This window comes from Anaerolineales bacterium, from assembly GCA_015075625.1.
In the GTDB taxonomy this organism is placed as follows: Bacteria; Chloroflexota; Anaerolineae; order Aggregatilineales; family UBA2796; genus UBA2796.
In genome coordinates, this window is sequence record JABTTZ010000004.1 from 57,672 (window position 1) to 115,342 (window position 57,671).

Consider the following 57,671-nt stretch of genomic DNA (forward strand, 5'->3'; position numbering starts at 1 on the left):
GTGGGGTATTGACCGCCCCCCCCGTGATTGGCGGGGGCGCCCCGCCGCTGTTAAGGCGCAGAGTCAGATTACGCACTTCCTGACGAGTGCGCTCCAAATCCGTCTGAAGGGTTGCCATGCGGGTAGTATATTGAGCGGCAACCGCTGTCGCCGTTGGGTCCATGCTCTCATAAAAAGCGATAGTTGCCCGCAGCGATTCATTGTTGCTCTGCAAGACGCTATCCGCCGGAGATTGTCCCCCTCCGCAGGCGGCAAGACTCAGCAACGCAAACACGCCAAAAAGGAAACGGGTGAGGTAGGGCATCGGTATCATAATGATCTATCTTGCCAGAGAGCCGCACGAGAATCAATGGGGCGAGGGCGCTTCTCATGGAGTCTTTACTCCCCTATCTCAAGACTGAGATCATAAAGGTCTCGCGTCTCCCAACCAGAGAGGGCAGCCACTGCTTTCGCCGCCGCCCGACGGGATTCCCCCTTTGCTAAATGATGGTGGAGCGCCCCCACAACCTGATCCGCCGTCCACCGCTGTGGGGCTAAATCGGGCGCTCCCTCAATGATCAACATTGCACCGCTGATGATCCGCCGTCCCCCAAAAAACGCCCCAGCAGCTGCCACAAGCGCTTCCCGATCTACCTCCGTTGCCCCTTTTGGAAACCCATAAACGAGTGTTCGTCGTTCATCCTTGTGGCGTGCAAAGCGCGTCGTCGCCGTTTCGGAGGTGAGTATCCCACCTACCAAAAAACTATCGGTGGGCAAGCCGGAGGCGACGACCTCTGTAATCACCGCCGCCCCACCGGGCAAGGGGATCACCGCCATTCCTGCCTGCAATGCCCTGTTTACCAGCGCCGCCACACCGGATACATGTCTGATCCACAGCAGGGCATCGCCCGCTAAGGCAGAGGTATCAAAGGCGCTGAGCGGCTGGATGGTCGTCTTCACCCCGATTGCCTCACACAGGCGCTGCGCTTGCGCCTGATCCTCGGCAAAAATGACCGCCACTTCCCCTATATGGCGGCGGGCGCGAAAGGTCAAATCATCGGGATCGTCACCCAAAACGGGCAGCAGGTAGAGCGTCATCGGAGGACAACCTCTGACCCCTGATCGTGCTTGCGCACCTCGATCTGTGCGGGGAACATCTCACGAAGATCGTCCAGATGGGTAACGACGAGGATCAGATCAAATTTATCCTGAATGGCGCGGATCGCCTCGACAAGGCGTTCGCGCCCGACGGCATCCTGAGAGCCAAAGCCTTCATCCATGATCAGCGTTTCTAGGCGTGCGCCCGCCCGCCGCGCCAAAAACTGGCTGAGCGCCACACGTAAGGCAAAGTTGATGCGGAACGCCTCCCCACCGCTGTAGAGATCATAATTGCGTGAGCCAAGCTCATCGCTAATGGTGATCTCCAGCGTTTCCACCGTATCCCCCTTTTGGGTGGGGCGTTGGAAATCGAATTTGATGTGCATCCGGTTATCCGTCATGCGCCCCAAAAGCTCATTTGTCAGCAGTTCCAATTCGGGGATCGCCGCTTCCATGAGCATCGTTGGGACGCCCTTCTTGCCAAACGCCAAGCGCACGGTTTCGCACAGCGCCCGCTCGCGGGTAAGCCGTTCGCGCTCCGTTTCCAATTCAGCCCGCCGCTTTTTTGCCATTTCAATTGCGCTTAGGGCTTGACGCGCCGCCACCAAATCGTCACGGGCGGACGTGCGGGCGCGGCGGGCATCCTCGTAGTGCTGGCGGCGAAGACTTGCCTCCTCACTTAAAACACGGGCGGCGTTCATCACCTCTTGGAGTGGGGCGATCTTTGCCTTTTCCGCCTCATAGTCAGCAGAATGCCTTGCCCATATCGCCTCATATTCAGCGATCTCGCGCTCCACATCGGGGACATCCCCTTGTGCTTGTTCCAGCGCCGCCCAACGTCTCTCAAAGGGGGCATAGGTGGTCAGAGATCTGCGGATTTCCTGATGAATGGCGGCGTCATAGGCAAGCTCGGCAATCTGTTCATCGAGGGCGGCAATTTCTAGGCGGTTTTCTTGGGCAAAGTTTCCCGTCTCTAGGTAGGTTTCTAGTTCCTCCATCTCGATGGTCAGGCGGTCTAGTTCCGCCAGCGCTTCGCCCGTCTTTGCCACCTTCATCAACAACTCGCCTTCTTGCTTGTGGAGTGCCTCGGCGGTTTTCAACGCCTTCTCCACGACCTTAACTTCGGCAGCGGTTTGCTTCGCAGCTTTTTCTAGATCGCCCAGATGTTTTTTGTTAGCGTCAATCTGGGCGCTGCACGCCTTCCCTGCCCGCTCATACTCATCACGCAGTTCCAGCCGACGAGGTTCACTGAGCGGCTCGCCACAGACAGGGCATATCGCTTCCCCCTCAATGCTGACTGCCTGCCATTTGATTCGCAACTCACCGCGCTGCGTTTCGAGGGCTTTGTTTTGTTCGGTCAGGGTGGCGCTTTCTTCGGCAAGTTCGCGCTCTCTGAGCGTGAGCGCGGCGCGTTCCTCATGCCGTATTGCCACTTCCGCCAGTGCCTCTCGAACGGCGGTTAGGTCGTTCTCTAGCGCAGGAATGCTCTCCACCGCAGCGCGGCGCTTACCAATCTCTTGCCGCCGCGTCCGCGCCCCATCCTCCAGTGTTTTTTTTGCATAGTTTAGGGCATTCAGGGCGCTCGCCCGCTTCCGATCTAAGTCTTGATAGGCGCTCTGGCGCTCGTGGTAATCAACATCAGCCGCCCGCGCCTCCAAAAGGGTTTTATAGCCCTCAGTAATCGCTTCTGCTTCGCTAAGCGTCTCGCTTAACGTGTCGTAGCGTCTTTGCGCACGATCAAGCTGCCCCCGAAGTGTCGTCATCTGCGTTTCTAAGGTGGCAATGGCGCGTCTGGCTGTTTCGTAGGCTTGTTTTTGTTGTTCATAGCGGAGCGGCGCTTCGGCAACGGTTTGCCAGTGGCGCTCTGCCGCTTGCTCAGCAAGGTCAGCCGCAGCAGAGACCGCCTCTGCCTGCGTGATTGTCACCCGCACATCCGCTTCGCGCCCTTCCTCAGCACGAAAATCAGCAATGCGGTGCTGAATCAGATCGATCTCATTGGTGATCGTATTGAGGCGGCTTTTCGTCCGTTCTTCGTAAATCTCCCACAGGTTTAAATCCAAGATATCTGACAGAAGTTCTTTACGTTTACCTGCGGTGGTGGAGGTGAAGGAATCTGCCTTTCCCTGACGCATAAAGGCGGAGTTGGTGAAGGTCTCGTAATTCAGGTGGAGAAGTGTCTCAATCTGCCGCCCTGTATCGGCAGTTGATCCCCCACTGATGGGCATCCACTGGCTCTGTTTCCAACTGTATAGGGTGATCTCGGTGCGGCTGGTCTTTCCCTTTTTCAGCTTTCGTGCAACGCGGTAAAGCTGTCCATCATGGCGAAAGTCTAAAGTGACCGCCATTTCATCGCAGCCCATACGGATCAGGCTGGCGTCACTCGTTCGTGCCTTGCCCCACAGCGCCCATGTGAGCGCATCCAACAAGGACGATTTTCCCGCGCCATTCGGTCCGCTGAGGCAGGCGACGTGAATCCCTTCAAAAAGGATTGGTTGGGGCGTTTTATAGGCGAGAAAGTTTTTGATCTCTAACCGTAATGGGCGCATGGGGAGGTGATTATCTCTCACAGGGATCCGGTGGGGAGAGTGTACCGCATGGCTTGCCCCTGAAAACAGGATAAGGGGGCATTCTTGTAGGGCATATTTGCAAACGCCCTACAAATGATTAACTCACCTTACGCACAGACCCTCACCCCCTAACCCCCTCTCCCGCCACGCGGGAGAGGGGGAATGCACTTTTTTGAGGGGGAAGCCCCCTCAAACTGCCCCTTTCGACGAATACGGGGTGAACAAACCCAACTGCGTAAGGTGAGTGATTAAGTACCTATCCGTAAATTATCGATAGCGATTAGGGCAAACCCTCACAACCCTTTTGTTGATGCCATTCAGGGAAAGATGCGGTGTTTGCCAAAGGTATCTTTCTCAGCACTGCCTTGATTACACGCCAAACCCGAATTTGCAGATAGGCTCTAAGGATAAAACCCCAGATGGTGGAGAATCTGCCTAGCGGTGGAAAGCACCTGAAGTCCAGAATGATTTCCGCTAGAAGGCGCTGGCACTATGGCAGCGCGAAGCGTCGGTGTGGGCGTCCCTGTTGGGGTGGCGGTGGGCGTGATCGTTGGTGTCGGCGTGGGGGTTGCCGTATGGGTTGCTATGGGTACGTTGGTGAGCGCTTTGCTGGTGACTAGGGCGTTTGCGGTCAGCGTCAGCGCTGTGTTTTGTATAGGGGTCATAGCAAGCGCCGTCTGCGAGGCAGAGGGCGTCCCTTGCGTGATTGGGGCATTGCCATTAAACCGAAAATAGACCACCGCTGCGCACACGCCAATGACAATCAGGTAAAGTGGGCTGAACGCCACCCCGCCTTTTCGTCTACCCACTGCGCTTTGCGCCGGAGGCTGGATCGCCCCATACAAAACGCGCTCCCTCAGAAGGCGTACTTGCCACTGGTTTTCTCTGCCAAAACGGTCTTGAAGGGCATCCAAAACCTTCAGCGGCGCGTCAGGGCTTATCTCGCGGATCAGACCGTCTAGCACGCGGGTGGTGAAGGTTTCCGTGTCCGCCTCAGATGCCATTTCCGCGATAAATGGCGCATCGGCAAGATAAGCGGGGAAGTTCGTCACAATCAGGTCACGGAGATCGTGGCGTTCATACTCTGTTTGGCACAAGGGGCTGATCAGCGCCACCCACCGGCGCTGACTCTCTGCATCCCAATATCGTTTCTCTTGCCCATCGCCCCCCGGTAGCGAGCGTTGAAGATCGCCCATCGTTTCCTACCTTGCCGGTGTCGGCGTTGGCACAACCACACAGCGAGGATCGGCAGTAACCTCATCAAACAAGACATATCCTACCGCCCCAAGCGCCGTGACCCGCCACCAACGTGTACCGTCCTCGGCATCGATAAGCATATCGGCGGCGACGGGATCGTTCTGTGGCATGATGCGGATGGCGCTCCGGCGGAGGCTTGGACCCGCCCGCACCTGAACGCTGATGTCCGTTGTCGAAACGGTGCAGAAAGGAGTCGGAGTCATCGTTGGGGTGATTGGCGTCGGGGTTGGTGTGTAGACGATCCCGCACGTCTCACCGAGGATCACCTCCCGATCATCGACCCATGCCGTCTCCCCATCGGGATAGAACACGCGCCACCAGCGCTCCCCATTTTCCTCAAAAATCTCCACCACTGATACGGGCTGTGTCCGCAGTACACGGACGACGGTGCTTTGGGTGTTGGGACGTGAGCGCACCTTCGCATCAAAGCCCTTCGCCGTCACAGTGCAGGGCGCATTGGCGGCAACCCCTTCAGCAATCTTGGTCGCAAAATTTGGCGTGTTGGTCGCCGTCAGGGTGAACGTTGGAGAGGGCGTGTTCGTCACCGTCGGTGTAGCGGTGGGCGTGTGGGTTGCCGTCGCCGTGAAGGTTGCGGTGAAGGTGTTTGTAGGTGTCGCCGTGAAGGTTGGGGTAAAGGTTGTCGTGAGCGTGTTTGTGGGTATCGCCGTCGCCGTAAAGGTCAGCGTTGGTGATGGGGTAAAGGTGGCGGTGGGTGTGAACGTTTTCGTGAACGAGGCAACGGCGTTCGCCGTCGCCACCTCAGCGGTTGCTGTATCCTGCTGCTGGACGAGTGCCACTGCTGTTGCCCGCAAGTTGGGCGTTGGTGTCTTGGTGAACGACGCCACAGCGTTCGCCGTCTGGGTGACGCGCTCCGTCAGGATGAGTACCGCTTGCGTCAGCGGCGGTGGTTCATCGGTTGGGCTGGCGGTGACGGTTGCCGAGGCGGTGTTCGTGAGACTGGGTGTGATCGATGGTGCGTCCGTCGTCGCCGCCGCGAGGGCAGCAGCCGTAGGAGTCAGGCTGACTGTCGCGCTCCGATTTAGGGCGAGAATGGCAACCACCACCACCAGAACGCCCACCACCCCCACGAGCGCGGGGATAAGCCACCCCCGCTGCTTCGCTTGGGGTTCTTCGCCAGGCTTGAATAGTGAGGTTGGCGTGCCAGAGGGGGTGCTGCCACCCCCTTCCCCAATAACCGTTGACGCCCGCCCCATGGTGCTTGCGCCAACAGTGGGCATCGTCCCCGTAGCCCGCTCCAAAGGGACATCAATTAAGGTGACAATGGGCGGCGATGTTGTGTCGGAGAGGAACGTCCCTTCGAGAGCATCCTCGAACGCCTTTGCCAAGTCCCCGGCAGAGGCGTAGCGCTGCGCGGGGTCTTTCGCCATTGCCGTGCTGACGGCATGAGAAACCGCCACAGAAAACTTTTCCCGCAGTTCTGCCAGGGGTGGCGGCTCGTTCACATGCTTGTGCATCAACACAAAGGCAGTGTCGGCATCAAAGGGCAAGCGCCCCAAGAGCATTTCGTAGAGGATTGTCCCTAGTGCGTAAATATCCGTGCGGGCATCAACAGGATCGCCCCGCCACTGCTCCGGCGCCATGTAATAGGGCGTTCCCATAATCGCCCCCGCCTTCGTCGCCGTTGCCGCTTGGTTAGAACTGACGATCTTGGCGATCCCAAAATCAGTTAGGAAGGCATTTCCACCTTCGTCCAACATGACATTTTGGGGCTTCAGGTCGCGGTGAATGATCCCCCGACGGTGGGCATAATCAAGCGCCGAGGTAATCTGATTCAGGAGCGCTTTCACCTTCTTTGGTGGAATTGCCCCTGCGCTGATTTTATCGGCAAGCGAGCCACCCGTGAGCAGTTCCATGACGAGGTAAACCATCCCCTCGTGCTTGCCGTAATCGAACACTTTCAAAATATGGGCATGACTCAGCGAGGCAATCGTCTCTACCTCACGCTCAAAGCGTTTTGTGAATTCCGTGTCGCCCGCGTGCTGCTGCGTGATCACCTTGATCGCCACATCACGCTTCATCGTCGTTTGGCGGGCGCGGTAGACTGTTGCCATCCCCCCCTGCCCTAACGGGGAGATAATCTCGTAATTGCCGAGGTGCTGCCCAATCAAATCCGCCATGGTGCGTCGTTTCTCGCTGTTTTAGACCCTGATAGCCCACTGCCCGATTGTAGCGCAAAACGCAGAATGCGTTTATGATCTGTGTTATCAAATAGTCGTTTGATTGTGTTGTTTGAAGGATTTTTCCCCTATGTCTACGACCACCCCCGCCTCTGCCACCACCGCTGACGCCCTTGATTACGTCATTATTGGTTCAGGTTTCGGCGGGAGCATCTCCGCCATGCGCCTGACGAAGAAGGGCTATCGCGTCCTCGTCTTGGAACGCGGCAAGCGCTACCGCGATCAGGACTTTGCCAAGTCGAATTGGCGGGTGAACAAATACCTATGGTCGCCTGCCTTGCGCTGTTTTGGCATTTTGCAGATCAGCATTTTTCGCCATGTCTTGGTCTTGCACGGGACGGGCGTCGGCGGCGGCAGTTTGGGCTACGCCAATGTCCTTATGGAGCCAGCCGATTCCCTGTTTGAAAACCCCTCGTGGCATCACCTTGCCAATTGGAAACAACTGCTCCGTCCCCATTATGACATGGCAAAACGGATGCTCGGCGTTGCCCAGAATCCACGCCTTTCCCCCGCCGACCATGTTCTACACGACGTGGCGAAGGAATTAGGGCGCGAGGGGACATTCCACCCCGTTCCGACGGGTGTTTACTTTGGGGAAAGCGGAAAAACCGCCCCCGATCCCTATTTTGGGGGTGAGGGTCCAGCCCGTGCAGGCTGCATCCACTGCGGGGGATGCATGGTCGGCTGCCAACACAATGCCAAGAATACGCTTGTGAAAAACTACCTTTATCTTGCCGAACGGTGGGGCGCAGAGGTCTGGGCAGAGACGGAAGTCCGCGATATACGCCCGCTCTCCGCCAACCAACCCGACGGCGCACGCTATGAAATTCATTATCGCCGCTCAACAAGTCTTCTTCCGGCGCGGGAAAAGCCCGTTCGGGCGAAAAATGTGATTCTTTCTGCTGGCGCTCTGGGGACAATGCGCCTGCTGTTTCGCTGCCGCGACCTGACGAAATCGCTCCCGAATATTTCCCACCATTTGGGAGATCGTGTCCGCACCAACAACGAATCCTTGCTTGGTGTGGTGAATCGGGGGCAAAAAACAGATTGGTCAACGGGGATTGCCATCACCTCCATTTTTCATGCCGATCCGGTGACAACCATTGAACCCGTCCGTTATCCGGCTGGCTCATCGCTGATGCGTTTCCTCGCCGCACCGCTGATCAAACCCGGCACCAGCACCCCTATCCGTATTCTGAAAACCTTTGGGGCGCTTTTTATTCGTCCGCTCGATTTTCTGAAGACCTATGTCCTGCCCGGTTGGGCGCGGCGGACAACGATCATCCTTGTTATGCAGACGGAAGATGCTCATATGAAAATGCGTTATGGGCGCGGTTTATTCACCGCCTTCCGGCGGAATCTGATCTCGCAGCCAGAGGGGAAAGGCGTCCCTCCCGCCATTGAGGTTGGGCATGAGGTGAATCGCCGTTTTGCCCACAAGACAAATGGCGTCCCGTTAGGGTCAATCAACGAGGGGCTGCTGAATATCCCCATGACGGCGCATATTTTAGGTGGTGTCCCCTTTGGGAAAACCCCCCAAGAGGGCGTGATCGACTTGAAGTGCGAGGTATTCAACTATCCGGGGCTGTATATCATCGATGGCTCCATCATGCCCGCCAATCCGGGCGTGAATCCGAGCCTAACGATTGCGGCGCTGGCAGAATATGCGATGAGCCACGTCCCCGTAAAAGCGGGAAAAACTGAAATTCCCCTGATCACCGATATTCCGGCGGAGGCGGTGATCCCCCTCGCCGCCGCCGAACGCTAAGTGAAGGTCACGAAGGCGTGTACCAGCTTCTCCTAGTGGGAGAAGGGGGAATCCATTTTAAGGGGCTTCCCCCTCAAACTTTCCCTTTCGATGAATACAGGGTAAACACGTTCAACTGCGTAAGTCCTATGCTTTATCAGACCTCGTGTGTGTGGTGTATAATGCCTCAAAATCAATGGCACGCTCCAGATACGGTGTTCTCTTGACGAAATTTTGGGCTATCGCTGATACGCACCTCTCCTTTGGGAAACCACGCGACATGCTCCGTTTTGGCGAAAAGTGGATGAACCATGAGGCACGCCTTGCCGATGCCTGGCGCAGACTGATCCATGCCGACGATGTTGTCCTCCTCCCCGGTGATATTTCGTGGGCGCAGTCGATCTCTCATGTCCTCCCCGATCTCCAATGGCTGACGATGCTCCCCGGAAAAAAAGTCCTTGTGCGGGGCAACCATGATCATTGGTGGGATAGCGGGGCAAAAGCACGGCACGCCGCTGAGCCGTTGGGGTTTCACCTCTTAGAAGGTGATGCTTTGATCATCGGTGGGGTCGTCCTCTGTGGGGCGATGGGTCATCTTGCCCCTAATGATCCCTACTACCGCAAAGACGAGAAAAAAGATCGCTATACGCGGGAACTGCTCCGCTTAGAGTCCGCGTTCAAAGCAGCAGAGGCATTGCGCCAGCCCAACCAACCGTTGATCGCTATGTCGCACTACCCGCCGCTCACCTCCGATGGGCAACGCACTGGATATACCGAGTTAATCAGCCACTACAAACCGACGTATTTCCTCTATGGGCATCTCCACCATGACAAAGAATGGGAGATCGCTGTTCAGGGCGAGTTTGAGGGGGTTCACTATGCCCTTGTCGCCGCCGATTACTTGGCAATGACGCCTCGTCTGATTATGGAGGTATGAGCGCCACGTTTCCGCCATTGCTCACCCATGCAGTAGAAAAATCAGTTAAAATCATGCGGGGACAAACATCCCTACACCCACATCACCTAGAATCGTTGGGACGACTGGATAGGTCGCCCCGCCCCTGTCGTCTCAGCGAAGCGCGGGGTAGAGCAAGATCGCACAGCAAGGAGACCTTTCGTGGATTTATTTGAATATCAAGGGAAACAGTATTTCGCCAAATACGGGATTCCCGTCTCGCCCGGCAAAGCCGCCGATACCATAGAAGATGCCGTTAGCGCGGCGGAATCATTGGGCTATCCCGTTGTAGTGAAGGCACAAGTACAAGTAGGCGGGCGCGGCAAAGCTGGTGGCATCAAACTGGCGAACAATGCCGAGGAAACACGCACCCATGCCACAAATATCTTGAACATGGATATTAAAGGGCATATCGTCCGCCGTGTATGGATCGAGAAAGCATCCGACATTAAAAAAGAGTATTACGCCTCTTTTACGTTGGATCGCAGCGCGAAGAAATATTTGGGAATGCTCTCGGCAAAGGGCGGTATAGACATTGAACAAGTTGCCGCCGAAGACCCCGCTGCCATTGCCCGCATTTATGTTGATCCGGTGATCGGTTTGACCCCAGAGACGTGCCGCGCTTGGGTAGAGGCGGCTCACTTAGACGCCGAAGCGCACGACGGCGCGGTGGATATTCTACTCAAACTCTACACCTGTTATACCAAAGGCGACGCCGATCTTGTTGAGATCAATCCCCTGATCCTCACCCCCGCTGGCAAGGTTCACGCCCTTGATGCAAAGGTTTCGCTCGATGACAGCGCGGCGGAACGTCACCCCGAATGGGACGAATACCGAGGCTTGGAACAGCTTGACGAACGCGAAAAGCTGGCGAAAGAAAAAGACCTTCAATACGTTGGGCTGGATGGGACAGTGGGGATCATCGCCAACGGTGCGGGGCTGGCAATGAGTACCGTCGATATTGTCAATCAGGTGGGCGGCAAGCCGGCGAACTTTCTCGATATTGGCGGTGGGGCGAACGCCCAGGTCATGGTGAACGCTCTCAATGTGATCAACACCGATCCGAAGGTGCAGGCGATCTTCATCAATATTTTCGGCGGGATCACCCGCTGCGATGAAGTAGCGCGGGGAATCATCGAAGCGATGGGACAGGTCACCCTTCGTGCGCCGATCATTGCCCGGTTGGACGGCACGAACGCCCAACAGGGACGCGAAATCTTGAAACAAAACGAGTCTGATCGCTTGATCATGATGCCGGACATGCTGAGCGCGGCAAAACGCGCTGTCGAATTGGCGGCAAAGAGCTAAGAAGGAATAGATAGAATCATGGCTATTTTCGTCAATGAAACCACCCGCGTTGTTGTGCAAGGGCTAACCGGCAGTCAGGGGCGCTTCTATGGCTTGCGCAACAAAGCCTATGGGACAAAAGTTGTCGCCGGAACAAACCCCAAAAAAGCTGGTACAGATGTGGAGGGTATTCCGATTCGCGCCACCGTCCGCGAGGCTGTTCAAATGGACGGCGCGAATGCCTCGTTCGTCATCGTCCCCGCGTTTGCAGCAAAGGCGTCTGTCTTAGAAGCGGCAGAAGCAGGAATCCCGTTCATCGTTTGCGTGACAGAGCATATCCCCGCCCATGATCAGGCAATGCTCTATAACGAACTCAAACACACCTACCCCAACTCCCGCCTCTTGGGTCCAAACTGCGCTGGCATCCTCAGCCCGGGCAAGTGCAATATCGGCTTTAACCCCACCGAAGTGAGCAAACCCGGCGGTCCCGTCGGGATCGTCAGCCGTTCGGGGACGCTTGCCTACCAAGCGCTCTACGAGCTAACACAAGCTGGTATTGGGCAGACAACCTGCGTTGGCATTGGCGGCGATCCGGTGCCGGGGATGAGTTTCATCGATGTCCTAAGCGCCTTTCAAGCCGACTCCGAAACCGAGGCAATCGTCATGATCGGGGAAATCGGCGGATCGGCAGAGGAAGAAGCGGCAGCCTTCATCAAGGCGAATGTCACCAAGCCTGTCGTTGCCTATATCGCCGGAGTTACCGCCCCCGCCGGCAAAAAGATGGGTCACGCCGGGGCGATTGTCTCTGGTGGAAAGGGGACGGCGAAGGCGAAGATGGAAGCGCTTACCGAAGCCGGCGTTTCTGTCGCTCTTAACCCAACAGAAATCGGCGGGCTGGTCAAAACCGTTCTCAAACGCTAACCCTCACACCTGTATCCCCCTTTGTCCATGGGGCAAAGGGGGATACAGGTTCTACAGGTGGCGCAATTTGTCAAGATTCAAGACGATGCGCACCACCTGAATTTTCGCCCCATCTGTCTCTAAAGAGATCACCGATTGGGCAGCGCCCCCTACCCGCAAGATCAATGCCGCTGTGCCATTGATCGTCCGCACCTCAAGCGTTGTCTCTGGCGAAATAAGCCGCCGCGAACTCACCAGCAAACGGGCAACGATCGCCGCCCCCACAATGGGTTTTGGTGAGGCGTGGACTTTCCCCCCGCCATCCGAGTATCCCACCGCGTCCTCTGCCAGCAGTGCCAGCAAGCCATCCATATCGCCCAGCGTCACCGCCGTGACAAACTTCGTCAAGATCGCTTGATGGGCGTCCGGGGCGGCATGGTAGCGGGGACGCTGCGCCATGACGTGTGCCTTTGCGCGGTGCAGCACTTGACGGCACGCTACCTCATCTTTCCCCACAAACACGGCGATCTCGGCGTAGCTGTAATCGAACACCTCATGGAGAAGGAATACTGCCCGTTCCACCGGAGATAACCGTTCAAGGATGAGCAAAAATGCCATCGAGATTGTCTCAGATTCACTCTCGGTAAGGTCATCGGGGGTGGGAAGCGGTTCGGGCAGCCACTCCCCTACATAAACCTCGCGCTGCGCCGCTGCCGATTTCAACCGATCCAAGCACAAATTCGTGACGATGCGCGTCAGATAGGCATCCGGCTCACGAATTGCCTCTAGGGAGGCAGTTTGGTAGCGGAGGTACGCCTCTTGGACAATATCCTCCGCCTCCATGACACTGCTCAGCATCCGGTAGGCAATCCCAAACAAGCGGCGGCGCTGTCGCTCGAACGCATCGGTTCGGGCGTCTGGGGCATCACTCATACTGGACTCCATGTCAGTTCTGTTGGTTCTTCTGTCGGTTCGGGCTGCGCAGAAGGCAGCGTCGCCCGCAGCCATTGGTACGCTCCGGGAAAGCGGCGTTCCACCCGCAGCGCTGCAGTCGTGAAACGGCACACCGCCTCTTTAATCAGCGCAGCCACCCGTCCGGTGAGAATCCGCTCACGAGGGGTATCATCCGCCCGCGTCAGTTGGATCAAGCCCGCTCGCCGCCCGAGGCTGATGTTCTGTCCCGGATAGGCAAAGCGGAAGGGACGTTCATTGCCCATCCTTCGTAAGATATTTGAGGCAGCGTGCGCTCCCATCGGCATCGCCGTGACACAGCCCATTCGAATGCCGTCCAGCGCGGCGCTATCGCCAACGGCAAAAATGGCGCGGTGGGAGATTGAGCGCAGTGTTGAATCAACGCGCACTTGCCCACGCTCATTCACAGCAATACCCGCCTCCCGTGCCAGCGTTGGGACGGTGAACGCCCCCGCCCACAGAAGATGATCATAACCGATTCTCCCCTCCTCAGTCAGCACCTCATCGGCTGTCACGCGGGTTACGCCTGTATGCTCGCGGAGGGTGATTCCCAACCGCTGGAACACAGCGCGTAGGTAGGCGCGTCCCTTTTCGGAAAGTCCTTCGCCAACGACGCCGCGAGTCAGCAGGGTAACGTTGATCGCTGGAAACGCCTCGGCAAATTCCGCCGCCGCCTCAATCCCCGTCAACCCGCCGCCACAGATCACCAAAGATCCTCCTTGCCGAAGGGCTGTATTCAGCCGTCCAAGGTGATCGCTATCTAAGGTGTAGGCATACTGGCGCACCCCCGGCACGCTATTTCGATCTGTGCTGCTCCCTAAGGCATAGATCAGCGTCTCATAGGAAAACATCCCCTCCGTCGTTGTCAGCCGCTGGGCGTTGGGGTCAATGCCCGTCACACCTGCCTGAAGGAAACGCACACCCGTCCCCCGCAGAAATGCGGCAATAGGGTAGGTGCGCCTCTCGCCCGCCGCCATCTCATGAAAACGAACCCGCTCGCCAAAGGTTGCCTCGCGGCTGATCAGTGTGACTTCTGCCTTGCGCTGTAAGCGAAGCGCAGCAAGAATCCCCGCGTAGCCCCCGCCTAGAATAGTTACCTGCTGCATGGTCATTTCTCCCCTGAACAACGTGAATGGTGTCTCTAGAAAAGAATGACGAGGCGGCGATGCGTTTTGTGACAGCCTACATCTTGTTCGCAGGTTTTCCCTATCCTCTCCTGACCCTATCCCAATGATGGTTGCGCAAATCCGGCGCCTGCGCCATAATGCCCCCCACGCAATATGCGATAACCATCCGATTAGTGAAGCGGTGGGGAAACGATGGCGACGACAAACCTTCGTGCCTATCTTGGCGAATTGAACAGCCTTCTTGAACAAGAAGCGCTGGAGGAAGTGATCGGTCACTGCCGCCATATTTTGCAGCACTTCCCCAAAAATGTAGAGACCTACCGTATCTTAGGGCAGGCACTTCTTGCACGGGGGCGCAACGACGAGGCTGTAGAGGTTTTTCAGCGCGTCCTCGGCGCTATCCCAGACGACCTGATCGGGACGTTTGGGATGAGCCGCGCCAACGAACACCGCGATCCAAACGCCGCCCTCTGGTATATGGCGCGGACGCTTGATCAAGAACCCCATAACGACACCTTTCGGGAGGAACTGCGGGCACTTCTTGCCTCACGGGATGGCGACCTTCCCGAATCAATCCCGCTCACACGGGGGGCGCTGGCACGCCTTTATCTGCGCGGCGGGATGTACACAAACGCCATAGCCGAACTGATCAGTGCCTATAACGAGTCGCCCCAACGTGCAGATTTGGGCGTCCTCTTGGCGCAAGCACAGTGGGTGAGTGGCGATATGGTTGGTGCGGGCGAGACGGCGCTCCGTCTTTTAGAAACGAATCCCGACTGCCTAGAGGGAAATAAAATCTTTGCCGCCTATTGGATCAGGCTAGGACGCCCCTCTGACGCCGCACCGTTTGTCTCTCGTCTGGAGCGACTTGATCCCTTCGCGGCTTGGGAGGCTGTTCACGGGGAGGGCGCGTCCCCACCGGAAAACGCTTTTAGCCTGCCCCGCCTTGTCTGGGATGCCCGTGCCGCTGCCCAAATGGCAACCGATGTCCCCGATTGGGTGTCCAGCATTGGCGAGGTGTTCGAGGCACCGGAATTATTCTCGCCAAGCACTGGCATTGGCGGAAATACCCCCTTTAACACCGATGCCAGTGGGACATTTACGATGCCCGTTGGGACGAAAGACCCGCTTGGTACAGGGTCGCTCCGCAAGCGCACGGGTATCACCGATATGTTCAACACCCCTACCGAAGAGGCTGCCTCTGGCGAAGCGCCGGATTGGTTTAAAGACATTGCCGAGGATACAGGGATGGGAACACCCCCTCTACCGCTCTCCGGCGGGGCGACCTGGCTAGACGAAGATGACGATTTGCCTAATTTGTCTTTTGATGCTGCGCCTAGCACCGCCGATCTAGGCGGCGCGGCATGGCTGGCAGACGATGACAATGGCTTTCCCAATCTCACCCTTGATGCCGCCCCTAGCACCGCTGATTTAGGCGGCGCAGCGTGGTTGGCAGACGATGACGCCAGCGAGGACGTTCCCGCCGTTGATCCGTTGGCATGGCTGCAAACTGGGCAACTCACCGATCCTGATGCCACCTCCACATCGCTCACCGCAGCGGAAGAAGACGAACCCGCCCTTGATTCGTTGGCATGGCTGCAAACTGGACAACTCACCGATCCTGATGCCACCTCCGCACCGCTCACCGCAGCGGAAGAAGACGAACCCGCCCTTGATTCGTTGGCATGGCTGCAAACTGGGCAACTCATCGATCCCGATACGCTGCCGCGGTCTGCTCAACCCATTGCCGCTGAAGAACCTGATGGCTTGGATGTTGGCTGGCTACTTGGGGAACAGCCCTCCCCTAGTGCCGAATTGTTCCCAAATGCGGCTGATGCCTTAGCCACATTTGATGTTCAGTCCGCCGAGTCCGCCCTTGACGCGCCAATGACCTTCGAGCGTGAAGGGGATATGCCAGAGGACGAACTTGCCCTAGACTTCAGCTTCCAAAGCCTTGAACTGCCTGCCATGCCCGCCCCATCCGCCCCTGAACTTAGTGGGGAGTTCGATTTTAATGCTGATCTCGCCCCTGATTGGCTCAGCAGCGAGACGCCCTCCAACGATTTCACCGAACTCGGCACAGCGCTTGACACCCTCAGCCTCTCTGAGACTCTCTCCGACAAAGGCGAAACCGCCCCTGCTGCCGAGGGCGACTTAGCGTTTGATTGGCTCAGCGGTGGCTTGGATTTACCCGACACCCCTACGTCAGCGCTCTCCTCGGCGGAAAGCACCGAGGATGATACGCTGCTAACCGCAGACGCCCTGGCGCGAGATTGGTTGGGTGATGATGCCACCAGCCTTAGTACATCGGTGGTGCTTCCCGCTGCTACCGCACCCGATGATCTAGACTGGCTGGCTGCCGATTTACCGCCCTTACCAACGACGCCCCCCATGCTGGAACGTTCCCCTGAGCTTAATTTTGAGGCGGAGTCCCTGCTGGAAGTGGGAAGCGAAAGGCTGGACATTGACTTATCCATTTTGGAAGGCTTTGCTCCCGATATAGCCCCGCCCGATGCCGCGCCCGATCCAATGGCGTGGTTTCAGCAGTTCCAAGCGACGGGCGAAGTACCTTCGGCGCCGCTCTTGGGAGAAGAAGGGGACGAAGCCGCCGCCGAAAGCGCTCCGGCGGCGGCTCTTGGTGTTGATTTTGACTCGCCGGAGGAGGCGCTCAACTTCCTGCTTAGTGATTCCCCCGCTGAAGAATCATCTGAGGAACGGCGCGAAGCCTCTGAAGCAGACGTGCTGGCATGGTTGCAAACGGAAAACACCGCTCCCTCTGGCGACCCGCTCGCTGCCCTGACGTTGGAACGTGAATTTGGGATCACCACGCCGCCGCCTGCCGAAGCCCCACCCTCTGCCGGATTGGATTGGCTGAACACTACTCCTGCTGCCCAACCCCAAGCCGATTGGCTGCAATCAATGCCCGCTGCCGCGCCTGCCGCGTCTACCAGTACCGATCTTGATGAATTTGCCATCCTGTTTGAAGCGAATTTGCCCGCCTTTAGCCCTCCTGATGATGCTCAATCTGCCGCGATCACTCCGCCTATGGAGATAGATTGGTTGGCGAAAGCGCAAGGGGGAGAAGGCGGACAACCAACGCCCGTCTTGGGAACGCCCCTGAACGAAACTCCCGCCGATTTCGGAGACTCGCTGGACTTGGGCGGCGGTCTGACAATCACCCCTCCCGAAACGCCGGCTGAACCAACCCGGGATGACAGTGAACTTCCGCTGTACAAACGCAAGGTGACGGCAGCCCTCCCGACCATGATCACGACACCGCTCAGCCCGCCTCAGGAATCGAATGAGGCAAGCCCCTCGTGGCTGACGGGCGATCTCTTTGGTGAGCCTGCCGCTGCGACAGACACAGATGGCGAGGATTGGCGTGCTGGCGCAGAGGCGCAGTTTGAAAACCTGATTCAAGCCACATCTGAGCGCGTGAACCAGCCGCTTGATACCGGCGAATTGATCGCTTCCGATGCGGCACTCCTCAGCGGCGATCAACCCTCGTGGCTGACTGATTTTGGCGAAGCAGTTCAGGACACCCTAGATACCGCGCCTTCACCAGCGTCTATTGCCATGGAGTCCGTTGCGGAGTCCTCCTTTGATTTGGGGTCACTCTTTGGCGAGGGTGGTTTCACCGGAACAACCAGCGACTCAGCAGATGCCTCTCAACCCGTTGATCTATCGGAAGCGCTGGATGCTTACAGAACACAGGATGCCGAGACAGAGATTGCCCCGGCGGAGGGGATGCCCGATTGGTTGCAACAGGCGCGGATTGGCGGTGAGCCTGATTTCCTGCCCGGCGCAGCGGGTGATTCACTCTCTGGTTTAGAGGCGCTCGATTTTGGCAGCTTGGAAACCTTCGAGGCAAGCGCTGATCCCTTTGCCGCCCCTACTGGCGCTGAGACAAACCAACCGCCGCCAGCCAACGAAGGTGGAACAGAAGGGGACGGCAGTGACTTTACCTTCACGAAACTGCCTGCATGGAAACGTAAAAAGAAGTGAGGTGCAGAGACCTCCGTATAGAGTACTTGCCCTGAGCCTGACTAAGACCCACCATGTGAAGGGCAAGTTCGGTGTACTTCCTAGAAGTGCGCTACAATAGGGTTTAGGAATTTTTTTTGGTCGCTTTTAGGTGTTCATAGTCTCAGACGCGGGCAGATGGCGCACAGACATTAGAGGTACGAATGACCCCACCACCCAATGGCAGTGATGCCAACAAGCCGGATGACGATCCCCTCGGTGGCGTTGATCCCATGGCATGGTTGGAGAGTTTGGCGCGGCGGCAAGGGGCAGACCCCGCCGAACTCGTCACCGGCGGGACGCTCGACCTTCCGCCTGAAAATGCCGACGACACCATCCCAATCACCCCTGTTGCCTCAAGCGCTACCACCTCGCCCATTGGGGGAATTGGGACGGATGATGATCTCAGCGCCATGCTCGACGGGGCAGACCCAATGTCATGGCTGGAATCGCTTGCCAAACGGCAGGGCGCAGACCCCGCCGAACTGGTCACCGGCGGGATGATGGAACTCCCTCCCGAAGAAGGCGAAAAACTGGAAGACCTCGGTGAAGCAAGCCTTCGGGATATTTTTGGTAGCGCCGTTGATTCCTTGAACTTTACGCCCGCCGATTTCTCCGAACCCGCCGTTGCCGATGATCCGCTTGGGGGCGCTGACCCGATGGCATGGTTGGAAAGTCTGGCGCGGCGGCAGGGGGCAGACCCCGCCGAACTCGTCACCGGTGGGACAATGGATTTGCCCCCAGAGGCGGAAACCGTCATACCCGCCGCCGACCTGACCCCCGAACCAACCGCCGCCCCAATGGGCAGCAGCACGGGCGGCACAACGGGGATCACCTCCGACGCCGAATTGGATGACCTCCTCGGCGGGGAAGACCCTATGAAATGGTTGGAGCGTCTCGCCGCCAATCAGGGCGCAGCGATGAATGAACTCGTCACGATGAAGACGGATATTCCTGCGCCAAGTGATGTTCAAGGGGATGTTCTTGTTCCGCCCCCTGCCGCGCCAGAACCCATCACACCCGCCGCCAGCCTCACACCCGAACCCAGGGCGAGTATAGGGAGCGGTGGCACAACAGGGATCACCGCTGACGCCGAACTCACCGACCTCCTCGGCGGGGAAGACCCCATGAAGTGGTTGGAGCGCCTTGCCGCCAATCAGGGGGCGAACACCGATGAACTGGTGACCATGCGTGGGACGCAAGAAGCGCCGCTCACCCCAGAGCCTACACACAGCGAGCCACCCCTCACGCCCATGGAACCCGAACCGATTATGCCCGCTGCCAGCCTCACGCCCGAACCAATGGCGAGTACGAGCAGCGGCGGCACAACGGGGATCACCGCTGACGCCGAACTGACCGATCTTCTCGGCGGCGAAGACCCCATGCAGTGGTTGGAGCGCTTGGCGGCACAACAGGGGGCAAATGCTGATGAACTGGTGACGATGAATGTCGTTGCCCAAGAATTCCGCCGTCCTCCACCCGAACCCGCACCCATCGAAACCCCCTCACAGCCTGAGCCGCTTACCCCTGAGCCGATGATGGCGATGGATGCAGTACCAGAAGCAGCACCAGCCGCCGATCTGACCTTTGACCTTGACGCTCTTTTGAGCGGGCTTGCCTCCCCCTTAGAGGGCATGGACGCCACAGGCGACAGCGGTGGGACAATGCCCGACTTCGCGCCCATGCCCGATCTTGATTTTGGGTCTGATGTTGCCGCTGAATCGACAGAGGCAGTGACCATGGGCGATGCCCTTGCCGGGTCGGATACGCTCCAGTGGTTGGAGAGCCTCACCAGCGGTGCTGGCGGGTTCGAGTCCTCCTTAGAGACAGAGGCTGCGCCTCCCTCCGATACCGCCCTTATGGATGCCGATTCTGTCCTGAGTTGGCTGCAATCCGTTTCCGAAGGCGATGATGCCCCTGTGCTGCCCACCGCCGCTGTAGAGCCAGATTACACGCCCCGATTCACCCCTGTGGAGATGCCCCCCGCCGAACCAACTATCTCTATGGAAGGTGGTATGTCCGATGATCCGGCAGAAGTCTTGAAATGGCTAGAACGGCAGACGCAGCGCTTAGAAGAAATCCGCGAAGATTTCGAGAACATGCCTATTCCCGGCGATGACTCCCCGGCTGTCCCCGGCGAGATTCCTTCATGGTTGGCGGGAAATATCAGCGTTACCGAGACTGATGCTGCCTTGCCGAGTGTCACTGCCCTGTCCGATGATGTCGCACTGCCCACTATTGGGACAGACTTCCCCAGTTGGCTGACCGAGCCGATTGCCGAGGAAGGCAGCCTGACCGACCTGATGGCGGCGTTGGGAGATACCGCCCCGCCTGTTGAGGAAACACCGCGTCTCACCATCGAAAGCACACCCATTTCCGATGTCGAACTGGCACGCCTCACGCAACCCGGTTCGCCCGATGAGATCGACTCGTGGGCAGAGGCGTTTGATGATGAAGAACGCCGCCGTATGGGGATGGAGGAAGAAGTTCCCGATTGGTATCGGGAGGCAATGCTGCGTGTAGATCAAGAACGTCCCCGCGACGTTCCTCCCATCGCAGCGGGCGAAATGCCCTCGTGGTTGGAAGTCCCACCCCAAGAGGATGTCCTCCCTGCCGTTCCTGACGAAGCAGGTATTCCAGCGTGGCTGACGCAAATGGCAAGCGGGCTGGATGATGCCCCTGTCGCCCGTCCCGCTGCGCCGACCCCCGAACCCGATTTCGAGGCGCTAAAATCCTTCGACATGACGGACGATATGGCAGCCGAGTTGGCAGCAGCGCTTACCCCCGAACGGGTTGAATCGCCCCTGCCTGTACAGCCCCCACCAGCGCCCACTGCTGCCCCAATTGTGACGCGCACACCTGAACCGCCGCGCCCTGTCCAGCCGCCGCCGCCACCGGAACGGCGTATTCCGGCAATCACACCTTTTGTCCTCAGCGAAGCACGGGAACTCGCTGGTACAGGACAGATCGCCCCGGCGTTGGAGAAATATCAGGCGCTTGTTGATCATGCCGAGAGTTTGGAAGATGTCCGCGCCGACCTGCGCACAATTGCGCAGCAAAACCCCAAAGAGCCGAAGGTGTTCCGCCTCTTAGGGGATACCCATATGCGCCTCGGTGATCTTCAAGCAGCGTTGGATACCTATCTAAACGCGCTCAACCAGTTATAGCGCTCGCTAGACGATGACATGCTCCCCTTTCCCAAAGGATGGCGAAGGGGAGTTCTTCTCCAAAGGCACAATCGATGACTCACGCATCTGACCCCCGCACGCTTTCCCAAGAACGCTTTGGCGCTCTGGCAGCCAACTATGTCGGCAGCCCTGTCCACAGCATGGGCTACACGTTGGATCGCCTTCTGGAAGGTGTTCAGCCCGCGCCGGGCAAACATGCTCTCGATATTGCTACTGGTGGTGGGCATGTTGCTTTGGGGATGGCGAAGGCGGGAGCGGCGGTCATTGCCGCTGATCTCACGCTCCCTATGTTACACGCCGCACAGGGCAACCTTGCCCAAGCGGGCGTCAGCGCAGACTATCTCAATTTAGACGCGGTACGGCTACCCTTTTCCCCCGCCGCCGTTGATGTGGTTACCTGTCGCTTTGCGGCGCATCATTTCACCGATGTGCCGGGCTTTGTCCGTGAATGTGCGCGGATCACCAAAGCGGGCGGTGTAATCGGCATTGTCGATCAGATTGGGCCTGCCGACCCCCTTCCGGCTAACTACTGCAACGCTTTTGAAACCCTCCGCGATCCAAGCCATGCCTGGCAGTACAGCCAACCAGAGTGGGAGTCCTTCTTGCGAGGGGTAGGCTATACGGTGACCCTCAGCGAGGTGATCGGTGTCGTGTTCGACCTCGGCTGGTGGACGCAGATGCAAAACAACGATCCCGATACAGTAATTCGCCTCAAAGTGATGCTTCGCCAAGCGCCGCCAGAGGTTGCCGCATGGCACGCCCCCGAATTCGACCCCGCCGATGAGACAAACCCCATCCGCTTCACCCACCGTCATATGGTCCTGATCGGCGTTCTGGGCGGAAAAATCAGTCAGGTGATCTGAATTCCCCCTCAGCCGTTGCTGAGGGGGTAGGAAAATTGTTTTTTTGAAATAGGTACTGCGCGTGCCTTTACAAAGGGAACGGGGTGAGCGTTCCGATCAGGAAAAAGAGAGCAATTGTCGCATAGCCAATCGCCCGTCGTGTGGGGTTCAGAGGGGTAATGTCGTTCCCTGGCGGAGGGTGGCGTAGCCCTGTCAGCAGGACTAAGAACGCGAAGAAGATCAGACTGGGGAAAGTGGTCATACCCAACACGAGCATCGACCCAAAGGCGAGGAGGGCAATTGTCCACGACGCCCGCCCAAAGAGGGTGTACATGATATGCCCGCCATCCAACTGCCCAATCGGAAGTAGATTGAGGACGGTGAGGAGCATCCCAAACCACGCCGCCAATGCTATGGGCTGCCGCACAACATGTCGCGCCAGATCGACCATATCGGGGCGAAAAATATCTTGCACAACGTTCAGCAAGATCGGCATACCGATGCGCTCTGTGCCAAAGAGGTTTAGAAAGAGCATATTGCGGCTCATGGCTTGCTCACTAAGTAAGCCAATGATGAAGGCAATGAGCGCTACCACAAACCCGGCAAGCGGACCGGCAATGCCCACATCAAAGAGCGCCTTGCGGTTCGTCAGCGGGCTGCGGATGAAGATCACCGCACCGAGCGTCCCCAAAATCCCGATGAAAGGGAAGGGAATAAAGTAGGGCAGTGTCACAATGACCCCATGCCGTCGTGCGGCGAGGTAATGCCCCATCTCGTGAACGCCTAAAATGAGAAGCAAGGTGAAGGCAAAGGGAAAGCCCGCCGCTAGTGTTTTGCCGATGTAGGTCCAATTCCCGCGTTGTAATTCGCGCAGAACGACATTGGGAAAGTAACCCATGAAGCCTGCCCCGCTGATGGTCGTCGTAAGGATGGTGATCAGCAGCAGCAGCCCATGCACCCAGGGGCGGGTCATCACCGGCGCGGCGGCAATCGTCCCTTGTAAGGCAATACACATATCCACCCCGTTGCGCCGCTCCAAAAGCGGCGTATAGCCCGCCGTTTTAAAGCGCTCTGTCATCTGAGGGTAGACCTGTTCCGCATCACCGAGCAACGTCCCCCGAAAGAGAACGGCATTCACGGGCTGCCCGCGAACGATGCGAGAGATGTTTTGCCAATCACGCACCATGAATAACCCGTTTAGCAGGCGAGCAAGCGTGCTAATATAGTCCGTCTCACCACCGAGACGCGGGCTATCCAGCGGGACATTTCGTTCGCGCATGTCGCCCGCGAGCGATTCAGAAAGAGTCATAAGGTGGAAATCCCATCACATAGCGGGGTGCAATCCATAGGGGAGATTGTAAACCAAAGTGGGCGAACAAAAAAATGCAACCGCCCATAGGACTTACGCAGTTGAACGTGTTTACCCCGTATTCATTGAAAGGGGACATTTGAGGGGGAACCCCCCTCAAAAAATGGATTCCCGCTTCTCCCACTGGGAGAAGCGGGAACACGCCGAAGGCGGGTCGCAGGGGGATGAGGACAACTGCGTAAGGTCTAAAGGCATACAAGTGCTTTTAGCGATGACCCCAAAAGTGGGACTAAAGTCACAGTCTTTTCAAGGGGGGGGTGTTAGAGTGTGATCATGATCAAGGACAGACCTATCTGAGGAGTGCAATTCAATGACTCATATTATCACCAGTTTGTGTCTGCGCGACGGCGCGTGTGTGGAAGTTTGCCCCGTTGAATGTATCATCCCCGGTCTGCCAGAAAACGAATGGCCCTGGTATTTCATTGATCCGGCAACGTGCATTGACTGCGGCGCGTGCGTCCCTGAATGCCCCTTCGAGGCGATCTTCCCCGAAGATGATGTGCCACAAGGCTACGAAATGGCAGCCGATCAGGAGCGTATTCCCTTTGGTGGGGAGCGCTACAAGGCAGCCGGCGGTGAGGTGGTTGATCTCACGGCGGATATTGACCCGAACTATCACTTCTTCGATAAAGCGCGTGGCGGTCCCGGCTACGACGCGGGCAAGAGCTAACCCGACGCTGCTCATTGCGGGACGCCACAAACGGCGTCCCGTTGTTGTAACCATTTTAACCGTTTACAACCCTCCAGTTGTTAGCGCTCCCCTCACGCAAAGGATTTCCCCCATGATCACCCGCCTTGCCCATATCAACATTGTCACGGCTGATCTCGCCGCGACAGAACGGTTTTACTGCGACATTCTCGGCATGACAAAAGCCTTTGATTTCGTGAAAAACGGTGTTCTCTGCGGGTTTTATCTGGCGGTGGGGGAGACTACGTTCATTGAGGTGTTCCATGATGGCGGCGATCTGCCCAACGAACGCCCCTTGCTGCGGCATTTTTGCCTAGAAGTGGCGGATATCGACGCGCTGATCGCCGCTGTGCGCGGGAAGGGCTGGCAAATTAGCGATAAGACCTTTGGCGCAGACAAGGCATGGCAAGCATGGCTGAACGACCCTTCGGGGATTGCTATCGAGGTGATGCAGTACACCCCTGCCAGCAATCAATTTAGCGGCGACCCCTGTGTGCTGGATTAAGCTGCCCTATCCATCAAGACAGACGCCCTACACAGAGCATCTGTCTTTGTATCTTCAGCCTACTTCCTCTCTTCAGCGCGAAAGAACGGTTGGTCTCAGGTTTAACACCTTCACCTCGCCCATCTTCTCTGGGATGGTCACCATTGGCAGATAGCCAACCCGCGCCCACATCTCCAGTTGATCGCGGTAATTCCCGCTGGCGGGATGTCCGCTCTGCCCCGGCGCGTGACTCCACCAACTCGCCTCTAGATCGTTGAAATCGACAATCAGCCGCAGAACACTGACATGATCGACCTCAAAGGTGAAGGTCGCCGCATCGTAGAGGTAATCTTGGCGGTTGATGGTGGCGCTCCCACCTCCTACGCCGATGGGGCCACTGTTCACCAGCGACTCAATAGGCGCGATCCCGCTGACACCAAGCGGGTTGGCGAGGAAGGTTACCCGATGAACATCGCCCCACCGCCATGTTTCATAGTTCACCCCCTTGTGCTTTGTGACAGTTTGGTATGCCTCAAGGAACGCCGCTTTTAGAATATCGTCACGGGTTTCCTTTATCGCTGGTGTCGTTACATCGTCCCACCAGCGCGAGTCAGGTTGCCCAAGTTGGAGGATCGTTGCCCATACCCCCCGCGATCCCAAACCATACCCCTGCCCTAATTCATCTCGCCAGAGTTTCTGAACGGTGAGATTCCAAAACGTCTCAGAAAAGACCGCTTGCCCGCTCTCGGCGGTCAGGGTGTAATTCCAGCCTCGCAGCCACGCCAAAAACGCCGCCGGAATGGTGTCGCCATAATCATAGCCAAGCCCCATCAGAAGAAGTTTTGAGGCGGGGTAGGAAAAGGTATCTGCCTGCATCGCCTTGAACGTATCGACGCTATGCTGTTCCGTCGCCAGAATCAGATCGCGGATACGCCCGGCGCGGAATCCATAGGCGGGGTCTTGGTTGCTGAGGTAGGTTGCCCCCTCCCCATATTCGCCATCCAGCCGCCCCGCCAGCATCGCCGCGTATTCAGGCGGCGTGATCGCTTGATTCGCCGTCAGAATGTAGCCGCGTTCGGGGTTGTAGAGGCGGGGCATCAGGTCGTAGGGGAGGAAGCCCTTCCAATCATAGGTCGTCACCGAGCCATCGACAGGAAACAGCCCACTGTGTCCCGCCCCTCGAATCGGCACCTTGCCGGGGAGTTGATAGCCAATATTGCCATCGACATCAGCATAGACGAAGTTTTGGGAGGGCGTATTCCACGTTTTCAATGCCTCGCGGAATTCGTCAAAGTTCGCGGCAATGTTCAGCTTATAGCTGCTGCCGATCAGGTCGGTTGTCCCTTCAATGCCCGTCCAGCGCAATGCCATTGGCTGCTGCGGATTGCCCTCACTATCTTTATCGCTGGTGACAAGCGGTCCCCAACGGGTGATCTTGACTGGAACATCGAGCGGGGCTGTGCCATCACCAAAGCGAATTGTCTCGGTGATCATGGTGAAGGGGATGGATTCACCATCGAGGATATACTTCGTTGGATCGGCGGGGTCGGGGGTGATGATGTAGAGGTCTTCGTTATCGACGGGGGGCGTCGTCAGCCCCCAGGCGATCCGTGCATTCCGCCCAATGAGGATGAAAGGCGCACCCGGGAGCGAAAAGCCCGTCACATCAAGAGGACATGCCGCCGTTACAGGCGTGCAGTGTAAGCCAATCTGGTAAAAGAGGGCGGGCGATTGCTGCCCCAAGTGGGGATCATTTGCCAAGAGAGGTTTCCCCGTCGTGGTGCGCGATCCGGCAACCACCCAACTGTTGCTTGCCCCATGTGGGAGCAAGGTATTCAGAGCGTCCATATCCCCGATCATTGTCGTGGCAACATGGCTATAGTCAATCCCCGTTGGCGGGCGTAAGGATGCGGCGGAGAGGATGCCCCCAGAAAAATCGCTCGGTTCTACGGTGTAGGGGAACACCTCCCCCGGATAAGGGGGCATGAGGTCGTTCAGGTAGGTATCTGTGTCTGCGCCAAAGGTCTTACGAAGGGTGATCATATCGCGTTCAAGGTCGTAGCCATTGCTCAACTGCCACGCCAGCACCTTTGCCCAGGCAAAGGTATGGACGGGCTGCCATGGCTCAATGGGGATCGTTACACCCGTCACGCCAAGCAGCGAATATTCAACGCCCAGTTCGCCGCCCGTCTTGCCCGCAATGTAGGCATTTACGCCAGCGCTGTAGGATTCAAGGAAGGCGCGGGTTTCTGGCGAAGCGGCATCAGCATCCGCCTGAGCAGCGCGATTCCAGCCCACCGTTCGGATGAAGATATCATTGGCGCGAACACGCGGCACATCCCCCACCAGTTCACCGATGCGCCCCATCCCAATATGGCGCTGGAATTCCATCTGCCACCAGCGTTCTTGGGCGTGAACAAACCCCTGGGCAAAAATGAGATCAGCAAGGCTTGCCGCGTAAATATGGGCAACCCCGTAGGAATCCCGGCGGATGGTTACCTCCCCGTTGAGTCCGGCGAGGGCAATTGTCCCCTCTGTTTGGGGAAGTGGTTTCCGCACAAGGGAGAGGGCAAGCCCGCCCACCGCCCCAACGAGGATGGCAAGGATCACGATCAGAATAATGACCAAACGAAAAATGACCTTCATGAAGAACCTCTTGTTCGGGAAAGGCGAACCCAGTGTTACAATGCGCGGACGTAAAAACGTTTCTCTTTCATCTAGTGTACCGAAAATCTGCATTTCAGATGGGGTGACTATGGCGCTCAAAGTGTTACTTGTTGAAGATGACCCCGAAATGAATCGTCTGCTCCAAATGGAATTAGAGCAGCACGGCTATGAAACCAAGACCTCCAACAACGGCTTGGAAGGGCTGCGTGCCTTTCACGAATACCGCCCCAATCTTGTTGTGTTGGATGTGGCGCTGCCCGGGATGGACGGGTTGACGGTCTGCCAGCGCATCCGCGAACTTTCGAATGTGCCGGTCTTGATGATTACCGCTCATGCCGTTTCGGAGGAGGAGATCGCACGGGGGCTGAATCTCGGTGCGGACGAATACATGATCAAACCGATTCGGCATATTGAATTTCATGCCCGTGTGCGGGCGCTTTTGCGGCGGGCGCAGCGAACGGATGAAGACGAAACTACCCCAGTAATCTATGCCGATGATTACCTGACGGTAGATGTGAACGCCCGCCGGATTTGGGTGGGAGGTGAAGAAATTCGTCTGACGCCAACGGAGTTCAAGCTGATTGCCACCTTTGTCAAGCACAAGGGGCAAGTCCTCACCTTTCAACAAATTCTAGAGCAAGTATGGGGCTACGAATACAGTTCGGAGCATCACTATCCGCGCATTTACGTCTCACACCTGCGGCGGAAGATCGAACCCGATCCGCGCACCCCAACCTATATTCAGAACGAGTATGGGATTGGCTATCGGTTTACGGGGAAAACCGTCTAAGCGCTGCTGTGGCGCTGGTTTTGTAGGGCGCATCGGATAGGTGCGCCCGCCATGTGTGGCTGTTCTTTCCGATTAGCGCGTTTCGAGATAAACGGGGACATTCATCAACGCCGCAAGGTGAGCAGCGGCGTGATGGGCGGGCGTGGCGATCTCGCGTAGATCAAGGATGCGGCGATCTTCCCGTTCGGCGGCGGCGTGAGCCATGAGACCCGGGCTATCGCTGACCTGACACAAGGGGATGAACCCTCGGCGCGACGAATAGGCATGAAGCCACACTTCTGCCGAAAACCGAAGCGCCCCACTCCCCCGTTCATCGTCGGTGTTCTGTCGTCGGTTGATCGTCTGGCTGAGAAGTAGGTAATCAATCCCTTCAAAGGGCGATTGAGCCAAGATACGCCGTCCCCGTGTTTGCCGCCGCAGCAGCCCCGCCCGTCCATCGACAGAGACATGCACATCGCGGAAAACCTCCGCCCCTTGTCGCACGGCTAAGACGACCAAAATAAGGGTAATCAGGACGCCCACATAGGGTAACCACTCTGGTTGCACGGGGGCAAAGATACTCGTCACCGCGCCGAGGGAAAGATAAGCAAACACTGGCACAAGCAAGGCGAGGACAACCGTCCGTATGATCCCCCCGCGTCGCCACGCCGAGGGACGGCGTAGAATCAAGGTTTGGGGCGGATCAAGCGCAAGGACATATTCACCGCTGAGGTCGATGGGGAGCGGGAGCAAGGGGGGCGGGGGCGGGGCTTCCCGCGCTGGTTGGTCGTCCTCGTCAGGTTCGTCTTCGTCCGCCACATCTGGGACAGTTGGTTGGGGGGGGACATAGCGAAAGGGGCGCTGCAAGATTCCGGCAAGGCTTTCTCCGGCATCGCGTGCCGCCGCCGAATCCGCCGCTGCCCACACAGCTAAGCCACACCAACGCCCGCCGCGCTCAGCCGCCAGCGGCGGCGTCAGGATGATGCCCACATGCCATGTATTATCTTCCGCCGCGTACCCCGTGACGACCATCTGCACCCCATCTGGAGAAAGCGCTGAGGGTAGGCGTCGTGCGCGGGCAAAGTCCGCGTCACATTGGAGTCCTGAGGGGTCGCCTTGCACAAGAAGAATGGTGCGCCCTTCGTGGGCTTGGGTGAGCGTCCACGTGGCGGCAGTGTAATTTAGGCGGCTGTTATCTAGGCTAGTGAGCAAGGGCATGGGCTGTACACTATCTTGGCTTGTGTGCCTATCATTTGGGATGGGATATTATGCGGGGAACAGTGTACCGCAGGGGAGGCAAAACGGCATATGAAAAGCGCTTTCCTCGTCTTGTTTGGCGCAAATGTGGAAAACGCATAGAAAACCCATCTAGGACAACCGCCTCCCTGTCCCTATTTGCCAAGTCCGTTTTCCATAGGCTAGAATGGGGGTGGAACGACCTCAGCCAATCAATGGGCGAATGCACCTCATGAATAGTGTTTTATTCCTCGGCGGCACAGCATTACGAGGGGATCATCAGGCGCTTCCAGCCTCCCTCCGTTACAGCTTCAAAGAAGCCCGTGATCTCGGCACAGATAGCGATGCGGTGATGGCACTTGCCGCCCGGATGATCGATGATGCGGGAACGTATGCGGCAGTGCTGCTGGATGTCGAATTCTTCGGAGGGAGTGACGCCGGACTTGAGGCGACACTTGCCCTTCTGAGTCGGGTGAACAGCGTGAAGCACCTCTTGGTTATTCTAAGTGGGACGCCCAAAGACCTCCCAAACTTGATCGCCCGTGTCGGAGATCGTTACCTCCGCCGCCCAGACGGGCTGCGCGGGGAGGTACTTACCCTCTGGCGCGGGGAATTGGGCGCCCGTCTTGCCCATTTGCTCACCAGCCAGCCCTCCCCCGAACGAGAGCAGCCCTCGGCACTTCTTGAAACGCCGAGTGGGATGGCAGCAGGTGTGGCTGTCCGCCGGCAACGCCCGCCGGATATTCCCCAAGCGGATATGGACACGCTGATCGCGGATATGCTGCGCGGGCGGTTGATTCCCATTGTTGGGGCGGGACTGTACGATTATCCAGAGACAAACCACTACCGCTATACCCGTGATAAGTTGGCAGCGCATTTGTTTGCCTATCACGATTTACCCTCGTTGGAAAACCCGCTCCGCAACCTGCCGGGGATTTCCCACTGGGTAAAGCGCTTGAAAGGCGATGCCACCCTCAAGGAAAACATCACAACGATTATCCAAGAGGAAGAAGATAAGTACCGCGATAATCGGGAAAGCGTGTTAGCCGTTGATCACCCCCTGCGTTTGTTGGCGCAGCTTCCTTTTCATGGCTATGTGACGACGGAATATGACGATTTGCTCTACTCTGAATTGAAAAAACGGCGGAAAACGCCGCGTCGCTCGCTGGTCAGCTGGTTCAAAAAGTCCAGCAAAGCCTATGAGGAGTTCTATCGGCAGTTGGATAAGACGAACACGACACTTGCCAAAGTGGATCAACTTTCGCACATCGAATCTGGCGCAGACGATGAAAAAGAACCGTTCGTTCTCTACCTAAATGGAAACAAAGACGTGCCGCGCTCCATGGTCGTCACCGAGATGGATTACATCCATTACCTACGCAGTGACACAAAAGACTTTCCCACCGCCATTCAGGAACGCATCCAAAATGTACCACTCTTGTTTTTAGGGCATGGCTTGTTCGATTGGAGTTTTAAATTTGTCTTGAAAAGCCTGTTTCCCGGCGGGGTAGGTCACTCGTTGTTCCGCGAGATACTGACCAGCGACGGGGGGGGCAGTACTGCCGTAGAGACATGGTGTTACGCCGTTGAGCCAGATTTTGAAGATTATTCCCCCCGCCACCGCGATTACATCATTCAATACTATGGTGCGTTAGGGATTCGTGTTTTTTGGGCAGACCCGCAAGCCTTCTTAAAAAGCGTGATCGACGCCTATACCGCCCGTACCGCCGCCACCGGAGGCTAACTGACGTGACCTTCACTAACCCTTACCCCGGCAGACCGTACCACGAAGCCCATCCCCATTTCTATGGGCGGGAAACGGAAACCGATGATATATACCGGCTGATTGTCGCCAACGCGCTAGTGATTCTGCATGCCGTCTCTGGCGCGGGCAAAACCTCCCTGATCAACGCCAGTTTAATCCCCCGCTTGAGGAAGGAAAACCTTCAAGTTCTCCCCAAAGCGCGGGTGAACGACCCACTTCCATTAGGAGAAGGGGCATTGGGGAATGTATTTAGCCAGAGCGTGATCCGCTATTGGCAGCGCGGCGGGTGGGGGGATACCATGCTGAGCGAGGCGACACTTCGTGAGATGTCTTTGGCGGACTACCTTGCCACCAACCGCCTTTACAACGAGACAAGTTACGGCACGAAGAAACCCCGCGTCGTGATTATTGACCAAGCCGAGGAAATTTTCAGCCTACACAAGGAACGATGGGCAGACCGCCGCCCCTTCTTTGAGCAAATTCAGGCGGCGCTGGTGGCAGATCGCTATTTGCGTATTTTGTTGGCGCTGCGGACGGATTACCTCGGCTATTTTGTCGATAACCGCGAGGCGACCAGCCCGCTTGAAGGGATGGTTGAGACGCGGATCATGATCCAACCATTAGACAAAGATCAGGTGATTGAGGTTATTCGCCGCCCAATGGAAGCGACGGGGTTCACCTTCTCCAACGCTGACGTTGTGGAGGCGCTCAAAACAGAACTGATGACAGAGAGCAGTCCCACCCACGAATTTGGCTATGAGGCGCAGTACGCCAAACCGATCCTTGTTCAGTTACGCCTTTACAAACTGTGGGACAAATTGCGCACCTACCAGCAGATGACGATCAGCGAGGATGTCCTCAGCGCGTACCCCATTCGCGATACACTTCGCGAAATTTATGAAGATGCCATTGCGCTGGGAGTGGTGCGCAATGTGTCTGGGGGCTTGGGTGCTGGGCAAGAGGGGGAAGGGCTGGCGGAGGCATTTTGCTACAGCACAGAAAGCCTTCGTCGCCTGATTCGCGAGCGGTTTTTGGCGGGCGAGGCACGGATCATGTATGAGGCGACCAGCGATGCGAACAAAAACGCCTATGCTGTCCTCAAGGATGCCGGCTTGCTTACCGATGAAAAGCGCGGCGAGCGCGACATTTACGAACTCTCTCACGATAGCTTTGTTGCCCCGGTGAAGTCGGATATTCCCCGTGAGGCAGTGGTTATTTTTTACCCCGCTGGACTGCGCTCCGCCAGTGATGTGCAAGCCGGGGAAAGGGCATGGCTGGTCTTTGAGGAACTGCTGCGGCTGCTCTACACAACGCCCCTAACCGATGCGGACGGAACACGCCTTGATCTCGTCATTCTTCCACTGGATGAGAGGACGGGTGAATGTGCCTTGCCTTCTGATGGGTTTGATTCCGTTGGCGTTGAGGCTCTGCCTGCCAGCCCTTACGCAGTGCTGGTTGTGGAGGGAATATTCGAGGGGGAAAACGAGCCACCCCTGATTAGCGCAGCGCGGCGCTTATTGGAAGCGAACTGCCGCCCTCTGCTGACGCTTTCCTTAGCCTCATTGGATAATCAAGGGGTTTTTGCCGAGGTTTTGGCGGCGCTTGGAACGCGCCTCGCCCTTGCGCCGGTAGATCACCTGCCCATGCCAGATCGTGTTTATGAATCTTTCTATTTGCCAATGGCGCTCGGAAAACTGCACGAGGCGGTGAACAAACCGACCATCCGTGAGCGCGTCGTGGGTATTGTGGGCGATGACAACCTGGGGAAATCCCAATTGGTGTGGCGTTTGGCGCGGCATTGTGATGTCCGCACCCTTTTTGAGCGTATTGAGCGGATCGTAGAGGGGGGCGACTCCCCCCTTAATCCGGCGCAGCTTGTGACCGACGAAAAGCTCTTGATCATCTTGGACGATGTGGCGCTACCCGGTACGCTGCTGAACACCTACCTTCGGGAAGACGCCCACTATACTATCCTTGTGACCACCCGCGAGCGCGGCGTCTTGCCCGCCGAAACAACCTCAGTGGTTGAGATGGTCTTTTCCGATTGGGCAGATGTGGAAAGTCTCTTTCGGGGTGAGACACCCTCAGCAGAGGGGGCGACACCCGATGCCCAGTCCCCCATGACAGAGATTGCCCAATCGCAATACAGTGCCGATATTCTGAATTTGGATTCAGGAAAGGGCAGCAAAGGGCGAGTCGGTGGGTTGGCGGATGTGCTAGGGCGTGATCCGGGTGTGATCCGTCTGGCGCAAAAGGCGGTGAATCTCTACCGTTTTGATCCTATTGGCGGGCGCACCCTTCCCGCCGCCCAAAAAGCGTTGGTCGATGCGCTTGGCAAAGAATTCGTCGGGCTTTCTGACGGGCAAAAGCGGGATCACCTTTACCGCCATCTCCAAAAGACAATGGGTGTGCCAGCCTACCAAGCCCTGATACTCTTTACCTTGTTTCCCGCCGGGGCGGATGTGCCGCCAGCGGTCATAGAGCGGTTGCTCACCCGCACAGGAGAAAAGGATCGCCTTCGCCGCCTTCTGGAACTCGAACTTGTTGAGCGCGATACGGAAGGCGATCTCTATGTGGATCGTTTGCTCTACGAATCCATCGTCCGCCATGATCCATCCATCGCTGCCTTGCGCCGCGATCACACACTCTTTGCCCGGACGGATTTTGCGTACCTTGCCGCACGAGTCGTCTCCACCCGCCGCGCCTCTGTGGTGGAGGCAGAACTGCGGGATTTGCTGAATGATTCCGAGGTGATTCATTCTGAGCCTGATCGCACTCAGCTTGCCCACTTGCGGGGTTGGTTTGCCCGTATGGCGCACGTCTTAGATCGCGCCGATGACGCCCGCACTGTCCTTCAAACGCTATCGATCAGTGCCGGAGACATTTTCCCCGCGCTGCGGGAGCGCGTTCTTGGCGATATGGCAACGCACCTGCGGGCAACACAGGCAGTGCCACAGATCGCCGCCGTCCAAATTCGCGGGCTTGTTGGCTATACCGAGGGCGTCCGCGCCAGCGCCATTAGCCCCGATGGGCGGCAGGTAGTTGGCGGCTCGGATAAGGGTGAGGTGATTCTTTGGGAGGTGGACACTGGGGCAAAGCTCCGCGCCTTTGACGGGCATAAAGGGTTGATTGCCGACTGTGCCTTCACCCCCGATGGGCGTTACCTTGCCAGCGCTGGACTTTTTGACGGGCTGCGTGTCTGGGATCGGGAGACGGGCGAAGCCGTTTTTGAAGAAGATGAATTACGCCCCGTCAGCGTTCATTTTTCGGCGGATGGAACGTTGCTGCTCGTCACCGATGACCGCACCGAAAATCTGTTTATCTATGACATTCAGAGCAGCCCGCCAAAAGTCATTGGGCGGGTGGAGGGTCACGCTGACGCCGCTATGAGCAGCCATCCCGATGGGCGGTTGATCCTGACCACGAAACGCAATCAGGTGTTTCTCTATGACCGCGAAACACTGACGGTGATTCATCAGGAACGCCTTGCAATGAGCGATGGTGAGGCGTGGGGATGCGCCCTTAGCGCCGACGAACGTTACTTTGCCTTCGGTACATCGGAAGGCAAGATCACTTTGGGGAGCGTTGCCGAAAGGCGCATCCTCGACACAAAAGAGGTTTCACGGGTTGTCACCAACGAGGGACGCAGCGTTTTCCGCTGTGTTTTTAGTCACGATGGGCGCTATCTCTTTAACCCCTTTGGGGCAGCCGTCCAAGTGTGGCACATCAGCGAAAGCGGCACTTTGGAACACGTCCGCGAGCTTGCCGGACACACGGGCGAACTCTGGAGCATTACGACGAACGATGGCGGAAATCGGCTGGTGACAGGCAGCCTTGATACAACGGTGAAAGTTTGGGATATGGCTCAGATTGGGCAGGCAAACGCCCAAATGCACGAGGCGCGGGTGTGGGGGTTGAGCGCTGCTCCATTGGGGGTGAGAGGAAATGTACCGCTCATCGCTACCGGAGCGCTGGATCGCACAGCGCGGCTTTGGAAAGCCGAGGAGGAGGATGGGATATGGCAGGTCGTAGGTATTGCTCCCCATAACACGCCGGTTATCGAGTCCCTTCTCAGCAGCAGCGGCGAGCGGCTGTACACCTTTTGCAACGATAAAACGATGCACATGTGGGATGTGCGCGTTCCCGATGCCCCTCTGCGGCAAAGCACACTCGCCGCCAATTCGTGGTCGGTGAACCGAGCGATCCTTACCAAAACTGAGAGCGGATCGGATGTGCTTATTGGTATTGGGGATGACAAAACGGTTTACCTCCTCAACGCCGATCTGGGGAAGATAGGGTCATGTTATGTGACGAACCCCGCCGCCTTCGTCAGCGATGCTGCGCTGCGCTATACAGTAGATGGCAAGCCGCAGCTTCTTACGGCGTGGTCGGATGCCACCGCCCGCCTCTTTGATCTGGACTCACTGAACACGCCACGCCCGCACCTGAACCGCGAATTCAACCATTCTGATGTGGATCGCTTGGCGCAAGTTTCCGCCTGTGCCTTTGCCCCCGATGGGCGCCTTGCGGTGACAGCCGTCCAAGTAGAGAGCAAAAACGAATACACCCTTTACCTGTGGAATATGGAAGATTTCCGTCGCCTGCGGGAGATTGGGAGGCTGAACACCCGGCACAAATCGCGGGTTCACCGGTTAGCTGTCAGCCCCGATGGAAACTACCTCGCCTCGTTGGAAGATGCCGGGGCGCTGCGGGTATGGAGCTTTCCCACAGGCGAACTGGTGACGGCGGTCTACCTTGACGAGGCGCTCTCAAATGTCTTGTGGTTGCCCATGACGACAAACCAAGTGGGCAGCTATCCACTGGTTGCCACCGGACGGCATGGGGTGTATTTCCTGACGCTAGGGGGAGTGTAAATGACCGTGCCACAAGCTGGTAAACCCGAAAACCTGATACTGCAAGGGGAAATCCGCCGCTTCGTCGTGGGGGTTGTCGCTATTTTTGGAGTAGAGGATCGGGAAACCTACAAAGAACTGGCGTACAAGTATGCCAGCCTCAGTGATCGTTGTGCGCCGCTCGGCTTTTCCAAGATGGGATTTGCCGTTCCCGATTACGCCCTTGCCTTTTACGAGGGGGACACCGATGAGCCAGAAGACACCTCGGATCGTCTGGTGGGCGGGCAGCAAAAGCGCCGCTGTGCGGAGGACGACCTGCATTTCAACTTTCGGGAACGCTTTTCCACCCATAAATGCTTTATCATTGGCTATCTGGAAAGCCTCACCAGCGCGGGGGAGCCTGCCTTTGCCTATGTGAATGTGCGCGGAGATCGGATTTGCAAGCTGCTTTACCGAGGGATAAACGAGGCGAGTGCCTATTCGTTGGCAGATTTCGCCACCCTGATTCTAACGGGACAAGGAACGCCCACAAAGGAAAACCGCCAAAAACTGGCAGCCGATTACCTGTTCTCGCTTGCCCACGAAGACGGCGTTTATGACGAGGAAGGCTACACCCGTCTGCGCGGCGATCATGTCAACATTCGCCTTTTCCCGCCGCTGAATCAAGTAACCTAAATCACACGAATCTAAGGACAATGACTGATGAAAACACCTGATACGCTTGGCTATATGATTTTAGGGTATGTTCTCGCCGCGGTGATCCTGAGCGGTTATATCGCCTCGCTCATTCTGCGGGCGCGGCAGCTTCAGCGAGATAGTAGACTGGTCGAGCAGTTGGAAGCAGAGGCGAAGAACGAGGGGCGATAGCCTTCTGGGGAACGCCCTAGCCAGTCTACGAAAGGTGGGGCATCACCCCTTCAAGTCGCTGACAGATTTTTCCAATTCGGTGAGCTGCTGTGTATGGGCGGCAAGCTCCGCTTTGATCGTATCCGCTTGCGAGAGGTAGGTTTCGACCATTCGCAAAAAGGGTGCTACGGCGTCCCCGCGCAATTGCCGTCCATAGCTGATCTGTTCTCGTGCCGCGCTCATAAAGCGCTCGCTGTATTCTCGTTTTAACGCCTCTAAGCGCCGTCCATAGGCATTTGCCATCAGCCACCCGCGCAAGGGGAGGGCGGCGATTCCGCCAAGCATGGCGGCGAACATGGCAACGATCAACAACCCCGCCGAATTTCCCTGATTCGCCACACTGAGCAGCGTCAGCAGCAAACAACCCATGATTAGAATGCTCAAGAGATAGACGACCAGCGTCCCCGCTGTCATGCGAATCTGCCCATCAAGGGTGTCGGTCTCCATCTGCTGCGCTTTTTCAAGTGTTCCTGAAAGATCATCCCGCGCTTTATCCCACAGCGTCCGATCATAACGGGCAGGGGGGGTGAGATCGCCAATGACCTTCCCGCGCAGCGCACCGGGAAGGCGTTCTAACTCCCGCTGCGCATAGAGGACGAGATCATCAGTATCTTTCACATCGCGCCCTTCCAGACGCGGCGGGACGCGCTCCACAAGCGGGGGGATCGTCGTCAGTGGTTCGATCACCCGCGCCCGTTCTGCCGCCGGAAGCATCCGGCTGACGACGACACTTCGCCGCCGAAACAAGCGCGGAAAGCGAATCACCTGCCCCAACCCGCTGAAAAGCAAGGGAAACACCTTTGACCACTGGAAAGTTTCGCGCAGAAGCGCTTTGCCGCGTAGTGCCGTTTCGTCAAATGCCGTTTCAAGGGCGGTGACAACCTCCCGCACGGTGGTGTCTTGTTCCTTTTGAGCGGCGTCAATCTGCCCACGAACATTTGCCGCCGAGCGTCGGTATTCGGCAAGGGCGTCTTGCTGTTCACGGATGCGGATATTAGCGGCGCTCATCACATTGCGGGCGATTTGAAGGGGTGTCTCCAGCTTTTGCCGCGCCCGTTCCACATCGCTTAGGGCGCGATTCAGATAGGTTTCAAACTGGCTGAATCCGCTCTGTTCCCAGAGGCGGGAATCACGCGGGGCGCTCTTTTGCGCCTCGCTCGCTAAGCGCGAGGAGACCAACCATACCTGAGGCTGTACGCCAAAGGCAGCCCGCACTTGCTCTGTGACAAAGCTCTGTAATGTTCCCCGTTCGCCTTCGTCCACAAGGTCAATCTGGTTGATCACGACGATCACTCGCTTGCCATAATCACGCAGCGATTCAAGGTATTCGCGATTGCTTGCCGACATTGCCTGCGTTGCCAACATGACATGAAAGACCAGATCGGCGCGGTGGAGGAACTTGCCGGTAATGGCATCATGCCCTTTGAAGACGGAATCGAGTCCGGGGGTATCCACAAGGCTGACACGCTCTAAGAGAGGGGTGGGGTGAAAGATCGTCTGAATATCGCTGCCGCCCATCGTCTGAGCGGTGCTGCCATGCCGCAGAATAGCGATACGATCTGTGGTCGGTGTCGCCCCGACGCTGAGGACATTTTCCCCGATTAGGGCATTGATCAGGCTGGATTTTCCGGTGTTGAACGCGCCCAGAAACACAGCAAGGTAGGGATGATCGGCATGAAAGAGGGCGTCCCGTGCCTGCTCAAGCTGGTCGGGAGGCAGTCCGTCCACCTTTCCTAATGTATCGACAAAGGCGGTCATCCCCTCAACGGTCTTTTGACGAAGTGCTTCATAGCGGGTGAGCAAGCCGGGGCGTTCAACAATCACTGGGTCTTTGCAATCCTTTGTTGGTTAGGACGAGGGGCGTTTCATTTGGGTGCAGCGGAGGTAGGGTTGTATTTTCCCAAGCGTGCCTGATGTTATGCCCGGTCTTGTTCTGCCAAGCGCCGCAAGTGTGCGGCGGCGTCATCGATTGTCGGGTGAATCGTTGGATCGGGACGGTAGGTTTCTTGGGCGATGGTGGCAAACATCATCTCAATCATCGAATCATCGCCAACAAGGGCGACACGCTCTAGGTTGGGCAGTTTGAAACTCCCTTCCTTCACAATACGCATCCCCCCACGTGGAAGTTCCCCAGTGGTTTGGCTGTAATCGAAAATAATGTCGATCAGATCGGGAATTCCCCCCGCCAGCGCCCAAATTTCCTCGGACGCTTCCTCAAGGTCGTCCACCGTCACCGGCGCACTGACCACATAAAGGATGATTTTGTCGGGATCGTACCACATCACTTTGGCGGGCATGGCAATACTACCTATCTTCAGAGTTAGTAAGGGAAACCATTCATAAACAGATCAAGTGCTTCCCGCGTTGCTGCACGTATCTCAAAATACCAACGATCACGGCTGTAGGCAATTCGGGCGACTGTCGCATCATAGCGAAAATCGAAGCTGTAATAGGGGCGTGCCTCATCAATGAATTGCCCGCCGTTGCCCCTACCCTCCCGATCTCCAATACGTTTCACCTGCGCCTGTGCCGCCACCACTGTCACCGATTGCGACCCACTGACTGTCACCCGCGCCTCACCGTACTGGTAAATAACCTGAAAATTCTGGAGCGTCCCACCCATGTTCGTTCGGGTGAACTCCCCCACCTTTGTGGGGAAAATTGTGCCGAGTGTTGTCCCCAATGGCACATTTCGGTTGTTTACATTATACGGGATTGTAGCGTTTGTAGGGCGACGTGCTGAATCAAGAAATTGCCTCCCCACGAGAATGACGAGGACGATAATCACCCCAACGACCAAGATCGAGGAAACCACCGAGAAGATCATCAGCATGAGGGAGCGAAGTTCGGTTTCTTCCGGGTCGGGGGAAGAGGTGGGTGGTTGACTGATCATATCACCACTATACCATGAAAATCGCGTGGGTAAATGGCTCACCCCCTTTACTTTTCGTGAGGGGGTGGAACACACAGGTATGTTGTCTTAGCCCTCTACCGCTTCGCGGAAGTGGCGTTCATAGGTGGCGATTGTTTCCTCAAAGTTGAAGATGCGCTCAATTTCATGGCGGGGCTTCACATAAGCCGCCCGATTTGCCACAATGTCGATCACCGCCCTGCCCATTGTCTGGTGGTCGCCACGTGGGACAATTTTTCCCATCCCTGTCACTGTCACCGGCACGCGCCCACCGGGGGTATCGGTCATGACGACGGGCGCTCCGCACAGCATCGCCTCCACCTGTACAAGGGCGAAACACTCCGTATCACTGGGCAGGACAAAGACATCGAGCGCCGCATAGAAATTCGCTAATGCCTCGCGGCTGGTGATGATCCCGAGAAAGATGAGGTGATCGCGGTAGGTTTCGATCAGCGGTTGGTAAACCTGCCATGTGTCCTCATAGGGAATGTTGTATTGTCCGGCAAAGACAATCCGCGCATTGGGATGTGTTTTCAGAATCACGTCTAGGGAGCGAATTAACACGTCGGGGCGCTTTTCTTGGACAAAGCGCCCACAATACCCGATCAGAATGCCGCCATCGCGCTGCCAGTCAGCACGCAGTTCGTCAGCGCGTTCGGGGTCGGGTGGGGGCATATGGATGGGCGGGTAATTCACTGCCACTTTGTCTTTGAAGGGGGTTAGGTAGTAGCTGTGATCGGCGTAATCGCGGCTGTACCCAATCAGGCGTGCCGCCCGCCGTGCAGCGACCTTAAAGAGGGTGAAGGTCAGCCCTTGAATAAGGCGGTTTTTGATCCCGGGCGGCAAAATCAAATCGCCATGGTGGGTGATCACTAGAGGTTTCCGAACCAAGCGCGAGATGATCGCGTTCAAGAACGGCTCTAGAGCAGGGCTGTTGGCAAAGATGAGATCAACCTTGCGCATGAAGGCGAGCAGCGCCAGCGGGTAAAGGGGCATGATCATCCCCCGACTCAAGCGAATGGGCGCCCATAAACGCACAATACGCACGCCGTTGATCGTCTCGTCACGGGGGAGGTCAAGGGAGTGACGGGCGCACAGGACGGTAACTTCATGCCCCCGCGCTGCCAGTGCCTCCGCCACATCGCGGACGTGGATGGTATACCCCGTGTAGTGCGGGACGTAGTACAAAATACTGATTAAAATGCGCAAGCGGCGCTTTGGTTGTTGCGGTTCGTTGGGTTGGGACTCAGGCATTGTCTACCGTTTCAGTGGGGGGAAGATTATCCGCTTCTTGCTTCGCCGCAGATGCGCGGCGGGCAGAGCGGATGACTTCCCCAAAGGAAATCTTTTCGGATAATAAACCAATCCAGCCGAGGATGGCATACATCGCCACCGTGACGATGTGCAAGATCACGGCGAAGGCGAAGGCGCTGGTCTGAGGGTTTGCGGCGTTCACCATCCCCCCCGCGTTTAAGCCGAGGATGATTGCCGCCTCGAAGGGACCGACACTCCCCGGCACGGCGGGCAAAGCAATGGCGATGGAGGCAGCGGCAATCATAAGCAGCGCCGCCTCCCAATGCGGTTCGTCATAGAGGGTGTACATGAGGATGAAGCCAGCGACGACGGACATTGCCCACCCAAGCGACGACCATCCAAGCGCCCGCCCCATCAGTCTGGGCGAGCTTACCGGCGCGATTCCGTCCAAAACGTTATCGAGAATTTTCCGCACGCCAAGCCGTTCCAAGAAGGGCAGCAGGCGAAGGGCAAGATTCACCACACGGTGGGCAAGGTCACGCCGCCGCGCAAAGAGGAGCAAAACACCGATTCCGATAGCGGCAATCACCGCCGAGATAAGCGCCCCGCGTTGGATGTCTGGCGAGACGGGCGCAATGACAATAGCGAGGATCACGAGGACAACCACCGTACCGAGGTCGATCAGACGCTCCACAACAACGCTAGAGAGCGCTGTAAACATCGAAATGGGCGGTGTTAGCCGCGTGACGAGAAACGTCCGCGCCACTTCTCCCAAGCGCAGTGGCAGCCATGCATTAAAGAAGTAGCCGACGTTCATGATATGAAAGCTGTGGGTGAGATTCGTCCGGTCATTCAGCAGCACTCGCCACCGAAAGCCGCGAAAGACCAACCCCACAAAGACAAACACAGCGCAAGGTAGCACCCAAAAGTAATTGGCGCGGCGTAGCTCACCGCCAATCTGAGAGAAATCTTGCCCGCCGAGGGCGAGGGCAAGCGTGGCGGCGCTGATGGCGAGTCCGAGAAGGATACTAGCCCATCGCTTCATGGTTTTAGGCGCTCCAGCAGGTGATTTGTTAGGCAAGGCTTTGCTCACCGCCCATTGTACACCGGTTGGGGCGAAAAACCTCAGAGCGTCTTTGGGTCGGTGATCACCCCACGCACGGCGCTGGCGGCAACTACCGCAGGATTCGAGAGGTAGAGCGGCGCGGATGCCGTCCCCATACGCCCCTTGAAGTTGCGATTCGCGCTGCTGATCGTCACCTCATTCGGGGCGGGAACACCCATGTGGTTGCCCATGCAGGGACCGCACCCTGGCACCCCGATCATTGCCCCCGCCTCGATGAAGGTCTGCACATAGCCGCGCTGGATGGCTTCTGCCAAGACGCGGCTGGACGCCGGAATGACCAGAAGGCGCGTCCCCGCTGCTACTTTCCGCCCCCGCAGAACGTCCGCCGCTGCCGCCATATCTTCAATCCGCCCATTCGTACACGTCCCGATGAAGGCTTGTTGGATCAGCGTTCCGGCAACTTCCGAAAGGGGTTTTACGTTGTCGGGGCTGTCGGGGCAGGCGATCATCGGCTCAAGTGTTGTGACGTCATAATGATGTTCGGCGGCATAGGTCGCATCAGGATCGGGGTAAAGTGGGGTATAAGAGCGCCGCGCCCGCCCCGCCAGATACGCGAAAACAGCCTTGTCGGGGGGGATATATGCCGTCTTTGCCCCAAACTCTGCCATCATGTTTGGGATCACCGCACGGCTGTCCAGCGAGAGCGCTGAGATCGCCGCGCCGTGAAACTCAATCGACATGTAGATTCCGCCATCGACGCCCAAATCACCGATCAGTTTTAGGCAGAAATCTTTTGCCGTCACACCCGGTTGCCATGTTCCGCTGACGGTCACCTTCATCGATTCCGGGACGCGCAGCCAAAGCTCACCCGTCGCCCAGAGCGCCGCCACTTCCGAACGCCCGATCCCCGCCCCCAACGCCCCCAACCAGCCAAAATGGGGGGTATGGCTATCTGAACCGAGGATCAATTCGCCGGGGAGGACAACCCCTTCCTCGCTCAAGACCTGATGGCAAATGCCACGCCCCGCCTCAAAAAAGGTGGTGACCCCCTGATCCTTGACAAACTGGCGAATCTCAGCATGGTTTTGGGCGTGTTTCGTCGTTGGCGCGGGGACGGCATGATCAAGCGTGATCGCCAGTTTGTCAGGGTGTTTCACCCGTGTGATGCCCAACTTTTTGAAGGTCTCGTAAATGGGGGCGGTGTTGTCATGGCTGAGGATCACATCGGGGCGGGCGTCTACAATCTGCCCCGCTGTGACGGAGGAAAGTCCGGCTGCCCGCGCCAATGCTTTCTCGGCAAAGGTCTGTCTCATGAGTTCTGGTCAGGTCTACGCTTTCTATGTGTAAGGCGTCCTACATAACAACGCATGAATAGGGATGTACCCTTCGGTACATCCCTATTCCCCTTCTAACGTCTTTTTGAAAAAATCTAATATGGTGAACGCCTGCTCAATGTGACCGGTGATTTGTTCAAGCATCTGGGTGGCGTTCAATTCCCCGCTCTCAATCCGCGCTTGCATCTTGGGCGATGGGTTCTGCATCATGACCAAGATGTTGATCAAGTTTTGGCTGGAAACCAACTGGGCGCGAACTTCATCGTCCAGTTGGCTGACCAGCGCACGCGGATCAGCGGCGAGAATCCACTGTTTATATGCCTCAAAATCCGACATAGGTGTGTTCCTACCCTACAGGTTGCGCCTCTGCCTCTATGCGTTCCCAATGTTGGAGCAAATGATCGACCTGCTCCGCATCCAAAGGGCGCTGATCGGCGAGCGTTTTCATATGAAGTGTCGCCCGCTTGATCTGATCATCCGTTAATGATAAGCCTAATTCTGTTGCTCTGCTACGTACAGCATTCCAACCCATGAGCCGATGCCCAATTTGCACTGTGCGGCGCAAGCCAAAATCATCGGGATTCAGGCTTTCATAAGTCTCTGGGGCGGCTAAAACAGCCTTCGTATGAATCCCCGCCTTGTGGGTAAACGCCGCCGAACCTGTGATGTAATTGTTAAACGGCACATGAACTCCCACCATCTCGGCGATGAGGTGATCGAGGTCATTGAGCATTTCCAGTTGGTATTTCGCACAAAGGCGCTGGCGATCCAACATATACAAACGGGCGATCAATCCTCCAAGTGGGGTGATCCCGTTGCGCTCTCCGATTCCCAAAACCGTCGTATCAATGTGCGTTGCCCCACCCTCAAGGGCGGCATAGGCGTTGGCAATGGCACAGCCAGAGTCGTTATGCCCATGAAATTCCACATCAAGATGGGTCAGACGGCGCAGCAGGGCGACCAAACTGCCTACCTGTGTTGGGGTGGCAATGCCCACTGTATCCGCCACCCCCAACCGATTCACAACCCCCAAGCCAGCGACGGCAAGGTAGACGCGCAGCAAATCTGCTTCGCTGCTGCGGAAAGAATCTTCTGTGCTGAAGCGAAGGATGATATTAGGAGCTTGGCTGCGGACGAAGCTAAGCACCTCGCGGGCGATGTCGATGATCTCGTCAATAGTCTTGCCGTGACTGTACTTGCGCAGCGCGGGCGATGTACCAATGACAATATCCAGCCCGTGAACGCCTGTCTCAAGGGCGCGAAGGGCGTCCTCTTTATTGCAGCGGATGTGCGTCAGGATGCGTGCCTTCAACCCTAGACGGACAATCGTCCGCACATCTGCGTCGTTTTGTGGCGAAGACACGGGCGAGGAAAGTTCGAGGAATTCCACCCCAAAGCGATCTAACTGCTCGGCAATCTGAACCTTTTGGGCGGTGGTGAAGTTTGCGCCGGAGAACTGTTCCCCCTCGCGCAGGGTTGATTCAATGATGGCAAACTGTTCAAGAGACATACCATTCCATCCTTCATGATCGGGTTATCGTTAAGGTACAGATGTGTTCACCATATGGGCAATTTTTTGTAGGGGGGTATGTGTACTCCCCCTTGCCCGTAGATTGCTTTGCCTATGATTGGTCAGATCAAACCATACATTCTTTGGCACGCCTACTCTTTGGAGAGTCTTTGGGCGACTCGGATAGCTCTCACAAGCTATCCTACTGCACCTGCTAAGACCGTCTCAATCGCGCTGGCGACGGTTTCCAAATCGCTTTGTTGGATGACTAACGGCGGCAGCAAGCGCAAAACAGTTGCACCAGCGGGGAGCGCCAAAACGCCCTGATCTTGCAGTGCCTTCAGAAGGGGAGTGACCTTTCCCCGCAGTTCGATCCCAACCAGCAACCCGAGTCCGCGTACCTCCCGCACCTGATCGGGAAATTTCGTTGGCAAATCAGCTAGGCGCTCTAACAGCCAGCCGCCAAGCGCCGCCGCCCGCCCCGCCAAATCCTCCCGCTGGATCACTTCTAAGGCGGCTATCCCCGCTGCACACGCCAGCGGATTCCCGCCAAAGGTTGAACCGTGCGTCATTGCCTCCAATGTCCCCACCCGCGCCCCAATCAGACATGCCCCCATCGGCAAGCCGCCCGCCATGCTCTTGGCAATGGGCATCAGGTCTGGTTGAAGGGCATATTGGGTGTGGGCAAAGAGTGTCCCCGTCCGCCCGAATCCGGTTTGCACCTCATCGACAATGAACATCGCGCCGCGCTCATGGCAAAGGCGCTGTACCCCTTGTAAAAATGCCGCGTCCCCCGGACGCACGCCGCCCTCGCCCTGCACAATTTCGATGATGACCCCTGCCGTCGCCTCGCTGATCGCCACCTCTGCCGCCGCCAGATCGTTATAGGCGATGTGGGTGTACCCCGGCACGCCTGGTTCAAAGGGTTCGCGGTACTTTGGCTCCCATGTCGCCGCTAATGCGCCCATCGTCCGCCCGTGAAAGCCGCGCTTTGTGGCGACGATTCCCTTTCGTCCAGTGGCGAGCTTGGCAAACTTGATCGCTGCCTCTACCGCTTCTGTACCGCTGTTGCAAAGGAAGGCGCGGGACATTCCGGCGGCGGCGGTAAGCGCCTCTAAATAGCGGGCGCGAGTGTCGTTGTAGAAAATTTCTGGGCAGCTAAGAAGGGTTGCCGCCTGTTCGCTGATGGCGGCGACGATTGCCGGATGGGCATGACCGAGGTTTGCCGAACCCTGCCCTCCAACACAATCAATGTAGCGCCGTCCTTCGTCGTCCCACAGGTATGCTCCCTCGCCGCGAACGACGGTCAGCGGGCGCTTGGGGTAAACGCCGCTGGTGTGCTGATCTTCTTGTTGGCGGGTGGTTGGCAGTGTTTGGTCAGTCACGGTTGATCACCGTCCCTTCGCCCGCCAGCGCCGCACGGATGGGCGACATACGGCGCGAATCCGCCAAAACAATCCGCCGAACACCCGTATGCAATGCTTCTTGTGCGGCGAGTACCTTCTTCTTCATCCGTCCCCCGGCGATCTCAATGGCGCGTTCCACCCCAGAGGCGGGAATATGACGAATAAGGCTGGCTTCATCGGGAAACTTCGCCATCAAGCCGACGACGTTTGTCAAAATGACAAGGGTATCCGCCCGCAGCACTCCGGCAACCTGTGCCGCCGCCCGATCCCCATCAACATTCAGCGGTTCGCACTCCGCACCCATCGCCAGCGGCGCAACAATAGGGGTATAGCCAGCATCAAGAAGCATCGTCAGCAGCGCACCATTGACCGTTTCGACGCGCCCGGTGTAATCATCCCGGACGATGCGCTGCCGCCCCGTCTCTGGGTCAATTGCCCGCACCGCATCCTTACGTTGAGCGCCAAGCAAGCGTCCATCCAAGCCGTTCAACCCGAGGGCATTCACGCCGAGCGTTTGCAAACGCCCCACAATCGCGGGATTCACCTGCCCCACCGCCGCCATCATGTAGACTTCCAGCGTGGCGGCATCCGTGTAGCGGCTGACATGCCCAGAGGGGCTTTGGAGTGTCCGCGCCGGAACGCCCACCCGCCCAGAAAGCGTATCCACCGCCGCGCTTGTGCCATGCACCACGACGACACGATGCCCCTCTTGAACAAGGGCGGCAATGTCGGCGCAGACGCTTTCGACATCAACGCCCAACCCGCCTCCCACCTTGATCACAAGTGTTTCTGCCATAGAGTCCTGTTCCTTTTCGCTTCGCTCAGACTTGACGTATCCCTGAAAAACTGGTATTCTGTTCCCCATTCGCTCTGTTCGTCTAGGGGCCTAGGACGTAGCCCTCTCAAGGCTAAGACACGGGTTCGAATCCCGTACGGAGCATCCCATAAACCCCACTTGAAACATTATTTTTAGGTGGGGTTTTTTGTTGCCCCCACGCGGCACAGGCAACAAAAAACGCCCCCCCAGATTGTCTGGGGGGGCGTTCTTGCTTTTTCACTCGTTTGCAAGACGCAGGGCGTTACCCTCCACACAATCGCGGTGGCGTGCAGCCTTTTTTCCCTTTTTTCTCAACAGAAACAACGTGATGTGCCATGCGCTTAACTGCGTGCTTGCCTTACATTATTCGCAACAGGGGACATTGTGACATAGAGTAGCGGCTATGTCAACCTATCCGGTAGGCATTTGGTGGATTTGACAATGATTCCCCATTTCGAGTCGAAGTGGCGCATTGAGGAACATGCCCGCAGTCTGAACCTACCGCTGACGGTGCTGCGTCCCGTTGCCTTCCGCCCGCCTGATCCAGAGATGCTGATCATCCTGCGCTGGTTCAAGGAGAAGGGCTACGAGGCGGATATTGCCGCAGTACGGGCGCTTTACCCGCCGCTGATGAGCTTGGAAACATGGCTGCGCCTGAATGAGTGGAAAAATGCCCAACCTGTCCCCGAAACAGAACATCCGGCATGGGGGTAGATGAGGATACGGGGATACGCATCAAGGCGTATCCCTAATCCTATTGCGCCCTGTGGTTTATCAGGGCGACCCTGTGTGGTCGCCCCTACGGGATGCGGAGGGCGGCGCCGGGGTCATGCCGTTTACAATGGCATCACTGGTTAATACACCGTGTTGATCTTCCCGGCGATCAGCCCCAACGCCCCGCGCAGGGTCTCCCGCGTGATGTCGAGATCGGCGCCACCTTTGCCATTCCGCGCTATTTTCGCCCAGAGTGGATCATGGACGATGAAGCCCGTCTTGGTGTAGCCAATGAGGACGAACCAATGCAAACCTTGATCAACGCCGCTGGCAAGATGGACAGGGAACATGAGTTTTTTGTAATCGACCAGCAAGATAATCGGACGCCCATTGTCCAAAATAGCGCGGAAGGTATCCACATTGGGGAGTGTCCGATCCACCTTGAGTGTCGCTAGGGCGTTCCGTTTTGCCAACGCCACAAGCTGTTCCGCCGAGGTCTTTCCCGGCGTTTGGTTATGTAGGTCTTTCACCGTCAGGCTGCCCGCCATACCGTAGTATTTCAGCAGCATGAGGACGGAGGCTTGCCCGCAGTCGTTATTCCCCAAGCCGCGCTCGTCAATCTGCGAGACATAAGGAACATTCAGACGCTTTGTGTCGCCTGTCACTGGGTTGCGCTCTGCCTCAGCAATGAGCAGGTTGATGATCGTCGTCCGCCATTCTTCCTTCAGGTTCGCCAGTGTGGAGATGGGCGGGTTGCTGTACGTCCCCTGACGGTTATCGGCAATGGCTGCCAAGCCCGATTGCTGTATCCAAAGGAAGAAATCATCGCGATTGCCCGCGCTTCGGGCTGCCTCGAAAAAGGCGTTGATCACCTGTTGGTTGGTCACCTTCCCCAAATAGCGATCTCGTTCCTGAACAGGGGTCAGCCCCTCCAACGATTCGCCTGCCAGCGCCCGCTTGATCAGGCTTTTTTGATCGAGGGACAAGCCCGGCAGGTTATCCACCGCCAAGCCGCTGTAGGGGCGCGTCCGGTCATTCGCCATGTGCGCCAAGTTTGCGCTGGTGACCCATGTCCAGAAGTTCTGCGGTTCACCAAAGGCTTTGGCGGCAGCGGCAAAAGCGTTGATCATGTCCTGATTGGTGAAGTCGGCAGGCGTCGGGGTGATTCCCTTTTTCTGGCGGGTGCGGAGCGTTGGGACGGTGATTGCGTTGACCGCCGCAAGCTCTTTCTCGCCCATCCGTCCATAGGGGTAGATGGAGATGCCTAACGCCTTATTCCGTGTTGGCGCTTTGTTCAGGGCGTGTTCGCCCGCCCGCTTGATCTCGTTGGCGTCGGTCAGGTCATATGCCTGCAACATCGGGATCACAGGCAAACCAAAGGGTTCAAGGGCTGTCAGCGCATCAACCACCGCCTGTTCGGGGGTGATCCCAAAGACCTGATGGTAGACCATTGGGTGAAGGCTATCGATATTGGGCAGCCAGCGCGAGATGGAAATATCGCGGGGGTGGTTGCCCCGTGCATCAAGGCACAGCGCCAAATGAAAACCATCAGGGATGCGCAGCCGAAGTTGGTCGCCCATGATCTGCGCCACCGTCGCCCCGCCGAGGTAGTAGGACGCGCCAACCTCCACATCCAGGATGAACGACTTCACGCCGGGGAGGTTACACACATCAGCAATCAGCTTGATCTCTACATCGGGGTTCACCCCGCGCACGACACTCCACGCATGAAACTCAATGCCCGCCTCGTCGCACTTGGCAATCCAGCGCTGTACATCGTCCAGCCCATCGATGCGCAGATCGTCTTTTCCCGACGAATCATTGACACCCTGCCATGCTGCGCCGTTGTTCGTTTTGACGAAGATCGCCCCAATCTTGGAATCGACCAAGCGGGCGAGGATCGCCTCAATCGTCGTTTCTTTAACCGTGCGCCCATCGATGTAAACAACGCCAATCATCCCATCGTAGGGGGTCAATAGCGCCTCGTCTTTTTTTTCTTCGGATTTCAGGGCGTCTTTGGCAATCTTAAAAAAGGTGTCAAAAATAACCTGTTTGGGGCGATTCGCACCGTCCACGATTCCGGCGTTGCGCATGATATCGCCCCAGGCAAACCAGATCATCACCGGAATCCGTGTGGCAAACCGCGCTTGAAGCAGATCAAACGCGCCGCGCATATAGGTGGTGACCATCCCAAATTGGTCTTCTGGAAAGGGGACGTGTTCAGAGACGCCAATCTCGGTCAGCCAAATGGGAGCATCGGGAATCCCACGCACCACGGTGTTTAGGTGATCGTCCAACCGCCCGAACCAGCCGCCCCACTCTGGTTTTGTGCTGAAATTTGGCGACCACTGCCCGTAGGGGTGAACACCGACTGCATCTACAGGAAGTTTTCCGCCAGATGCCTCCCGCACGCCCTTGACATAGGCAACGGCATCTCCCGCCGCCGCCGCCAACCCGCCAAAGACTACTGTCGCGCTTGGATCATGGGCTTTGATCTCGCGGCTGGTCATGGTCAGAACACGGGCAAATTCTGCCACCGGAACGAAAACGGATGACCCGCCACGAATATCGCCCTCGTTCCAAATTTCATAGGCAACATTCAACCCCTTGTAACGGGCGGCGATTTTTCCCACAGCGGCAGAGAAGTTGCGAGCATAGGTTGTCCAATCGCCGTTATCCCAGGGGGCATTGCCCCAAAATGTCTCCTGATTGACGATGATCAGGCTGCGCACGCCAACGGCGTTGTAGCGTTTGATCAATGCCTCGTAAACGGGGAGGGATTCTTCAAGAGAGCGCCGTTCGGCGTCTGCCCGAAAGACATACCGCGCCCATGTTGTGCCTTGCAGAGTTTTTGCATCGTCAGGCTGCCCACTGGGGGCGTTAGGGTTAAGGTTGATGCCAAGTTGAACCATGAGGAAAACCTCCGGGTGCTGCTGTACCTAAGGAAGAATTGTAGGGCAGTTTAGGGGGTACGCAACCAGAGGGAAGGGTAAACGGAGGGAAGGTGTAAGGGAGCATCCATGAACGCTCCCCAATAAAGCCTGACGCCGTTACCCCCCAAATGCCTTGATTTGTTGATGGAGTTTGCCGCGATCTACCTCTGGGTATTCAGCCAGATAGGTATCGAAGTAGCGCATGTATTCAACGAGCTTTTCGTTCGTGCGTCCCTCAAAACGGAGCGTGATTGCCGGTTGGGTGTTGCTGGCACGCACCAAGCCGAATCCATCGGGGAACTGCACCCGCGCCCCATCGAGATCAACAACAGTGTACTTCTGGCGGAACTTGATCGTCATCTCGTCAATTGCCTTGAACTTCATGGCGTCGAGGGCGCTCAGAATGATCTCTGGCGTGGCGGGAAGGGTGGGTATCTCTTTGAAGGTTTCGCTCACCGAGGTTTCAAGGTGGCTGAAAATCTCTAAGACCTTCAACGAAACGAGGGGGGCATCGTCAAAGCCGTAATAATCTTCCCCGATGAAGATGTGCCCGCTGACCTCCCCCCCAAGCGGCGAACCAACCTCCGCCATTTTCGCCTTCATCAGGCTGTGTCCCGTTTTCCACATGAGGGGGACGCCCCCATTGCGGCGGATTTCATCCTCCAGCGCTTGGCTTGCCTTCACATCGTAGATGATCGTCGCCCCCGGACGGCGCTTGAGCAGATCGCGTGCCAGCAGCGCCACCAAGCGATCCGCTGCGATGTGATGCCCGTGTTCATCGACAATGCCGCAGCGATCAGCATCCCCATCAAAGCCAACGCCGAGATCAGCCTTCGTCTCGCGCACGGTGCGTTCCAGTTCCTTTGTCGTCTCTGGGTCTTCGGGGTTGGGCAGGTGGTTGGGGAACGTCCCGTCCGGTTCGCAGTAAAGGCAAACGACTTCTACCCCCAACGCCTCGTAAACGGGCTGCATATAAACGCCGCTGAGCGCGTTCCCCGCATCAAGGACGATGCGCAGTTTTCGCCCGCCCATCCTCACTTTGCCTTTGATGGTGTCCATATGCCGCTGCACCAAATTGGGATCATAATGCAGGTCGCCTGTTCCGCTGAGGAAATCGTCCTTTTCAATGAGTTCACGGATCGCCTGAATGTGATCGCCGAAGAGGGCAAAGCGATCTTGCGCCATTTTGATCCCGTTGTATTCCAGCGAGAGATGGCTTCCCGTGATCTGAATTCCCCCGCCCTTTGCCCCATACAGAGCAGAGGCAAAGTAAACAGAGGGGGTCATCACCTCGCCAATATCGGTGACGTTTAACCCTGTGCTGCGCAGACCGTCAATCAGGGCGGCTTGCAGCGGACCCGACGAATGGCGGTTATCGCGCCCGACGAACACGCGATCCGTTCCGTGGGTGCGCTGCATGAATGTCCCATACCCTTTGCCCACAAGGGTGGCAATAGTAGGTGTTAGAAGGGGGGTTTCGCCCGTGATGTTGCCGCGAATATCGTATTTTCTAAAAATGACCGATGGTACGTTTGCCATAGAATTTTTTACCTCATGTCCCATTAACGCTACCGTGTAGAGTATAGCCGGAACGCTGCTTGATCCACCGTTTTGTAAAACTTCCCAATCTCAGCGCGTCTTAACATAACCGTGTTTGCCCGCTACAATTGCCGGTAAGCTCTCGATACCATGAAGGAGTGTTTATGAGCGTGGTCGAACGAATCTCGGCAGACGAGGTGAGTCTTTCTCACGATGAAATCCGGCGCTACAGCCGCCATCTCATTATGCCTGAAGTGGGCATTCAGGGGCAGCGCAAATTGAAAGCAGCGAGTATCCTGCTCATTGGGACGGGTGGGCTAGGTAGCCCGTTAGCGCTCTATCTGACGGCGGCGGGGATTGGGCGTTTGGGTTTGGTCGATTACGATGTTGTTGACGAGACCAACCTTCAACGCCAAGTGATCCACTACACCAGCGACGTGGGAAAGACAAAGCTCGATAGCGCGGCAGCGAAGCTCTCGGACATCAACCCCTACATTGTGATCGAAAAGCACAACACGCCGCTGACCAGTGAAAATGCGCTGGATATCCTCAAAGATTACGACGTGATCATTGACGGGACGGATAATTTCCCCACCCGCTACCTTGTCAACGACGCCTGCGTGATCCTCGGCAAACCCAACGTGTATGGGAGCATTTTCCGGTTTGAGGGGCAGTTGAGCGTTTTCTATGCCAAAGAGGGACCCTGCTACCGCTGCATGTTCCCCGAACCCCCCCCACCCGGACTTGTCCCTAGCTGTGCAGAAGGCGGCGTCCTCGGCATCCTCCCCGGCACGGTGGGAACGCTCCAAGCAACGGAGGCGATCAAGCTGATCTTGGGCATTGGAACGCCGATGATTGGGCGGATGCTGCTCTACGATGCACTGAGCATGTCTTTTGAGGAAATCAAGATTCGGAAGAACCCCAAATGCCCTGTCTGCGGCGACCATCCAACGGTCACTCAGTTGATTGACTACGAGGCATTTTGCGGGTCGCCTGCCCATGACCGCAGCGATTACCGCGAGACAAATGCCCAAAAGCATGTGCGCGGGATCACCGTGAATGATTTGAAAGCGCGGATCGACGCGGGAACGAACCTTGTTGTGCTGGATGTCCGCGAACCGCACGAGTGGGAGATCAGCGCGATCTCTGGTGCGGTGAAGATTCCAAAGGGGCAGGTGGTGGCGCGTGCCGCCGAAATCCCGAAGGATGTGGAGGTTGTCGTCCAATGCAAGACGGGTGTCCGCAGCCGTGATGTGATTGTTATGCTCCAAGACTTGGGCTATACGAATCTCGTCAACTTGCTTGGCGGGATCAATGCGTGGGCGCGGGAAATCGACAAATCCCAGCCCGTCTATTGATCCTCGGTTTTCCGCCCCGAATAGGCGTTATGCCGTTGCCCGCATCCCCTTCTCTCCCACATTGTGGGAGAGAAGGGGGATTGTTTTGTGGGGGGGTGTCCCCCACACCCCCAGAGTGGGTCGGGTGAGAGAGTTACCCTTCAGAGTCTCGATTCCCCCTTTGCCCACATGAGGGCGGAGCAAGTACATGCCGAAGGCGGGTCGTAGGGGAATGAGAGTAAACGCCGCTGTCGCCCCCTCACGCTGCCCTTTTCGATAGAGAATCGAGACAACGCAGCGCCGGCACGAACGCGCCGGCGCTGACCCAGTGTTTGTCTTTCCTTGATCTCAGCCCGGTGCGTTGGCACCGGGTCAAGACCCCAATCAATTCTTCCTGATTATTTACTCCCCGTGAACAGTGAATGTACTCCCCGCGCCGCGCCCAAAGACCTCTGGGAAGTAGAACTCATTCCCATTTGGCGGGATCACGCGGTAGGTGCCGGGTGTTGTCGCTTGAATCTCATAGACGAAGCGGTAGTTCCCACGCGGCAGATACTGCGCGGAAAGGACGACCTTTTCCGTCCGAATCTGCGTGCTGCTGAAGTACCACCACCCCCATCCATAGAATTCCACATCGCTCCGGCTCAGTTCAGGGCGTTCCCCAATCTGAGAGGTCGTTTGCAGGTTGCGATCCACCCCTTCGGTCCCCGCTGGAATCGGATCATTGATCACGACGTAGTAGAGGTCTTGAGAGGCGGTGATCTCCAAGACCACCTTGATTGTTTCGCCAACCTTTGCCTCGGTCACCCGTTCGCCGTTGAGGTAGTACGCCCGCGTGAACGACAAGCCCCGATTCGTCGGCTTGATCGCCTCCACTGGCTGATTCACCTTCAGGGCGGCGGTGTAGTAGAGCGACCCATCGCCCGCCGCGTGGTCAAAGGTGAGGCGATTCACCTGATCGCGCAGCATCTCGGCAACATTTACGGTGAGTGTTTTCGTCTCCCGCAGCGTATCGGCATTGCCCACACCTGCGCCGATCTCCGTCCCATTCAGATTCACCGTGTAGGTATAATCTGCCTTCAGTTCCCCGCTGGCAACCATGTAATCGACCAGCGCCATGACCGCCCACGCCGTCTCTTGGGTGCTTTCCCAAGCGTCGCCGCGCCGCGCCACCATCAGCCAACGGACAACATTCGGCACAAGATCGCTCTCCGGCGTCAGTTTCACCAGCGCCAAGAGCGCCAACGCCGTCGTCCGCGTGTTGCTGCCCCAGTTCCAGTAGTCACGGCTCTCCTCCTCCCAATGAATCCCCGTCGCGGAGGCAATCGCCGCTGTTTGCAGGTCGCTGAGCAGGGTTGCCGCCGCGTCTGTCCGGTTTAGCGTAGCATAGGCAAGGGCAAGGTATGCCCGTGCATCAAGGCTCATCCGTTCACGACGTGCCAAAAGCGTATCCAGAACGCCTATATTCGCATTCTTTGCCCGCGCAAGGACATACTGCATGAACGCTTGACGATTCATCTGCCATGTTGCCGTTTTGTCCGTCGCATACTCTGCTTTCGAGAGCAAGAACCCCACCGCACGGGCGATCATCTCTGGCTCAACGGCGAAATCAGCATCGCGTGCTTCCAGCAGCCCAAGCAGGGCGTAAGCTGTAGTCAGCGGGTTGCTTTCTTCTAAGGGATACCACCCCCAACCGCCATCGCCTTTTTGCTCTTGCTTCAGCCGCGCCAACGCCGCCAAAACCGCTGTTTCCAGATTCGCCCGCAGTTCAGGGGTATCTAAGCCCACCTTTTGCAGCGCCCGGTAGGTGATGATGTTCGGCAGGAAGCGTGAGACGGTCTGCTCCACACAGTAGTACGGGTAGTATTTTAGGTAGTCCAGCCCGTCAAGGGTGGTCGCCGCAAGGGAGGGATTCACCTTCACTGTCAGCATTCCGCTAGGGGCAAGCTCCGTTGGCGGCAGCAGAATACCTTCTGTCCGTTCGCCGGGGGTGCGCAAGACGCCCGCCGTCGCCACATAGTCTGGCGCTTCATATTTGAATACAGGCAGCAGCCGCTCTGCGCCAATGCCCACAGCCGGCTTGCTGGCATCGCTGAATTCACCGCTGACGGCGCTGAAGGTCAGATCAACATTTGCCACATCGTTCACCGTCGCCAGCCATAAGACGCGGGCGCGTCCATTGGCGGGGATGGTGATTGTTTGGTCGGCGGCGGCACGAAGGGTGACCCCCGCTGCCAAGAGATTCACCTGAATGGTGCGTTCTTCGCCGGTGTTGTTGTTGACGACCATCGCCAGTTCCGTCTCATCCCCCACCGTAAAGAAGCGCGGGGTGGCGGGGCGGACGAGAAGGGGTTTTGTGCTGATGATTTCTACCTGAGCGTCACCAACAGCGCTCTCTAGCGAAATGGCACGAGCATCCAAGCGCCATGTCGTCAGGTTATCGGGGAGCGTCACCGAGACGCTGCCGCGCCCATCCGCACCGACGATCAGCGAGGCAACCCACAGCGGTGTATCGACAAAATCAGTACGCGGGGTGGCGCTGGCAGCATCTGATTCGCCAACTCGTCCCTTCTCGCTCTCATCCCGTCCGGGCGCTCCGGGCGCTGGTTGGGCAATACCATCGGCTGCCCCGCCCCCACCCGCCATCTCTAACATAGGTGAGGCTGTGCCGGCAAGATTTACCTCTCTCGCGGCGCGAAAATCTTCCAGTTCGGTTTTGAGGTTGATTCCATCGATCAGGATCGTCAGGGCATGGCTCGTCGTGATGCCGAGAGCGCGCGTGTACCAGAAATTCTCGAAGATTGGGGCGCTGTTTGGCAGCCCAACGGAGAGCGTCGCCACATCGGAGAGGCTCAAGCCGACTTCCGCCGCCGTTGGCTCGCCGTTCAAGGTAGTCACCAGCACATCAAAACTCACCTCATCACGCGGGGCTGCCTGTGCCACACTCGGCGTGAGGGTGATATTTAACTGCTTTTGAACTTCCACCTTCAGGTTGGTTAGCCCAAACCGAATGGCGGGGACGCCAGTGGGATCATCGCCGCTGCCTTTGATCAGCGTGACCGCTACAAAGATATTTGGCGCGTCGCTCTCATCAAGTGTCAGCTTGTAGGTATAGCTCCCCTCAAATTGAATCACCTCACTGCGGCGGATAGTGAGCCGTTCTACGGTCACGAGCGCGGTGACCTTGCCCGCAAAAGGTGAGGGAATCAGGATTTCAGCCGTTTCGCCGGGTTTGTACTCGCTTTTGCGATCCGCGATCAGGGTGATTTTCTTATCATTCTCATCGGTCGCAATCGGATTCGGTCCCGACACCCAGACACTGATCGTCGTCTTGGCAAGACGCTCACGGGCATCGCGGCTGGTCACGGCGATTTCAAAGACGCCGGCATTAGCAGGGGTAAAGGTGTAATCAACCTTGCCCTCTCCATCCGTCGTGAGCGCTGTCTCGCTGACGGGGATGATCTCTTGCTTCCAACTCAGTGTTTTGGGGTCTTGTGTCCAGCGCCGTTCGCTGATGGTCACTGTAATCGGTTGGTTGGGGAAGGGTTCACTTTGCCAACCAACACTGGTGATCGTCATCTCAAAGGGCGATCCCGCCTCTCCGAGGTACTTTTTGGGCTGGATACCGAGGTAAAGCAGCGCCGGGTGGACGGTCACGGTGGTTCGTCCAGAGACGGTTTGCCCACTCACGTCGTAGGCATTCGCCTCAATCGTGAAGCTCTGCGCGGCGGTATCCCCGGCAAGATCGGCGGGGAGTTCGATCACAAACTGCCCATTACCGTCCAATGTCCCTGAGCCGCTGCCCACATTGCGTTGGTAAACCCAACCGCGTCCATACGGATCGCCAAAGTCGAACAGCCCGCGCCCTCGGTAGCCGAAGAACGTGCTGTTGGCAATCGCGTTCCAGGTTAGCGCTCCGCCGGACACCGCCCCGCCAAAGAGGAACTTGGCATCAACGGTGACTTTGATTGTC

39 protein-coding genes and 1 tRNA gene (2 of these 40 cut by a window edge) are annotated in these 57,671 nt (G+C 57.3%); 17 read left to right on the forward strand and 23 right to left on the reverse strand.

Annotation, left to right across the window (positions count from 1 at the left end):
- The 5 genes from HS103_18000 to HS103_18020 all read right to left on the reverse strand — a co-directional run.
- Positions 1–313, reverse strand: the 5' end (the start) of a protein-coding gene (locus HS103_18000) for a hypothetical protein (GenBank protein MBE7514688.1). It extends 497 nt beyond the left edge of the window; only the first 313 of its 810 coding nucleotides appear in the window; the start codon lies at positions 311–313; the stop codon falls past the left edge of the window.
- A 65-nt stretch (positions 314–378) separates the two neighbouring features.
- On the reverse strand, positions 379–1,077 hold the full coding sequence (locus tag HS103_18005) for a hypothetical protein (protein ID MBE7514689.1): 699 nt from the start codon (positions 1,075–1,077) through the stop codon (positions 379–381).
- A complete protein-coding gene (locus HS103_18010) occupies positions 1,074–3,623 on the reverse strand; it encodes an SMC family ATPase (protein MBE7514690.1) in 2,550 nt (849 codons plus the stop codon). Before HS103_18010 ends, HS103_18005 begins: the two co-directional genes overlap by 4 nt.
- A gap of 422 nt (positions 3,624–4,045) precedes the next feature.
- Positions 4,046–4,840, reverse strand: coding sequence for a hypothetical protein (locus tag HS103_18015; GenBank protein MBE7514691.1), 795 nt, complete (start codon positions 4,838–4,840; stop codon positions 4,046–4,048).
- A 6-nt stretch (positions 4,841–4,846) separates the two neighbouring features.
- A complete protein-coding gene (locus tag HS103_18020) occupies positions 4,847–7,039 on the reverse strand; it encodes a protein kinase (GenBank protein ID MBE7514692.1) in 2,193 nt (730 codons plus the stop codon).
- Between the two features lie 130 nt (positions 7,040–7,169).
- Here HS103_18020 and HS103_18025 point away from each other — a divergent pair, with 130 nt between their 5' ends.
- From HS103_18025 to sucD, 4 genes are all read left to right on the forward strand, one after another.
- Positions 7,170–8,867, forward strand: coding sequence for a GMC family oxidoreductase (locus HS103_18025; protein MBE7514693.1), 1,698 nt, complete (start codon positions 7,170–7,172; stop codon positions 8,865–8,867).
- Between the two features lie 202 nt (positions 8,868–9,069).
- Complete coding sequence (locus HS103_18030) at positions 9,070–9,783, forward strand: metallophosphoesterase (GenBank protein MBE7514694.1); 714 nt, start codon at positions 9,070–9,072, stop codon at positions 9,781–9,783.
- 180 nt (positions 9,784–9,963) lie between these two features.
- Positions 9,964–11,109, forward strand: coding sequence for an ADP-forming succinate--CoA ligase subunit beta (gene sucC, locus HS103_18035; GenBank protein ID MBE7514695.1), 1,146 nt, complete (start codon positions 9,964–9,966; stop codon positions 11,107–11,109).
- Positions 11,110–11,127: 18 nt separating this feature from the next.
- Positions 11,128–12,009 carry a succinate--CoA ligase subunit alpha gene (sucD, locus tag HS103_18040; protein ID MBE7514696.1) on the forward strand — a complete coding sequence of 294 codons (882 nt, stop codon included), beginning with the start codon at positions 11,128–11,130 and terminating at the stop codon, positions 12,007–12,009.
- A 51-nt stretch (positions 12,010–12,060) separates the two neighbouring features.
- Here the strand turns inward: sucD and HS103_18045 are convergent, their stop codons facing one another.
- The gene (locus tag HS103_18045) at positions 12,061–12,921 is read right to left on the reverse strand and encodes an RNA polymerase sigma-70 factor (GenBank protein MBE7514697.1); all 861 of its coding nucleotides are present in this window, start codon (positions 12,919–12,921) and stop codon (positions 12,061–12,063) included.
- On the reverse strand, positions 12,918–14,072 hold the full coding sequence (locus HS103_18050) for an FAD-dependent oxidoreductase (protein MBE7514698.1): 1,155 nt from the start codon (positions 14,070–14,072) through the stop codon (positions 12,918–12,920). Before HS103_18050 ends, HS103_18045 begins: the two co-directional genes overlap by 4 nt.
- 207 nt (positions 14,073–14,279) lie before the next feature.
- Between HS103_18050 and HS103_18055 the strand changes: the two genes are divergently transcribed.
- The 3 genes from HS103_18055 (at position 14,280) to HS103_18065 (ending at position 22,161) form a co-directional block, all read left to right on the forward strand.
- The gene (locus HS103_18055) at positions 14,280–18,092 is read left to right on the forward strand and encodes a tetratricopeptide repeat protein (protein ID MBE7514699.1); all 3,813 of its coding nucleotides are present in this window, start codon (positions 14,280–14,282) and stop codon (positions 18,090–18,092) included.
- 182 nt (positions 18,093–18,274) lie between these two features.
- Positions 18,275–21,277 carry a hypothetical protein gene (locus HS103_18060; GenBank protein ID MBE7514700.1) on the forward strand — a complete coding sequence of 1,001 codons (3,003 nt, stop codon included), beginning with the start codon at positions 18,275–18,277 and terminating at the stop codon, positions 21,275–21,277.
- Between the two features lie 74 nt (positions 21,278–21,351).
- Complete coding sequence (locus HS103_18065; protein ID MBE7514701.1) at positions 21,352–22,161, forward strand: class I SAM-dependent methyltransferase; 810 nt, start codon at positions 21,352–21,354, stop codon at positions 22,159–22,161.
- A gap of 67 nt (positions 22,162–22,228) precedes the next feature.
- Here HS103_18065 and HS103_18070 read toward each other — a convergent pair whose 3' ends face one another.
- A complete protein-coding gene (locus HS103_18070; GenBank protein MBE7514702.1) occupies positions 22,229–23,449 on the reverse strand; it encodes a site-2 protease family protein in 1,221 nt (406 codons plus the stop codon).
- A gap of 370 nt (positions 23,450–23,819) precedes the next feature.
- Between HS103_18070 and HS103_18075 the strand changes: the two genes are divergently transcribed.
- Positions 23,820–24,179, forward strand: a complete 360-nt coding sequence (locus tag HS103_18075; GenBank protein ID MBE7514703.1) for a ferredoxin family protein — start codon at positions 23,820–23,822, stop codon at positions 24,177–24,179.
- A 112-nt stretch (positions 24,180–24,291) separates the two neighbouring features.
- Positions 24,292–24,702, forward strand: coding sequence for a VOC family protein (locus tag HS103_18080; GenBank protein ID MBE7514704.1), 411 nt, complete (start codon positions 24,292–24,294; stop codon positions 24,700–24,702).
- 72 nt (positions 24,703–24,774) lie between these two features.
- Here the strand turns inward: HS103_18080 and HS103_18085 are convergent, their stop codons facing one another.
- Positions 24,775–27,327 (reverse strand): penicillin acylase family protein, encoded by a 2,553-nt coding sequence (locus tag HS103_18085; protein ID MBE7514705.1) that lies wholly within the window; start codon positions 27,325–27,327, stop codon positions 24,775–24,777.
- A gap of 109 nt (positions 27,328–27,436) precedes the next feature.
- Between HS103_18085 and HS103_18090 the strand changes: the two genes are divergently transcribed.
- Positions 27,437–28,138 carry a response regulator transcription factor gene (locus HS103_18090; GenBank protein MBE7514706.1) on the forward strand — a complete coding sequence of 234 codons (702 nt, stop codon included), beginning with the start codon at positions 27,437–27,439 and terminating at the stop codon, positions 28,136–28,138.
- 72 nt (positions 28,139–28,210) lie between these two features.
- On the opposite strand, the gene HS103_18095 is transcribed toward HS103_18090, so the two are convergent.
- Positions 28,211–29,335, reverse strand: coding sequence for a hypothetical protein (locus HS103_18095; GenBank protein ID MBE7514707.1), 1,125 nt, complete (start codon positions 29,333–29,335; stop codon positions 28,211–28,213).
- A gap of 250 nt (positions 29,336–29,585) precedes the next feature.
- On the opposite strand from HS103_18095, the gene HS103_18100 reads away from it, so the two are divergent.
- Genes HS103_18100 through HS103_18115 form a run of 4 tightly spaced genes read left to right on the forward strand, consistent with a single transcriptional unit; the run spans position 29,586 to position 36,838 of the window.
- Positions 29,586–31,097, forward strand: coding sequence for an SIR2 family protein (locus HS103_18100; GenBank protein ID MBE7514708.1), 1,512 nt, complete (start codon positions 29,586–29,588; stop codon positions 31,095–31,097).
- A gap of 5 nt (positions 31,098–31,102) precedes the next feature.
- The gene (locus HS103_18105) at positions 31,103–35,992 is read left to right on the forward strand and encodes a WD40 repeat domain-containing protein (protein MBE7514709.1); all 4,890 of its coding nucleotides are present in this window, start codon (positions 31,103–31,105) and stop codon (positions 35,990–35,992) included.
- Positions 35,993–36,646, forward strand: coding sequence for a hypothetical protein (locus HS103_18110; protein MBE7514710.1), 654 nt, complete (start codon positions 35,993–35,995; stop codon positions 36,644–36,646).
- Positions 36,647–36,673: 27 nt separating this feature from the next.
- The gene (locus tag HS103_18115) at positions 36,674–36,838 is read left to right on the forward strand and encodes a hypothetical protein (GenBank protein ID MBE7514711.1); all 165 of its coding nucleotides are present in this window, start codon (positions 36,674–36,676) and stop codon (positions 36,836–36,838) included.
- Positions 36,839–36,880: 42 nt separating this feature from the next.
- Here the strand turns inward: HS103_18115 and HS103_18120 are convergent, their stop codons facing one another.
- From HS103_18120 to HS103_18165, 10 genes are all read right to left on the reverse strand, one after another.
- A complete protein-coding gene (locus tag HS103_18120; protein MBE7514712.1) occupies positions 36,881–38,701 on the reverse strand; it encodes a dynamin family protein in 1,821 nt (606 codons plus the stop codon).
- A gap of 92 nt (positions 38,702–38,793) precedes the next feature.
- Positions 38,794–39,174 (reverse strand): STAS/SEC14 domain-containing protein, encoded by a 381-nt coding sequence (locus tag HS103_18125; protein ID MBE7514713.1) that lies wholly within the window; start codon positions 39,172–39,174, stop codon positions 38,794–38,796.
- 23 nt (positions 39,175–39,197) lie between these two features.
- Positions 39,198–39,770 (reverse strand): hypothetical protein, encoded by a 573-nt coding sequence (locus HS103_18130; GenBank protein ID MBE7514714.1) that lies wholly within the window; start codon positions 39,768–39,770, stop codon positions 39,198–39,200.
- Between the two features lie 87 nt (positions 39,771–39,857).
- On the reverse strand, positions 39,858–41,042 hold the full coding sequence (locus tag HS103_18135) for a glycosyltransferase family 4 protein (protein ID MBE7514715.1): 1,185 nt from the start codon (positions 41,040–41,042) through the stop codon (positions 39,858–39,860).
- Positions 41,035–42,087 (reverse strand): flippase-like domain-containing protein, encoded by a 1,053-nt coding sequence (locus HS103_18140; GenBank protein ID MBE7514716.1) that lies wholly within the window; start codon positions 42,085–42,087, stop codon positions 41,035–41,037. The genes HS103_18135 and HS103_18140 overlap by 8 nt, the downstream gene beginning before the upstream one ends.
- An 80-nt stretch (positions 42,088–42,167) precedes the next feature.
- Positions 42,168–43,421, reverse strand: coding sequence for a 3-isopropylmalate dehydratase large subunit (locus HS103_18145; protein MBE7514717.1), 1,254 nt, complete (start codon positions 43,419–43,421; stop codon positions 42,168–42,170).
- An 84-nt stretch (positions 43,422–43,505) separates the two neighbouring features.
- The gene (locus HS103_18150; protein ID MBE7514718.1) at positions 43,506–43,778 is read right to left on the reverse strand and encodes a hypothetical protein; all 273 of its coding nucleotides are present in this window, start codon (positions 43,776–43,778) and stop codon (positions 43,506–43,508) included.
- Between the two features lie 10 nt (positions 43,779–43,788).
- Positions 43,789–44,952, reverse strand: coding sequence for a homocitrate synthase (gene lysS, locus HS103_18155; GenBank protein MBE7514719.1), 1,164 nt, complete (start codon positions 44,950–44,952; stop codon positions 43,789–43,791).
- Positions 44,953–45,149: 197 nt separating this feature from the next.
- The gene (locus tag HS103_18160) at positions 45,150–46,337 is read right to left on the reverse strand and encodes an acetylornithine/succinylornithine family transaminase (GenBank protein MBE7514720.1); all 1,188 of its coding nucleotides are present in this window, start codon (positions 46,335–46,337) and stop codon (positions 45,150–45,152) included.
- Complete coding sequence (locus HS103_18165) at positions 46,330–47,154, reverse strand: [LysW]-aminoadipate kinase (GenBank protein ID MBE7514721.1); 825 nt, start codon at positions 47,152–47,154, stop codon at positions 46,330–46,332. The genes HS103_18160 and HS103_18165 overlap by 8 nt, the downstream gene beginning before the upstream one ends.
- A gap of 71 nt (positions 47,155–47,225) precedes the next feature.
- On the opposite strand from HS103_18165, the gene HS103_18170 reads away from it, so the two are divergent.
- Positions 47,226–47,298, forward strand: a tRNA-Glu gene (locus HS103_18170).
- Positions 47,299–47,604: 306 nt separating this feature from the next.
- On the forward strand, positions 47,605–47,889 hold the full coding sequence (locus HS103_18175; protein MBE7514722.1) for a hypothetical protein: 285 nt from the start codon (positions 47,605–47,607) through the stop codon (positions 47,887–47,889).
- A gap of 140 nt (positions 47,890–48,029) precedes the next feature.
- On the opposite strand, the gene HS103_18180 is transcribed toward HS103_18175, so the two are convergent.
- Both HS103_18180 and HS103_18185 read right to left on the reverse strand, forming a co-directional pair.
- Positions 48,030–50,801, reverse strand: a complete 2,772-nt coding sequence (locus tag HS103_18180; protein ID MBE7514723.1) for a C39 family peptidase — start codon at positions 50,799–50,801, stop codon at positions 48,030–48,032.
- Positions 50,802–50,939: 138 nt separating this feature from the next.
- On the reverse strand, positions 50,940–52,361 hold the full coding sequence (locus HS103_18185; GenBank protein MBE7514724.1) for a phosphomannomutase/phosphoglucomutase: 1,422 nt from the start codon (positions 52,359–52,361) through the stop codon (positions 50,940–50,942).
- Positions 52,362–52,525: 164 nt separating this feature from the next.
- Here HS103_18185 and moeB point away from each other — a divergent pair, with 164 nt between their 5' ends.
- Positions 52,526–53,719: a molybdopterin-synthase adenylyltransferase MoeB gene (gene moeB, locus HS103_18190; GenBank protein MBE7514725.1), complete on the forward strand. Its 1,194-nt coding sequence runs from the start codon at positions 52,526–52,528 to the stop codon at positions 53,717–53,719.
- Between the two features lie 381 nt (positions 53,720–54,100).
- Here moeB and HS103_18195 read toward each other — a convergent pair whose 3' ends face one another.
- A protein-coding gene (locus HS103_18195) for an Ig-like domain-containing protein (protein MBE7514726.1) crosses the window boundary here: on the reverse strand, positions 54,101–57,671 show its 3' portion. It continues 2,372 nt past the right edge of the window; the window shows 3,571 of its 5,943 coding nt (coding positions 2,373–5,943); its start codon lies beyond the right edge, outside the window; its stop codon occupies positions 54,101–54,103.

What these genes read in the sequence shown, in the direction of transcription:
- HS103_18005 (MBE7514689.1), bottom strand. Translation starts at nt 1,077, where the DNA reads ATGACGCTCTACCTGCTGCCCGTTTTGGGTGACGATCCCGATGATTTG.
- HS103_18010 (MBE7514690.1), bottom strand. Translation starts at nt 3,623, where the DNA reads ATGCGCCCATTACGGTTAGAGATCAAAAACTTTCTCGCCTATAAAACG.
- HS103_18015 (MBE7514691.1), bottom strand. Translation starts at nt 4,840, where the DNA reads ATGGGCGATCTTCAACGCTCGCTACCGGGGGGCGATGGGCAAGAGAAA.
- HS103_18020 (MBE7514692.1), bottom strand. Translation starts at nt 7,039, where the DNA reads ATGGCGGATTTGATTGGGCAGCACCTCGGCAATTACGAGATTATCTCC.
- HS103_18025 (MBE7514693.1), top strand. Translation starts at nt 7,170, where the DNA reads ATGTCTACGACCACCCCCGCCTCTGCCACCACCGCTGACGCCCTTGAT.
- sucD (MBE7514696.1), top strand. Translation starts at nt 11,128, where the DNA reads ATGGCTATTTTCGTCAATGAAACCACCCGCGTTGTTGTGCAAGGGCTA.
- HS103_18045 (MBE7514697.1), bottom strand. Translation starts at nt 12,921, where the DNA reads ATGAGTGATGCCCCAGACGCCCGAACCGATGCGTTCGAGCGACAGCGC.
- HS103_18050 (MBE7514698.1), bottom strand. Translation starts at nt 14,072, where the DNA reads ATGACCATGCAGCAGGTAACTATTCTAGGCGGGGGCTACGCGGGGATT.
- HS103_18055 (MBE7514699.1), top strand. Translation starts at nt 14,280, where the DNA reads ATGGCGACGACAAACCTTCGTGCCTATCTTGGCGAATTGAACAGCCTT.
- HS103_18060 (MBE7514700.1), top strand. Translation starts at nt 18,275, where the DNA reads ATGACCCCACCACCCAATGGCAGTGATGCCAACAAGCCGGATGACGAT.
- HS103_18065 (MBE7514701.1), top strand. Translation starts at nt 21,352, where the DNA reads ATGACTCACGCATCTGACCCCCGCACGCTTTCCCAAGAACGCTTTGGC.
- HS103_18070 (MBE7514702.1), bottom strand. Translation starts at nt 23,449, where the DNA reads ATGACTCTTTCTGAATCGCTCGCGGGCGACATGCGCGAACGAAATGTC.
- HS103_18075 (MBE7514703.1), top strand. Translation starts at nt 23,820, where the DNA reads ATGACTCATATTATCACCAGTTTGTGTCTGCGCGACGGCGCGTGTGTG.
- HS103_18080 (MBE7514704.1), top strand. Translation starts at nt 24,292, where the DNA reads ATGATCACCCGCCTTGCCCATATCAACATTGTCACGGCTGATCTCGCC.
- HS103_18085 (MBE7514705.1), bottom strand. Translation starts at nt 27,327, where the DNA reads ATGAAGGTCATTTTTCGTTTGGTCATTATTCTGATCGTGATCCTTGCC.
- HS103_18090 (MBE7514706.1), top strand. Translation starts at nt 27,437, where the DNA reads ATGGCGCTCAAAGTGTTACTTGTTGAAGATGACCCCGAAATGAATCGT.
- HS103_18095 (MBE7514707.1), bottom strand. Translation starts at nt 29,335, where the DNA reads ATGCCCTTGCTCACTAGCCTAGATAACAGCCGCCTAAATTACACTGCC.
- HS103_18100 (MBE7514708.1), top strand. Translation starts at nt 29,586, where the DNA reads ATGAATAGTGTTTTATTCCTCGGCGGCACAGCATTACGAGGGGATCAT.
- HS103_18110 (MBE7514710.1), top strand. Translation starts at nt 35,993, where the DNA reads ATGACCGTGCCACAAGCTGGTAAACCCGAAAACCTGATACTGCAAGGG.
- HS103_18115 (MBE7514711.1), top strand. Translation starts at nt 36,674, where the DNA reads ATGAAAACACCTGATACGCTTGGCTATATGATTTTAGGGTATGTTCTC.
- HS103_18125 (MBE7514713.1), bottom strand. Translation starts at nt 39,174, where the DNA reads ATGCCCGCCAAAGTGATGTGGTACGATCCCGACAAAATCATCCTTTAT.
- HS103_18130 (MBE7514714.1), bottom strand. Translation starts at nt 39,770, where the DNA reads ATGATCAGTCAACCACCCACCTCTTCCCCCGACCCGGAAGAAACCGAA.
- HS103_18135 (MBE7514715.1), bottom strand. Translation starts at nt 41,042, where the DNA reads ATGCCTGAGTCCCAACCCAACGAACCGCAACAACCAAAGCGCCGCTTG.
- HS103_18140 (MBE7514716.1), bottom strand. Translation starts at nt 42,087, where the DNA reads ATGAAGCGATGGGCTAGTATCCTTCTCGGACTCGCCATCAGCGCCGCC.
- HS103_18145 (MBE7514717.1), bottom strand. Translation starts at nt 43,421, where the DNA reads ATGAGACAGACCTTTGCCGAGAAAGCATTGGCGCGGGCAGCCGGACTT.
- HS103_18150 (MBE7514718.1), bottom strand. Translation starts at nt 43,778, where the DNA reads ATGTCGGATTTTGAGGCATATAAACAGTGGATTCTCGCCGCTGATCCG.
- lysS (MBE7514719.1), bottom strand. Translation starts at nt 44,952, where the DNA reads ATGTCTCTTGAACAGTTTGCCATCATTGAATCAACCCTGCGCGAGGGG.
- HS103_18165 (MBE7514721.1), bottom strand. Translation starts at nt 47,154, where the DNA reads ATGGCAGAAACACTTGTGATCAAGGTGGGAGGCGGGTTGGGCGTTGAT.
- HS103_18180 (MBE7514723.1), bottom strand. Translation starts at nt 50,801, where the DNA reads ATGGTTCAACTTGGCATCAACCTTAACCCTAACGCCCCCAGTGGGCAG.
- HS103_18185 (MBE7514724.1), bottom strand. Translation starts at nt 52,361, where the DNA reads ATGGCAAACGTACCATCGGTCATTTTTAGAAAATACGATATTCGCGGC.
- moeB (MBE7514725.1), top strand. Translation starts at nt 52,526, where the DNA reads ATGAGCGTGGTCGAACGAATCTCGGCAGACGAGGTGAGTCTTTCTCAC.